Annotated in this window: 37 protein-coding genes and 1 pseudogene (1 of these 38 only partly in view); 8 read left to right on the forward strand and 30 right to left on the reverse strand. The window is 46.4% G+C overall.

Annotated features, from left to right (window positions below; translation table 11 throughout):
- Positions 1 to 531 precede the first annotated feature (531 nt).
- Positions 532 to 1893, forward strand: a complete 1362-nt coding sequence (locus DMB88_RS26615; protein ID WP_128103691.1) for a molybdopterin-dependent oxidoreductase — start codon at positions 532 to 534, stop codon at positions 1891 to 1893.
- A gap of 418 nt (positions 1894 to 2311) precedes the next feature.
- On the opposite strand, the gene ligA is transcribed toward DMB88_RS26615, so the two are convergent.
- The 17 genes from ligA to uvrB form a co-directional block, all read right to left on the reverse strand.
- A complete protein-coding gene (gene ligA / locus DMB88_RS26620; RefSeq protein WP_128103692.1) occupies positions 2312 to 4324 on the reverse strand; it encodes an NAD-dependent DNA ligase LigA in 2013 nt (670 codons plus the stop codon).
- A 229-nt stretch (positions 4325 to 4553) separates the two neighbouring features.
- Positions 4554 to 6911: a DNA helicase PcrA gene (gene pcrA / locus DMB88_RS26625; RefSeq protein ID WP_128103693.1), complete on the reverse strand. Its 2358-nt coding sequence runs from the start codon at positions 6909 to 6911 to the stop codon at positions 4554 to 4556.
- Between the two features lie 446 nt (positions 6912 to 7357).
- Complete coding sequence (locus DMB88_RS26630) at positions 7358 to 8053, reverse strand: heptaprenylglyceryl phosphate synthase (protein WP_128103694.1); 696 nt, start codon at positions 8051 to 8053, stop codon at positions 7358 to 7360.
- Positions 8054 to 8227: 174 nt separating this feature from the next.
- On the reverse strand, positions 8228 to 9103 hold the full coding sequence (locus DMB88_RS26635) for a phosphatidylinositol-specific phospholipase C/glycerophosphodiester phosphodiesterase family protein (RefSeq protein WP_128103695.1): 876 nt from the start codon (positions 9101 to 9103) through the stop codon (positions 8228 to 8230).
- A 190-nt stretch (positions 9104 to 9293) separates the two neighbouring features.
- A complete protein-coding gene (gene rfbD, locus DMB88_RS26640; protein WP_128103696.1) occupies positions 9294 to 10178 on the reverse strand; it encodes a dTDP-4-dehydrorhamnose reductase in 885 nt (294 codons plus the stop codon).
- Entirely contained in the window at positions 10168 to 11196 is a 1029-nt protein-coding gene (rfbB, locus tag DMB88_RS26645; RefSeq protein WP_128103697.1) for a dTDP-glucose 4,6-dehydratase, read from the reverse strand. The genes rfbD and rfbB overlap by 11 nt, the downstream gene beginning before the upstream one ends.
- A gap of 14 nt (positions 11197 to 11210) precedes the next feature.
- Complete coding sequence (rfbC, locus tag DMB88_RS26650) at positions 11211 to 11759, reverse strand: dTDP-4-dehydrorhamnose 3,5-epimerase (protein WP_128103698.1); 549 nt, start codon at positions 11757 to 11759, stop codon at positions 11211 to 11213.
- Between the two features lie 243 nt (positions 11760 to 12002).
- On the reverse strand, positions 12003 to 12887 hold the full coding sequence (gene galU / locus DMB88_RS26655; RefSeq protein ID WP_128103699.1) for a UTP--glucose-1-phosphate uridylyltransferase GalU: 885 nt from the start codon (positions 12885 to 12887) through the stop codon (positions 12003 to 12005).
- A gap of 90 nt (positions 12888 to 12977) precedes the next feature.
- Positions 12978 to 16445 (reverse strand): DEAD/DEAH box helicase, encoded by a 3468-nt coding sequence (locus DMB88_RS26660; protein ID WP_128103700.1) that lies wholly within the window; start codon positions 16443 to 16445, stop codon positions 12978 to 12980.
- A gap of 120 nt (positions 16446 to 16565) precedes the next feature.
- Entirely contained in the window at positions 16566 to 19079 is a 2514-nt protein-coding gene (locus DMB88_RS26665) for a U32 family peptidase (RefSeq protein ID WP_128103701.1), read from the reverse strand.
- Between the two features lie 305 nt (positions 19080 to 19384).
- Complete coding sequence (locus DMB88_RS26670; protein ID WP_164848796.1) at positions 19385 to 21286, reverse strand: stalk domain-containing protein; 1902 nt, start codon at positions 21284 to 21286, stop codon at positions 19385 to 19387.
- Positions 21287 to 21328: 42 nt separating this feature from the next.
- Complete coding sequence (locus DMB88_RS26675; RefSeq protein WP_128103703.1) at positions 21329 to 22504, reverse strand: S1C family serine protease; 1176 nt, start codon at positions 22502 to 22504, stop codon at positions 21329 to 21331.
- A 270-nt stretch (positions 22505 to 22774) separates the two neighbouring features.
- Positions 22775 to 22984 carry a hypothetical protein gene (locus DMB88_RS26680; protein WP_056693600.1) on the reverse strand — a complete coding sequence of 70 codons (210 nt, stop codon included), beginning with the start codon at positions 22982 to 22984 and terminating at the stop codon, positions 22775 to 22777.
- A gap of 592 nt (positions 22985 to 23576) precedes the next feature.
- Entirely contained in the window at positions 23577 to 26945 is a 3369-nt protein-coding gene (locus DMB88_RS26685) for an MBG domain-containing protein (protein WP_368028380.1), read from the reverse strand.
- On the reverse strand, positions 26903 to 27595 hold the full coding sequence (locus DMB88_RS26690) for a hypothetical protein (protein ID WP_128103705.1): 693 nt from the start codon (positions 27593 to 27595) through the stop codon (positions 26903 to 26905). The genes DMB88_RS26685 and DMB88_RS26690 overlap by 43 nt, the downstream gene beginning before the upstream one ends.
- Before the next feature lie 780 nt (positions 27596 to 28375).
- On the reverse strand, positions 28376 to 31234 hold the full coding sequence (uvrA, locus tag DMB88_RS26695; RefSeq protein WP_128103706.1) for an excinuclease ABC subunit UvrA: 2859 nt from the start codon (positions 31232 to 31234) through the stop codon (positions 28376 to 28378).
- Between the two features lie 505 nt (positions 31235 to 31739).
- Entirely contained in the window at positions 31740 to 33731 is a 1992-nt protein-coding gene (uvrB, locus tag DMB88_RS26700; RefSeq protein WP_128103707.1) for an excinuclease ABC subunit UvrB, read from the reverse strand.
- Between the two features lie 170 nt (positions 33732 to 33901).
- On the opposite strand from uvrB, the gene DMB88_RS26705 reads away from it, so the two are divergent.
- Positions 33902 to 34699 carry a flagellar motor protein gene (locus DMB88_RS26705; RefSeq protein WP_128103708.1) on the forward strand — a complete coding sequence of 266 codons (798 nt, stop codon included), beginning with the start codon at positions 33902 to 33904 and terminating at the stop codon, positions 34697 to 34699.
- Positions 34683 to 35501 (forward strand): flagellar motor protein MotB, encoded by an 819-nt coding sequence (locus DMB88_RS26710; protein ID WP_128103709.1) that lies wholly within the window; start codon positions 34683 to 34685, stop codon positions 35499 to 35501. The genes DMB88_RS26705 and DMB88_RS26710 overlap by 17 nt, the downstream gene beginning before the upstream one ends.
- Before the next feature lie 162 nt (positions 35502 to 35663).
- Here the strand turns inward: DMB88_RS26710 and DMB88_RS26715 are convergent, their stop codons facing one another.
- The 4 genes from DMB88_RS26715 to DMB88_RS26730 form a co-directional block, all read right to left on the reverse strand.
- Positions 35664 to 37361 (reverse strand): molecular chaperone HscC, encoded by a 1698-nt coding sequence (locus tag DMB88_RS26715; protein WP_128103710.1) that lies wholly within the window; start codon positions 37359 to 37361, stop codon positions 35664 to 35666.
- A 159-nt stretch (positions 37362 to 37520) separates the two neighbouring features.
- Positions 37521 to 38699 carry an ABC transporter permease gene (locus DMB88_RS26720; protein ID WP_128103711.1) on the reverse strand — a complete coding sequence of 393 codons (1179 nt, stop codon included), beginning with the start codon at positions 38697 to 38699 and terminating at the stop codon, positions 37521 to 37523.
- Complete coding sequence (locus DMB88_RS26725; RefSeq protein ID WP_128103712.1) at positions 38692 to 39882, reverse strand: ABC transporter permease; 1191 nt, start codon at positions 39880 to 39882, stop codon at positions 38692 to 38694. The genes DMB88_RS26720 and DMB88_RS26725 overlap by 8 nt, the downstream gene beginning before the upstream one ends.
- Positions 39883 to 39894: 12 nt before the next feature.
- A complete protein-coding gene (locus DMB88_RS26730) occupies positions 39895 to 40830 on the reverse strand; it encodes an ABC transporter ATP-binding protein (protein WP_128103713.1) in 936 nt (311 codons plus the stop codon).
- Positions 40831 to 41079: 249 nt separating this feature from the next.
- Here DMB88_RS26730 and DMB88_RS26735 point away from each other — a divergent pair, with 249 nt between their 5' ends.
- Together DMB88_RS26735 and DMB88_RS26740 are read left to right on the forward strand one after the other, a co-directional pair.
- Positions 41080 to 42393 carry a sensor histidine kinase gene (locus DMB88_RS26735; RefSeq protein WP_164848797.1) on the forward strand — a complete coding sequence of 438 codons (1314 nt, stop codon included), beginning with the start codon at positions 41080 to 41082 and terminating at the stop codon, positions 42391 to 42393.
- A gap of 19 nt (positions 42394 to 42412) precedes the next feature.
- Positions 42413 to 43108, forward strand: a complete 696-nt coding sequence (locus DMB88_RS26740; RefSeq protein WP_128103715.1) for a response regulator — start codon at positions 42413 to 42415, stop codon at positions 43106 to 43108.
- Between the two features lie 141 nt (positions 43109 to 43249).
- Here DMB88_RS26740 and DMB88_RS26745 read toward each other — a convergent pair whose 3' ends face one another.
- From DMB88_RS26745 to ftsE, 5 genes are all read right to left on the reverse strand, one after another.
- Entirely contained in the window at positions 43250 to 44575 is a 1326-nt protein-coding gene (locus DMB88_RS26745; RefSeq protein WP_128103716.1) for a PDZ domain-containing protein, read from the reverse strand.
- A gap of 64 nt (positions 44576 to 44639) precedes the next feature.
- Positions 44640 to 46112, reverse strand: a complete 1473-nt coding sequence (locus DMB88_RS26750) for a S41 family peptidase (protein ID WP_128103717.1) — start codon at positions 46110 to 46112, stop codon at positions 44640 to 44642.
- A 135-nt stretch (positions 46113 to 46247) separates the two neighbouring features.
- A complete protein-coding gene (locus tag DMB88_RS26755) occupies positions 46248 to 47534 on the reverse strand; it encodes a murein hydrolase activator EnvC family protein (protein ID WP_128103718.1) in 1287 nt (428 codons plus the stop codon).
- A gap of 189 nt (positions 47535 to 47723) precedes the next feature.
- A complete protein-coding gene (ftsX, locus tag DMB88_RS26760) occupies positions 47724 to 48641 on the reverse strand; it encodes a permease-like cell division protein FtsX (RefSeq protein ID WP_128103719.1) in 918 nt (305 codons plus the stop codon).
- Positions 48631 to 49317 carry a cell division ATP-binding protein FtsE gene (gene ftsE, locus DMB88_RS26765; RefSeq protein ID WP_128103720.1) on the reverse strand — a complete coding sequence of 229 codons (687 nt, stop codon included), beginning with the start codon at positions 49315 to 49317 and terminating at the stop codon, positions 48631 to 48633. Before ftsE ends, ftsX begins: the two co-directional genes overlap by 11 nt.
- A 252-nt stretch (positions 49318 to 49569) precedes the next feature.
- Here ftsE and DMB88_RS26770 point away from each other — a divergent pair, with 252 nt between their 5' ends.
- Positions 49570 to 51003, forward strand: a complete 1434-nt coding sequence (locus tag DMB88_RS26770) for a VanW family protein (RefSeq protein ID WP_128103721.1) — start codon at positions 49570 to 49572, stop codon at positions 51001 to 51003.
- Positions 51004 to 51110: 107 nt separating this feature from the next.
- On the opposite strand, the gene DMB88_RS26775 is transcribed toward DMB88_RS26770, so the two are convergent.
- From DMB88_RS26775 to DMB88_RS26785, 3 genes are all read right to left on the reverse strand, one after another.
- Positions 51111 to 52667, reverse strand: coding sequence for an MDR family MFS transporter (locus DMB88_RS26775; protein ID WP_128103722.1), 1557 nt, complete (start codon positions 52665 to 52667; stop codon positions 51111 to 51113).
- A gap of 143 nt (positions 52668 to 52810) precedes the next feature.
- Positions 52811 to 53638 carry a polymer-forming cytoskeletal protein gene (locus DMB88_RS26780; RefSeq protein WP_128103723.1) on the reverse strand — a complete coding sequence of 276 codons (828 nt, stop codon included), beginning with the start codon at positions 53636 to 53638 and terminating at the stop codon, positions 52811 to 52813.
- A gap of 15 nt (positions 53639 to 53653) precedes the next feature.
- On the reverse strand, positions 53654 to 54283 hold the full coding sequence (locus DMB88_RS26785) for a YhbD family protein (protein ID WP_128103724.1): 630 nt from the start codon (positions 54281 to 54283) through the stop codon (positions 53654 to 53656).
- Between the two features lie 221 nt (positions 54284 to 54504).
- Between DMB88_RS26785 and DMB88_RS26790 the strand changes: the two are divergent.
- Positions 54505 to 55292: pseudogene (locus DMB88_RS26790) on the forward strand (alpha/beta hydrolase).
- 179 nt (positions 55293 to 55471) lie between these two features.
- Here the strand turns inward: DMB88_RS26790 and DMB88_RS26795 are convergent.
- A complete protein-coding gene (locus DMB88_RS26795; RefSeq protein WP_128103725.1) occupies positions 55472 to 57103 on the reverse strand; it encodes a PucR family transcriptional regulator in 1632 nt (543 codons plus the stop codon).
- 170 nt (positions 57104 to 57273) lie between these two features.
- Between DMB88_RS26795 and allC the strand changes: the two genes are divergently transcribed.
- On the forward strand, positions 57274 to 57671 hold the beginning of the coding sequence (allC, locus tag DMB88_RS26800) for an allantoate deiminase (protein WP_128104624.1). It continues 847 nt past the right edge of the window; only the first 398 of its 1245 coding nucleotides appear in the window; its start codon is at positions 57274 to 57276; the stop codon falls past the right edge of the window.

Here is a 57671-nt window from a genome sequence, read left to right on the forward strand (position 1 = left end):
CTTGTTGCCCGTTACTGTAACGAATCATCAGTCGGACAGGAATTATATCTTATCATACTGATCGACTTAGTGTCAATCTTTTTTTCGTCACCGTTCGAATGTTTTCAACATTTCAACGTCCGAAGCGACAAGAAATAATATATCATGCTCACATTTATTTAGCAAGCATTTTTTGAAATATATTAGTTTATAATCATCACGATTCATATAACAACGAATTTTTATTTTTTTATTAAGCACAGTTCGCTTACACACCCATCAAAGTAATGTTGAAACTCCCCGTTTTTGGGCAGCCATAGGACATACCAGTCTATGATTATACTTGTTATTTCCCCCTCTGGACATCTTTAATTCAGCATCAGCTTTCTACGTTGAGAGTGTTTGAAGAAAGTGATCCAAAGCTTCTATAATGAGGTATATAAAAATGAATATGTTGATTGCTCTTAACGTAGCTGCGGTCATTAGTTACTTCTTTATGTATAGAAGAAACATGAGAAAGTTTACGAATTAAATTAGGTGAGGTGATCGCATTTGAATCGATGGCTGAAACGTGTGCGCAAAGGATATGGCAAAAAACTCGTATCCATTCATGCATGGAATGCTTGGATTGTAGTCATCCTTGCCATTACTGGCTTGATGTTAGTTGGAGGCTTTTGGCGAGAGTTACTGGGCATTGGACGTGTATGGTTGAAATGGATCCACATTGTTGTTGGTTTGGCCATGTTAGCGCCTGTCGTATACTATTTGATTTTGGCAGGTAAGCATTGGAAGCAGCTTCGAAACAGGCCATGGCAACGTGCAAACACAATTGTAGTTCTTGTACTACTCGTCGGCTGGCTAATCTCAGGTATTGTGTTATGGCAGTTCAAGCTCGCCGGTCCGAAGATGTCGAATGCTGCATTACTCACTCATGATCTATTAACTTGGATTGGACTACCCTATATTATCTACCATTCGATCACCCGCACGAAATGGTTGAAGGATCCTGCACGCAGGGCGGTAACGACTAGAACGAGTTCATCCGATCAAAATGAGATCCAATCAGGCTCACCTGTTCCTTCAGATCAAGACACTTATGTAGCATCATCATCTTCCTTCGATTCGACAATAACGTCTAGGGACGAATTACTAAACGACACCGGTAAACCTCAACCTGTATATACGCGACGAGCTTTCATTCGCTCTGCTGTTGGTCTGGGACTCACCGTTACGCTCGGACCTACATTTGTATCTTGGATTGGGCGTAATATAAATATGAAAAATAGCATCGATTCTATGTTGGAGAATGATCCCAATCGTATGGTTCCTTTACCTCAGCCCATGCCTGCTTCTTCCCCTCCAATCGGCGGAGGCGCAGAGGGACATTTTCGAGTGTATACGGTCACTCCGATTCCCTCTTTCTCCAATGAAAACTGGTCATTCCGAATTGATGGCTTAGTTGAACGAGGACAGATCTGGAACTGGGAACAGTTTGTGAAGCTCACCCGTACGGTTCAGGTCAGCGACTTCCACTGCGTTACGGGGTGGTCTGTTTACAAAAACACTTGGGAAGGAATCACCCTCAAACAGTTACTGGCTCACGCCGGTGTGAAACCTGAAGCACATAGCGTCAAGTTTTATTCTGGAGACGGAGTGTATACAGATGCAATCACGTTAGAGCAAGCCCAAATGGATGATATTATGATTGCTGTCATGCATGACGGTAAACCAATCCCAGCAGATCTGGGTGGTCCAGTTCGCCTGGTTATACCTCAAATGTATGCTTATAAATCGGTGAAATGGCTCAATCGAATCGAACTGATTGACAGCGAACATATTGGATACTGGGAAGAACGCGGATATGATAAGGATGCATGGCTCCCGGGGTCAAAAACACGAACTCCTAGCCTTTAATAGTTCTGCAAGCTTATCAAGCCTGCTGATCTCATTATCTCTTTACCTCAACGTTGCAGTTTGAAATAATTCCTCACTCAGTGAACGATAAAGAAAGAAATTGGTTGGAGGATTAGTTTCCAAGCTTCATGCAAACAAACTTCACCGAAAGCAAACACCTATCCTTCACGAGATCCTCTTTAAAAGAGGAATTGGAACACACATAGAATAAATAGGATAACTGTGACAGGATGATATGCTAATACTTGGCGGCAAGTGTACTTCCTTTCTTCCTTTCGTTCAAACTATAAAAAAGACCGAGTTGCACATGATCGTGCCATTCGGTCTTTTTTATATTCATGAATTTCAGCTAGCCTATGCCGCCACTTTATTTGTAACGTCATAACCTGATCATCAGCGTTATGTTCATATCATTTACTTATAGGTTTAACAGACGAACCAATTCATCCTCATCCTCAATCGTAGGAATACCGAGATCATGCGCCTTAGCCAGCTTGCTACCTGCTTTCTCTCCAGCGATGACAAGGTCTGTCTTTTTGGACACACTACCTGTCACTTTTGCACCCAGAGCCTCAAGCCTTTGCGTAGCTTCATCTCGCGTCAATTGATGTAACGTCCCAGTGAGGACAACCGTTTTGCCACTGAAGAAGGAATCCTCCACAACAACTGCAGGAGCTTCCGGCGCTTGCGCTTTCACCCCTAGATCCAGCATTTTCTCAATAGCCGCCTGTGTGAACGGATCAGCGAAGAAATTGACGATGCTCTCAGCCACTATACCACCTACATCAGGAAGCTCAATAAGTTCCTCCACCGTTGCATTCATGATTGCATGCAGATTACGATAATGATCGGCGAGCATACGTGTTGTTGACTTGCCCGTGTTCGGAATACCTAGTGAGTACAGGAACGATGCAAGGTCACGGTCTTTACTCTGCTCCAGCGCTGCCAGCAGGTTACTCGCTTTCTTTTCACCAAAACGCTCAAGCTTCACTAGATCATCGAATTGTAACGTATATAGGTCTGCCGGCTCACGTACATTCAGTTCATCATACAGCTGGATCGCTGTCTTCTCACTGAACGTCTCGATATCCATGGCGTCGCGCGAAGCAAAATGGGAAATACGAGCTACAGTCTGCGGCTTGCACGCCGTCTTGTTATTACAGAACAAATGAGCTCCCCGCTGCTCTAATGGAAAACCACATGCCGGGCAGTGTTCTGGATATACAATCTCTTCGCCGTCGCTCTCCTCCGTCACCTTACCAAGGATCTCAGGAATAACATCATTAGAACGACGGATAAATACTCTTGCGCCCAATGCAAACTTCAGATTTTTCCGCTCAATGTCACCCACATTGTTCAACGTACAGTTCTGTACAGTAACTCCCGCAAGTTCAACAGGTTCCACACGCGCCAGTGGTGTGACCTTCCCGGTACGTCCAACATTCCAATCTACGGCCTTTAGAACAGTCGTTGTCTCTTCAGCCTCGAATTTGTATGCGACAGCCCAGCGTGGGAATTTATCTGTGTACCCCAGTACCTCACGGGTACGCATATCCGTAAGTTTGATAACTGCTCCATCGATCAAATAATCCAACTGTCCACGATTCTCTTGAATGGCAGCCAGTTGCTCCATCACATCATCGAATTCCTGGAAATAGGTAATGGACGGGTTCACCTTGAAGCGATTTTCTCTGAGAAAATCCATCATCTCCTGATGCGTGGAGAACTGAACGTTATCCGAATATCCAATGTTATAAAAATAAGCATTCAGACGACGCTCTGCTGTTGTCTTAGGATTCAGGTTACGGAGTGCTCCTGCTGCGGCGTTGCGCGCATTTTTGAGTGGCTCGGCTGCAGTCTCATTGTATCGTTCCAAGACAGACAGATTCATAATTCCTTCTCCTTGAACTTCAAGGGTACCTTCGGTGTAAGGAATTTTAAGCGGTACGGATTTAATGGTTCGAACCTGAGCCAGAATCCCTTCACCTACGGAGCCGTTCCCCCGTGTAGAAGCTTGTACCAATTCTCCATTGGTATAAGTCAGATTCAAGGTTAGCCCATCAAACTTCAGCTCGATGACATAGCCTGGCTCCGGCAAAGGTTCATCTGGATTTTTGGTATTATAATCGTTCACTAACTTCAATACACGTGTATGCCAATTTCGAAGCTGTTCAATGTTCTGAGCTTTGTCCAAGCTCCACAGTGGAGATAGATGTCGATGTGGTGTGAAGCCTTTGAGCAATTCTCCACCGACCCGCTGTGTCGGAGAGTCCGGCAATACTATACCACTCTCTTGCTCCAGTGAGACCAGTTCGTCATACAAAAGATCATATTCCTTATCGCTGATCTGTGGCTGATCCATCGTATAGTATTGATAGTTATGTTGGTTCAGCTCAGTTACGAGTTGCTCCATCCGGTTCATTGGGTCCATACAGGGCCATCCCTCCGTTATATTAATCTTAACTCGAACTATATGTGATCATATGTCAAATATATATGTAGAACGAACGTCAGAGCATGGCTCTGCGTTCGCTCTTGAATCGACTTCATAATTCCCTGACGCGAATTCATGCAACTTAGATAGGAGATAAGAGAATTCATCATAACTGATAGATCCAGCTAAAGGTTATAGATAATATTCTCTTATAGACTTATTAGACTTATTCTACTTTGGTAATAGGTGCAAAACCAGCAAGCAGACGCTTCACCCCAACTGGAGCCGGGAATGCAATCTGCAGCTCGGTATCATTACCGCTACCTTTTACCGCAACGATTGTGCCTGTTCCCCACTTGCCATGCTGCACTTTATCCCCTGCTTTGAAACCTGATTCACTATTCGAAGCCGCAGGCTTGGAAGCAGATGATGGCGTAGCGTATGTTGGACGTGAGGTGCTTGTAGTTACACGGGAAGTTGGTGCGGATGCACTAGCGGAAGAACCACTCCGGCTTTGATGTTCGAACAGCTTAGCCGCACTACCACCAAAGTTACTTCCACCGCTGGAGCCTAGTCCACGTCCTCCATAAGATCCCCCAGTGTTCGTACCACGACGATAACGGTCACGTGCGATCGAGGTATCTTCTTTTAGCTCATCCGGAATTTCGTCAAGGAAGCGGGACGGTGGATTCGCCGTTGTGCGTCCAAACAACGTCCGCATCTGAGCACACGACAAGAACAACTGCTCCTCCGCGCGGGTGATACCTACATAAGCAAGGCGGCGTTCTTCCTCCAGCTCTTCATTATCCATAAAGGCTCGACTATGTGGGAAGACTCCTTCTTCCATACCCACGATAAAGACAACCGGGAACTCCAGACCTTTGGCACTGTGCATTGTCATCAAAGTCACCGCATCGCTCTGATCCTCTTCATCGTCGTTCATGCTGTCTATATCCGCAATTAAGGCGAGATCGGTGAGGAATGAAAGAAGTGTTTTGTCTTCATTATTTTTCTCGAACTCCATCGTTACGGACAGGAACTCGTCAATATTCTCCAGCCGTGCACGTGATTCGAGTGTATTCTCATTTTGCATCTCAATACGGTATTGACTCATCTCCAGAATTTTCTCCGTCAGTTCAGTTACCGACAGATACTCTACCATCTGGTGCAATGCAGCGATCATATCATAGAACTCCACTAACGCATTGCGCGTCCGACCTGCAAAACCAAGATCGTCCACAACCTGAAGCACACGGAAAATGGAAACTCCACGCTCACCGGCAGCCGCCGCAAGCTTCGCAACCGTTGTATCCCCAATGCTACGCTTCGGCACATTAATGATCCGAGTGAGGCTGATATCATCGTCCGGGTTAGATAACAAACGAAGGTAAGCCAAAATATCCTTGATCTCTTTACGATCATAGAACTTGATGCCGCCGACGATCTGATAAGGAATATCCGACTTAATTAGAATTTCCTCTATTACCCGAGACTGGGCATTGGTACGATACAGAATGGCGTGGTTCTGATAGGATTTGCCGTTCTTCACATTTTTACTAATCTCGGAGGTTACGAAATAACCTTCATCATGCTCGGAATCAGCACGGTAAACCTTAATCTTGGAACCACCCTCTTTGTCCGTCCACAGCTTCTTCGGTTTGCGTCCGGTATTGAGACCGATCACTTCATTCGCTGCATTCAGAATGTTAGAGGTTGAGCGATAGTTCTGCTCCAGCAAAATCGTCTGTGCCTCTGGGTAGTCCTTCTCAAAGTTCAAAATGTTGCTGATATCCGCGCCGCGCCAGCGATAGATCGATTGGTCACTATCCCCTACTACGCATATGCGGTGGTGACTGTCTGCAAGCATGCGGCAGAGCATGTATTGTGCACGGTTCGTATCCTGATACTCGTCCACGTGAATGTACTGGAATTTCTTCTGATAGAAGTCGAGAACTTCCGGCACTTCTTTGAAGAGTTGAATCGTCGCCATAATGAGATCGTCGAAATCGAGCGAGTTGTTGGCTCTTAACCGCTTTTGGTACATCGTATATACCTTCGCCACAATCCCCTCAAAATAGTCGCCTGCCTGCTTCTCATATTGCTCAGGACTGATCAGTTCATTCTTCGCTGTGCTCATCATCGCCTGAACCGCTTTGGGTTCGAACTTCTTCGTATCGATATTCTGATCCTTCATACAGCTACGAATAACAGATAATTGATCAGATGAGTCCAAAATACTGAAGTTAGGTGTAAAACCGATTCGTTCAATGTCACGGCGCAAAATACGCACACACATGGAGTGGAATGTGGATACCCAGATGTCGCGGCCTTGAGAGCCACCTACGAGTTGGGATACCCGATCCTGCATCTCCCGGGCTGCTTTGTTCGTAAAGGTAATTGCCAGAATGCCCCAAGGGGGTGCTTTGCGTGTTGCGATAAGGTAGGCAATCCGGTGCGTAAGCACTCGGGTCTTACCACTTCCCGCTCCTGCCATAATCAGCAGCGGCCCATCCGTCGCCTCGACGGCTTGTCGCTGTGGGGTGTTAAGCCGTGCCACGGCATCATGTATATTAATAGGTTGCATGCATGCATGCTCCTTTCGTTGATTAATCTTATAAAGGGTGCTAGGGGTTACACTTGTCACTCCGAGTGCAGTAGCATCTTCCGATCGTCGTTATCCCCAGATTTTTTGATCCCCTTTGTCAAAGGGAAAATCCGGTGATAAATACGAACACTTCGTTTCTCCAGATCGCTTCTGCACTCTCCGTTCGGGTGTAAACATCGTATCCTTATATTTTGGTGTTAGGTAAAAAAAACCAGAAAACTGTAGTAACTTTTCAGTTGTAAAAAGGGACACTTCGTTTTCTCAAATCGCCCCTCAATCTACATTTCTGTCTGAAACATAAATCGTGAATGCAATTGTTGAAAGAGGTTTGAAACCCCTAATTGCGATATTACTAAGTTATAAAGGGCAAAGTTCTATTTTAACAGATTCGAAGAGGGATGTGGGGGAATGGTAAACTAAACCGCTTAAACCGATTGTTTCACAGCCTGCACAGTTTCCAGCGCCTTCTGTAAATCACTATAAATGATGTTCCCTACAACAACGGTATCTGCAACTTGAGCAGCTTGTCCTGCTTTCTCCGCCGTATCGATTCCGCCGCCATAGATAAGATGTGCCCGATCCAGTTGTCTGTGCACCTCACCGACCAGTTCCATGTTGCCAAACGTACCGCTGTACTCCATGTATACAATAGGCAGGTGAAGCAATCGCTCCGCAGCCTGAGCATAAGCAACGGCAGCCTCTGTCGTTAGCTCGGTATCCGCTCCGGTGAGTCGTGCCACAGTGGAGTTCGCATGTAGCACAACGTACCCCTCAGCAATAAGCAAATCCCACGGGATCAGATAACCATAACGCTCTATCGCCTGCTGGTGCTGTCCAATGATCCATTTGTTATCTGTCGCATTCAGCACGATGGGAATGAGATAACCGTCAAATCCAGGGACGACCGCCTCCAGATCGGATACTTCAAGCACACACGGCAGCTCATAACGACGAATACGAGACATGAGATCTACGGTGTTGTCATACGTAATCCCTGAAGAACCTCCCACGATGATCGCATCCGTTCCAGACATACATACCTTGTCCAATGCTTCATCTGATATTTCTCGATCCTGGTCGAGCTTAAAAACATGTCTCCACTGCTTAATCATGTCTATCAACGAACATTCCTCCAGAGGTTCTTCTCTATCCTTTTGAAGCTTATAAACTCAGTCTAAGTCAGCAGGGAGTGAGTGTCAATGTTCGCATAAAAAGGGGAACAAAAAATTACAGACTCTCCCCACATGTTCAGGAGTAATCTGTAATTTTTTGTAAGAAAATCCATTAAACATAAATTAGGGTCGCCAGGCAAACCTCGTGTTCATCTGCTCCAATTCTTGTTCGGTCAGGATATCGGAATAGACGCCATACACGCCCCATTTTTCATAGCTCGCTACTTGATCTGTATCATTGATAGTGTGTACATAGGTAACCGCTCCAGCTTTGTTCAGCTTGGCGACGAAGTTCTGATTCACCTTATATTCAGGCATTGTTACTGCATCAATATCATTCTTTTGCACAAAATCGACCACCTGAGCCTCTGTATCCGGGGTAGCATATAACGTATAAATAATGGAAGGAAATGCATAGACCTCTTTCACCGTTTGCAGCATCGGCTCGTTATAGATCTGAACTACAATGCGATCAAGCACTTCTGAATCATACTTCTTACCCGCATTCACTAAGGATTGCAGAACCTGCTTAATATCTTCGTCCTTCTGCTCCTTGGTGTCTGTCACAATGTACATGTCCGGGTAATGGGCGAGCACATCCACAATGCCTTCTGCATCCATCGGTTGATACATGCCGAGAATTGGCGTGTTCATAAATTCATCATACGTCAGTCGCTCTGCCTGCTTCTCTTCAGGAAGTTCTTCATCCTGTCCTAACATTTTGCTCATATTCGCTGTCCATTCATGTCTAGCCACTGTTTTGCGATCAGATGTCAGCATAAAATCAATTTCAAACACACGTGTGCCTTTCTCGTAATTCGCAATCATCGCCTCATAAGCGTTGGTGTAAGGTTGATCCCGAATACTTCCCATGGCATGGGCAATTAAACGGTATGCTGTAAAGCCTTCCCGTTGCTCCTCACTCTGACGATCATAGGCAAAAAAGAGCATACCTACGGTAACGAGAAGTAATGTAAGAACTGCGGCGATGCGTTTCATAGGGCATTCACTTCCTTAAGTGAGTGATAGTATAGAAGATTAAGCGGATTGGTCATCTATCATCTGGATTAGGATTGCGCGCATTACGCGAATACACAATTGCTTTTTGGTAACTAACTACCCTGATATGAGAGGTATCAAACAAAAAAGCCGCCCATAGGCGACTGTTAAATGAAGGAATGTGGCTGAGCTATCCATTCTTCTGTACATCTTTTAACTCTTGTAAAAAAGCAATCAAAGCTTCTCTCCAAGGTCTGAGTAATTGTAAACGGTTCGTCCGGAGCGCCAGATGATCCATCACAGAATAGGAGGGACGCGGAGCTGGTCGGGGGAACTTCTCTGTGGAGCACGGTATTAGTGTGGCCTTCAGATGAAAATCATCCTGCTTCGCTGCTTCTTCCGCAATCGCCTTGGCGAATTCATACCATGTACACGTTCCCGTGTTGGACACATGATAAATGCCATACTGCTCACTTAGAGCGAGGACGCTCACAAGATTAGCAAGATCCACAGTGTACGTTGGTGATCCAATCTGATCTTGAACCACTTGTAACTCAGGGCGATTCTGTAAGAGCTCCAACATTGTTTTCACAAAATTATGACCGTATACCCCGAACACCCATGATGTCCGTACAATGAACCATTGTGAGCATAAACTCTGCACTAACTGCTCCCCGGCTAGCTTCGATCGGCCATACACACTTTGTGGATTGGTTATATCATACTCTCGGTAAGGCACACGGGAAGTTCCATCAAAAACATAGTCTGTACTAATATAAAGTAGTTTGGCCTTCACTTTTTCCGCTGCCACTGCAATATTACGTGTTCCTGTTGCATTTACTGCGTAAGCCGTTTCTTCATCCGTCTCCGCTTGATCCACCGCGGTATAAGCAGCACAGTGAATAATTATGTGAGGTCTGAACGATATAATAGTCTTGGTACATTGCTGTTGATTCGTGATGTCCATCTGTTCCCTATCACAAGCCATTACATGATGACCCTCTCGCTGGAACGTCTGTACAACATCTTGACCTAACTGACCTGCTGCTCCCGTCACCATCACTCTATATTTCATTTGGCTCACTCATTTGATTGTCTTCATGAGGTTTCACACTATTCTGGTAGGCACCCGATTGGATACGTGTCCACCATGTTTTATTATCCAAATACCATTGGATCGTCTCTTTGATCCCGGTTTCGAAATGATGCACAGGCTGCCAGCCAAGCTCTGTAGTCAATTTGGTCGGATCTATCCCGTAACGGCGATCATGCCCTAACCGATCTTGTACATATTGGATCAAACTAGTCGGTTTGCCAAGTTGCTTGAGAATGGTTTCTACAATATAGAGATTGGTACGCTCATTATTTCCACCAATGTTGTATACTTCCCCAACCCGTCCACGATGGATAACTAGATCAATTGCACTGCAATGATCCTCAACGTAAAGCCAGTCGCGTATATTCAAACCGTCTCCATAAATCGGAACTGCCTCATCATTCAAAGCACGGGATATAATAAGCGGAATGAGTTTCTCTGGAAATTGATATGGACCGTAATTGTTGGAGCAACGTGTAATATTCACCGGCAGACCGAAGGTCTCATGGTAAGCTCTGACCAAGAGATCTGCACCGGCCTTACTTGCGGAGTAAGGACTGTTCGGCATCAGCGGTGTCTCTTCGGTAAACAAACCGGTCGCACCAAGAGAACCATATACCTCGTCCGTAGACACTTGCACAAATTTGGTGATCTGATATTTCTTCGCCGCATCGAGCAGAACTTGGGTGCCCAGTACATTCGTTCGAACGAAAATATCCGGCGATACAATACTGCGATCCACATGGGACTCGGCAGCGAAATTAACGACAACGTCGATGCCTTGCGATATAATCTGCTCCATCTGTTCTACATTCGTGATATCTGCGTGGATAAAACGATACTGCGGATTGGATTCAATGGATTGTAAATTCTCCAGATTTCCTGCATACGTTAAAGAATCCACATTGATGATCTCATAATCTGGATGTGTGCGAAGCATATACATCACAAAGTTGCTGCCTATAAATCCAGCTCCCCCAGTAACGAGCAGTTTCATGGTGTCTCTCTCCTTTAGTCAAAATTTACTTCGGCATCCTGCAAGCAGGGATGTTTCTGATCCTTATCGGATAAAACAGGATTCGTTATGGGCCAGTCGATTGCAAGTGCTGGATCATTCCACAAAATACCACGATCGTGTGTAGGCGAATAGTACGCATCTACCTTATAAGATACTAGAACGTTAGGAACAAGGGTACAAAACCCATGTGCAAACCCTTGGGGAACAAGGAGCTGACGCTGATTGTACTCACTGAGTATAAAACCTTTCCATTGACCAAATGTCTTGGAGGATGGACGGATATCCACGATTACGTCATAGATTGCGCCAGATAGTACTCTCACGAGCTTGGTTTGAGCCTTAGGTTGAAGCTGATAGTGCAACCCTCGGATAACACCCGCTTCCGCAGATAAGGATTGATTGTCCTGCACAAATACATGGTTGATCCCCTGTTCTTGTAGCTGCTGCTCATTATAGCTCTCCATAAAATAACCTCGATGATCACCATACACCTTAGGCTCCAAAATAGCCGCCCCGTCCATAAACAGTGGAATTACTTTCATCGTATCCCTCCGTTATCATGTTACTGGGTTTATTCATATTGACTATATATATGTAAAAGATCAGGTGTGTGATTGTTCATCGGCCCGCAAGATAGAATATTCTCATGTACATATGAAGTTCATTTAAAGTTACATAAGAACAAACTAAGCCAAGCCAGAAAGGTCATTGGCTTGGCTTAGAGATGAAAGATCAGAGATCAGTTAAATGATAGATGTAATATGGGGAAACACAATATAAATTCTTTACGATTTATTCTCATTCACGATCTTCTCCAGGTACTTCAACAATTCCTCACGCAGGTCAGGACGTTGCATCGCATAATGAAGGGTTGTCTCAATGAAGCCCAGCTTCTCTCCTACATCGTGACGCAAACCATCAAAGTGGTAGGCGAGAATCTGACGTTGATGATTCAGTAGAGACAGCGCATCGGTAAGCTGGATTTCTCCACCTACCCCGACAGATTGGCGACCCAAAATTTCGAATATATCTGGTGTTAAAATATAACGACCCATAATAGCAAGGTTCGAAGGGGCATCTTCCTGCTTCGGCTTCTCGATTAAACGACGTGCACGGAATACACGATCTTCAGTGTTCGGGATAGCTTCCCCATCAACAATCCCGTACCGAGATACCTCATCCCAACCAACAGGCTGTACGCCAACGATCGGCGACTGTAATTCATCATAGACCTCAATCATCTGTTGCAGACAAGGGTGCTTGGACTCAACGATATCATCGCCAAGCAGGACAGCGAAGGGTTCATTGCCGATAAACTTGCGAGCACACCAGATCGCATGCCCTAGACCTTTGGCTTCCTTTTGACGAATATAATGAATATCAGCCATCTCAGAAGGTTTACGTACCTGTTCGAGCAGATCCCACTTTTGCTTACTTGCCAAGTTCTGCTCTAGTTCGAAGGAGGAATCAAAATGATCCTCGATAGCACGCTTACCCTTACCTGTGACGATAATGATATCTTCAATCCCTGAAGCCACTGCTTCTTCAATAATGTATTGGATCGTCGGCTTGTCCACGATGGGCAGCATTTCTTTGGGCATTGCTTTCGTGGCTGGGAGAAATCGGGTACCCAGTCCGGCTGCAGGAATAATGGCTTTGCGTATACGCATGCTGAATCCACCCCTCTGATCAAAAAATTATGAAACACGATAATATAAATGGATTAAAATAATGGACATCATCTACGTAATTGGAATCCATTATACCATCAAAAGTTCCCGAATATCCTGTTCCGATAATGTGGTCGATCCACCATCTCCCGGCTCGATCACTTCTGCAATGAGGTCTTTCTTACGCTGCTGTAGCTCTAAAATTTTCTCCTCGATGGTGCCCTCCGTAATCAGACGAATGACTTGTACCACTTGCTTCTGTCCCATCCGGTGAGCACGACCGATTGCTTGCTCCTCCACCGCAGGGTTCCACCACAGATCGTACAAAATAACGGTATCCGCTCCGGTTAAGTTCAATCCCGTGCCGCCTGCTTTTAAGGAGATAAGGAATAGTTCACCTTCTCCTTCATTGAATCTACGACACATCTCTACACGGCTGGCAGCAGGTGTCTGTCCATCGAGATAGAACAAATCCCGTCCCTGCGCCGCCAATGTCTGCCGGATTAGGCTCAGCATACTCGCAAACTGTGAGAATATAAGGATACGTTTACCCGCAGCAAGACAATCTTCCACGGTCTCTAGCAGCTGTTCCATTTTGCCTGAGTCTCCCAGGTAACCTTCTACAAAGAGCGCCGGATGGCAGCATAACTGTCTTAATCGAGTAATACCCGCCAATATCTTGATACGGTTCTTATTGAACCCGCCATCCTCCATATCTTTTGAAGTCTCATCCTGGAGCTGAGCCAGATAAGCCGCATAGAGCTTCTTCTGTTCATCCGTCAGCTCGGAGCGCTGTACCGTCTCAATTCTGTCCGGCAGCTCCTCAAGCACATCTTTCTTCAAGCGACGGAGAATGAATGGACGTACCATCGGCGCAATCCGCTCTGGAGGTAGATCACGGAATCTCCGATAGTTCGGAAACAAACCAGGGAAGACCGCTTCAAAGATCGACCACAACTCATCCAGGGAATTCTCCACTGGCGTGCCTGTGAGCGCAAAGCGACGCGGAGCTTGGATTTGCTTAACTGCTTGAGCCGTTTGAGACGAAGAATTCTTAATTGCCTGCGCTTCATCCAAAATAAGCGTATGGAAGCTTCTGCCCAAGTACATGTCTAAATCCCGTCTCAGTAATGGGTAAGACGTCACAATAACGTCTGCCTGATTCATATCCGCAAGCATCGAAGCTCGCTCTTCTCGGTGTCCTGCTGCAATTAACACACGCAACTGTGGAGCAAATCGTGCAAATTCATTCGCCCAGTTATAGGTTAACGAAGCTGGGGCGACAACAAGCACTGGAGGATGCGTAGCCCTCGTTCGGATGGTTAATCCGTCTTGTTGTGTGGTTGTCCATACACCATCCGTAGCGGCAGCCATATCATCTAAAGGGAGACTCGTTACCTGATCATCGCTGTATTCAGGCTTCTCCTGAAGTGATGCCGTGATGTAGGCAATACTTTGTAGCGTTTTGCCAAGTCCCATATCATCTGCCAAGATGCCTCCGAACCGATAAAATGCAAGCGTACGAAGCCATTGGTACCCGCTGACCTGATAATCACGCAGCACAGGTGCTAGCGCGGAAGGCAACTCAAAATCCATTCCATCCGGATCGCGGAGGTGATCCAAGAAACGTCGTAACGAGCCGCCCCATTTTACATGGTTGGACACTTCGTCACGCCCTGGTAGTTGAAGTGCCCGAACAGCAGGCAACGATAGCTGGCTGCTGTTCATATCAGCTGCCTCTAAACCAAGCGAGTCAGCGAGACGCGCAAAGCTCTCAGCCCCTTCATTTTCAAGTGAGACAAACACGCCGCTGCGTAAACGGAAATAAGGTTTCTTTTCCACAATACTACGCATAATCTCTCGCAGCTCCAGCTCATCGATGCCTTCCATTTCAAACGAAATTTCTAGCCAATCCAGTCCTTTACCTAGATCTGCTCTTACTTTGGGAGGCGTAGGATAGGATTGCATCATCGCTTTCACTGCATGTGGCATATAAATATCTACGAAACCTTCGAGCTCAGGGAGCAAATGATACATGACATCATAGATCGCATCTTCTCGTTCACTCGTCCACACACTCCCATCCCGTTCTAGAAAAGAGTGATCCAAACGATCAATCAGATTCCGTTCCGCATGGCGATCACGCACGAGAATGATCTTCTTCTCATCCTCATCTATCAGATATTCAGCAAGTGGATTAATAACCATGACACTATAATCGAATTCCAGACGTGCGGTAATCCGCTCTCGGTAGAAGTCGATATATAACTTCGGTGCAAGTTCCGGCTCCGCAATCTGCTCACGCACCTGTGAATCAATAGATAAATGTCCAAGGAGACGAAGCTCCGGCACAACATGCTGTACAAACTCATCCACCTGCTGGGCTGAAATGTCGATGCTTTCTTTAATGCCATACGAGGTGAGCGCCTTGCTTAGATCCTCTAAGCTCCGCATCTGCATTGCATCTAACATATGCAACTGTCCTTCCACGACAGCAGCATCATACGCAGGAAGCAGAATCAGTTCACGTAGTCCAGAAACTTCAAGCTGATACCCTTCATTCGAGCCCTGTGCGATACGATAGTACAAAGGCAATACACCTTCGCCTAAGGTCAGCGGCCCATTAATAAAACCCGTACCTTCCATTCGGCTATCCGCCTGAAGCAACAATTCGAGCAGCGGCTTCCAAACTAATGGAGCAATGAGAATATCCCTTCCATCGGAAGCACCCAGGTACCCAGATATCGATTGTCGATAAGCTTCCTCACTCTGTCTCATTCGAATCAACATTGATAGAATAGCCTGATTCTGAGCATTAAAATAGTGCATGGAAGGATCGTAGAGGAATAACTTCGTAAACGACATCGGTTCGCCTTTCTCAATACAGTTGAGGAATTGCTTTACCTTCTGAACAACGTACAGTCGTTTGCCTCCAACTTTCAGTTCAAGAGCCAGTTTGGCTCCCCCTTGATGAACCTGTACGAGTTTGCATATAAACTGCACATGTAACTCTTCCCGCAGCGAAGACCGTGTGACAGGTGCTGTGTGATGCCGTCTATGCTCATCTACGTAATGGCGTTCCTTGGCAAACATAGACAAAATCTGATCTGCTGTCCGATAGGAGGGTTTATCTGCCGACCTGCCCCATCCTGGAGCTGAACTTGGACGGTTTGCCTGAGCAAAATGAACTGGAGCAGGACGTTCCCATTCACGTTCTTCTACTAATGTACCCACTTTGGAAGGGAGATTGCTTCTGGACTCACGCTCCTGCTGCTCTCCCCATTGGTGAATCGACAGCAATACAGCCGCGACATGTTTACATTGGTCATAATAGCTCGTGTCGTTGGGACAGTTGCAGTCGGCTACAATCTCCCCCACCTCATCGAGGTCAACGGTGACTTTATAACGCTGCGTGCCGCGAACCAACGCTTCATAATGCTTTTGATCCTCGCTGGCAGTGAGGCCCGTGACCCTTCCCGATTCATTGTAGGCTTCGCCTTGCTTGAATGCCGTGACTCCGCACAGCAATTTAATATCCATGATTGTGAATGGCGCCACGGATTTTTCGCCTCCTTATTCATGCAGAATAATGGACATCAACTACCCCGTCACGATTATTCAGATTTTATAGAAAAAAACCCCAAGAGCTCCGTAAGGCAGAGATTGGGGTTTGTGAGCTTATTTCACCAATTGACCACGCGTTACGCCGAGTTGGTTTGTTGCTTTTAGGGTTTTCCAAACTTGCGTACCGCTGATCTCACCGCGCAGTGCACGGTTGTATAGATCAATAACTTCACGTACTTGTTCAGGTGTTTCCTCTAGGAATTCTACACGGTAACGGGATACGCCCAGATCCATGAAGTTGGCTAGATATTCAGCACCAGATTGCTCTACTGCGTTATAAACGGTATTACGGCAACCTTCATCCACACGTACGGGGTGAGACATACCGATCCGATCCTGCAGAGATGCGCGGGAATCTTCACATGGACGTCCACAGTTCGTATAGTCCGTACCTTCACTCATAAACGTACAGTACACGCAGTGTTCTGTATGGAACATCGGCAGATGCTGGTGAATAACCACTTCCATCTTGTCTGTCCGTGAGCGACCCAGCAGATCAACCATTTGCTGAATGTTCAGGTCATATGAAGGAGTGACCGAATCACAACCTGCTTCCAGGAACAATTCAACAGCCTTGTGATTCGCAATGTTCAATGAGAAATCACCGATCAATTCCGGATGCTTCGCATCCGGGTTCTCCATCCGATGACGGAGATAGAAATAAAGTGCACCCGTGTTACGTACCAGCACTGCATCCGGCTTCAGACGCAGGATGTTGTTGTGGTATCCGTTCTCGCCAGGCATATGAATACGCGGAGTTACCAGCGCAATTTTGCGTCCAGCCGTCCGAACAGCCTCTACAGCTGCCGGGAACTGTTTGATGAACTCGAAATCAGCGTAGATCATCTCAATGCCCGCTTCCAGTGCTGCCTCTACTTGCGGCAGACTACGGCAGAGCGCGGTCAGTTCCGCTTGACCACGAGCAACTGGCGATGCTGGTTTCACCGTATCGCCATATACGTCCACCGCACGTTTCACGTAGACAGGTGGTTTAGGACGCTCACCCGCGAGCTGTTCAACCGCCTGACGGCGAATATTGTTCAGCTCGCGCATTGGGATAATGATATCACCATGCAGGTTGACATCCAACTGCTCCAGTTGGAACACCGTACCACCCAAACGTCCAAACTGCTCTTCGAGCAACTCGTATGTCATTGGACGTTTCTGAGCGATATCCAGTTCCATCTCGGAGTCTACACGGACTGTTGTGCCCTTCTGCACATCTGTCCACCACGTACTAAGTGGCTGTCCCGGGCTGCCAATCACTTTGACGGTTACCGGGAACACACGGTATGGCTTATCTGTCTCAAATGACTGACGCAGACGTTTATCCAGCGCAGGGTCATTCGTTTTCCATACTTTGTCGCCAACCTTCACACGGCGCAGATCCACATCACTACGGCCTGGCACGATGTCCACAATCCAGCCCTCTCCAGCTTCACCTTCGAGTTTTACGCCTTTACGACGCACATCGTATACACGCCCGCCTTCTTCCTTCTGCGTTGGATCTCCGGCATCAAATACAATTCCGTCTCCACGCTTCACCGGTGCATCGAGCTTCAGAACGACGCCATCGCGCAACACTTGGTCAACACGTCCAAGATAGACACCACGGCTTTTCGGGAATGTACCATCTACGAGTTGCTTGTTATTCGTACCATCGAGGAAGCCATGCGTGAAGCCACGAGAGAAACTCTGTTGCAGTTCACGAACTTCTTCCTTACTAGGCGGTGTGTTATCTCCGTCAAAATACCGGTCAATCGCTTTGCGATATTTACTTACCACGTTCGCCACATATTCTGGCGTTTTGAGACGTCCTTCAATTTTGAAAGAAGTTACACCTGCTTCGATCAGTTCAGGCATCAAGTCAATCGCAGCCAGATCCTTAGGAGACAGCAGATATGCCACATCACCCATCGGTTTATGCTCACCATCGACCATCAGATCGTACGGCAAACGGCAGGCCTGTGCACATTCTCCGCGGTTCGCAGAACGTCCACCCCACATTTCAGAAGTAAGACATTGACCCGAGTAGGATACACAGAGCGCACCATGGACAAATACTTCCATCGGCAATTTTGCCTGTTCTCCGATCTTCTGAATCTGCTTCAAGTTGTTCTCACGTCCAAGCACGACACGTTCCATGTCAAACGGCTTCGTAAATTCCACCGCTTCCGGGGATGTGATCGTCATTTGCGTTGAACCGTGAATCGGGAAGTCCGGCGAGATTTCGCGGATCAATTTGACCAAACCAAGATCCTGTACAATTACCGCATCTACGCCAGCATCTACACAAGCATCAATGAGTTCTTTGGCATCCGCCAACTCATTTTCAAAAATCAATATATTAAAGGTCAAAAAACCTTTTACGCCGTAACTGTGCAAAAACGCCATAATCTCTGGCAGCTCGTCCATGCGGAAATTGTTTGCGCGTGCGCGTGCATTAAATTTTTCGACTCCGAAGAAAATAGCATCTGCGCCGTTGGCTACCGCCGAACGCATACAGTCCCAGTCACCTGCGGGTGCCAGAAGCTCGACATCTTCTCTTCGTATTGTTGCTGTTTTCATGTATATCCTCCCCATAACCGGCTATGTGCCGGATTTCATGCCTGAACGTCCAACCTATCAATTAAAATCATTCAATCATTCTATCTATACATATGTCTGTATTCCCCGATATCCAGGCCTACAGTCATTCTTTCATATCAGATCAGCAGTCATAACTCCTGAACTAGTATAGTGTACCACTTCTGCACCGACTCTTCTACGCTTTCCTGAAAAAACCGTTTACCATTTTCATACGCAAAATAAAAAACCGAAAGGTCTTCTGACCTTCCGGCATGCATGTTATATATTATTGTTTCATAACATCCTTATTTAATAAATGTGAATGAGTTCAATACTTTTTCCAACACAGCTACCTGAACTTCCGTTCGATTCGCATCATTCAGCCCACTCGTGATCGTATACGTGATTCCATTCTTCTCGAATGCAATCTGACGTCCGCTATAGGGTACACCCTTCTCCACGTCCTGATAGGTAAAGGAATAGGCAGGCACACCTGCAAACGTGATCTTCTCACTATTCATTAGCTTGAAGTTCTTGCGCGTTTGACTTGCTTTCGTATACGCTTCTCTCAGCTGGCTGGCCGTCATCTCAAGCGTTTTCTCTTCGTCTGCAGCAATAGAGAACTCTCCACCCGTAAAAGTATATGCCACTGGAGATTGTTCGAACTGATCATTATAAGGCGTCCAGTAGCGTGGAATATCTACACTGTACTGATAGCGTTTGGATGTCCGTGTACGTTGCTTCGATTTGTCTATCAAATAGTAATCCTCTTCCAATTGACCAAAGTTATCAGCAACGATATCAAAATCAATATAGATACTCTCAACAATGCGTTCAAACCATGCTTGATCTTGCTTCTGATCTTCCGGGAACGAATATTCAACATAATAACGATAATCGCCCTTCTGCAACAGTACATTGTACTCTGTCTGCCATCCATCGCCAAAGTTATAACGGAACTCCCGAACCTTTGCTGTCTCTCCAGACATATCCATCGTATAGGATCGGATAGGCTCATAGTTATCTAGCGTGAATGCCTCACGCATCCACTTGTCCAGTTGTTCACTCCATTGTTCAATGGTAGCCCCCTTAGGCGTAGATGAAACGATCATTTCCAAGTATGCTCCATCCTTCGCTTGGTAGGACAGCTCGTTATTGTCCATCGACCAACCTGCTGGTACATTCAGCTCAATGCCATAATCACCATTGTGGACGTAACGCATCCCTTCAATGACTGTAGATACATCTTTAATGGAATCGTCTGACTGATCATAGGTAGGCTGGAATGAGTCCAGTAATGCTGCATGTTGATCGAGATCCATATAATAGACCGCATCATAATCTGCAAAATAAATACTATAGAGACGATCATTCTGGACGTATTGACGTATCTCCCAGAACATCCCGTCCTTATCTTTCACAACAATTCGGGCATATGGCGTGTTGGTTTCATTGACTGCTTGGCGATCCAGCACAACGTCTTCCGCTAGCTTCGCTTCCTGTAGAAGCTGTTGTAACAAATCATCGGCATCAAGTGCAGCATTCTGATCGCTGACATACACCTGAAGATAATAACTTTCGTCTGCAGGGCCAAATGACATCATGCGCTCCTGCTCTTCCGATTGCAAAGTAATCATATCTTCTGGGTAGTCGATCGACCAGCCATAATAACTATTGCCGATTCTCGTTTTACCTGCATCCACATCGATGTCGTCCTCGTCCACATCCGTCGGCAATTCCGTTTGCGCTAAGCGAATGACGATTTCTCCTGAAGACGTTGGAGCAAGTGTTGCGCCGATTCCTGCTGCCACCACGCGAAGCGGAACCATAAGTACACCATTCACCATTTTAGGGGATGTACCCATGTCTTTTTTGACGCCATCCACCCAGGCAATCGGACTACCAATCGTGATCGTTACCGTATGTGCACCTTCCTTGATTTTGACAACATCATTGCTCTCCAAACGGATTTCACTGCCAAAAGCCTTCTTGAAAACGCCGACAGGTACCATGGTCACGCCATTGCTCTTGTAAGGCTTCGCAATAGTTTGTTTGCTTCCATTGATGTAAGCGTAAGTGCTTCCTGCTTGAATTCGCATTTCGTTAGTAATGCTATCCTCGGATGCCCATGCTGGCATGGCTAAGGCAAAAGTCAGTACCCCAGCCAACATGCCTGTGCTCAGCACACGTAAAAATGACTTCTTCATTCCGTTCATTCGTCCTCTCTAAGTACGGGCTACTTCCCGTCGTTATTGTTCTTCATCCCCTGTTAGAAACGCTTCGATCTCAGCCTCGAAATCTGCTCGATCTCCAAGTACCAACGTGCGGATAACGATGTCACCATCCGATTGCATCATCAGTTTCACTTTTTGGCCTGGCAAATACGCTTTGAGCAGCTCATTGATATCGGCCGCCGAAGATACACGTGTGACTCCGATACTATATAACAGGTCACCCTCTTGGATTTTGGCTTTCTTCGCTGCATTGGACAACACGCCATTTACCGTTAAAGGATCATCCGTAGGCATTCCTACGACAGTAGACCAACTTTCTTCCAGCAGTATTCCAAGACTTGCACGTTTCACCTTACCGTATTTGAAATACTGATCGATAACATATTGCACCGTATCCACCGGAATCGAAAATCCCGTGTTATCTATGCCGATTTCCGTATATTTCATCGAGTTAATACCGATAACTTCGCCCTTCAAATTGAACAATGGACCACCGCTGTTCCCTGGGTTAATGGCTGCATCGGTCTGAATTAAACGATAGTTCGCTTCTTCCACTTCGCGGTTAAGTCCACTAATCACACCAACCGTTGCTGTATTCCGCAAGGCAAATGTAACTGGTGTCCCAATCGCAATCACCGTCTCTCCGACAGAGGTCTTTGACCCTTTGGCGAATGTCGCCGGTTTGAGCGATTTGGCATTAATTTTAATGAGTGCAATATCACTGATTGGATCACTGTATGTTTTGGTAATGTTGTATGTATTGCCATCTGACGTCACAACGAGTGGATTATCTAAACCATCAACGACATGTGCATTCGTTACAATCCATCCATTCGACCGGATAATTACGCCTGTCCCATGCGCCAGATCATATTCATCGGAGGATGCGTCGCCATGTTCGTCACTTGCTTTACCAATAATGCTCACAACGGATGGAGACACCCTTTCAATGATTTTTGGGATCATCTCATTTCCTTTATAAAGATAGGTGCCCGTCTTGGCATCATATTGTCCGTTACCCCCAAGTGCCTTAACCAAGTCCGCGGAACTGACATACACTTGTCCATCAACGACTTTGGCTTTCATGCCAGCACCTGCCGGCGACTCCGCTGCTCCTGCTGCTGTTGCCACACTAATGGAAAGCACCATCGCCATCATCATGGCTATACTTTTTCTTCCTAACCTGTTCATTCTCTCACTCATCCCTTTCGGTCTATCCTCTGTTATCGGTTATGTAGCCTACTCTTTTAATCTCTTCTCTCTACCTTGTTCTGTCAGTATCCTCCAATCTATCACACAAATTATGGTTATACAATTGTTCTGAGTCCTGTTTTTCATAGAAAGTTCATTCCACTACGCTGACCTTGATCCAACAAAAAAAACACCTTCCACCATTAGCTCTGGAAAGTGCTTCGTCTGTGTTCTTATCGCTATACGCAACTACGTTAATCCGTAATCTAACTAATTGAACCATCCGGTAATCATGGCATAGTCCGTCATCAAGAAAACAAGCAAACTGACCACTGCAAATCCGATCGCAAACAGATTCTTCTTAGGTGCCCGAATCAATCGCACAACGCCTATGAAGATAATAATCGTAAACAACAGGACAAAGATATCAAATGCATTAAAATTCGATGTACTCGCCGTGGCAGCCTCTGCAAGCAACATGGATAGACAAACCTCCTCACCATAATTAAACGCACATTTAGGCAACGTCCCAATAAACAACATTTAATTCCGTATCTGAAACGCTCCAATTCACTTGTGAATCCGTGCAAAAAAGCTAACTCCTGCCCAAATATCTAACTCTATGTTAGCCGTAGCCTGCTTGTAATGCAAGCCCTATCATCCATAAAAATGAAAAAAATCCAATTCATCCGGGTATGTCTATGATGCTTGTCATATCGTATATGTAAACACTTTCATTTCGTCCTAGTGAACTTCACATAGACGGCGTACCCATGGTCAACATCTGCAAACCAGAAAAAAGCATCCCTCCCCGAAAATATGAAAGGGAGAGATGCCTTCGCTCGAAGCTCGCCAACCAGCAGTTGGTTCACATCGACTATGACAGGCTGGCTATACGCGGCGATGATTATCAGCTGGCCACCTTCCTTCAGCACATTGAGAGCGCTGCTGATTGTAGCTTACACACCGGCCGCTTCTTAGGCCACTTGAAGTAGGAGCCAGGCATTCGCCTGTTCCAAACAGTCGCTACAAGGCTTCACAATAATAATGGATAATATTGGCATCATATTCATTAGTTCCGATCGATTGTTTGCAGCATCCGTGAGAGCATCACGGCCATTTCTGCTCGGGTTGTCGCGGCATGAGGCCTGACGTGTCCCTGCTCATCTCCATTAAGAATGTTGAGGCGAATCGCTTGATTAACGGCTTCCTTTGCCCAAACCGATATGTTATCCTCGTCTACCGGCTGCCAATCGCGTGCAGGTTGTTTATACGCATTGTCCCCCACGAATGCAAGGGCTCTGGTAATGATTACGGCTAATTCTTCTCGTGTTATTGACTCATTCGGGCGGAATGTCCCATCGTTATAACCTGCAATATGTCCGCTTTGGTATGCGGTCATAACATCCACCGCGTACCACTGCCCTTGTACGTCAGAGAAGGTGGAGACGGAGCTGGAAGTGAATATACCCAGAGCCCGGTTCAGTAAAGCCGTTGCCTCCGCTCGCGTTAGCCTGCCATTTGGCTCAAAACGATCCGAACCGCGACCTTGTACTATTAATTTGGAAGCCAGCTTCTCCACGTCTTCACGCCCCCAGTGATTCTGCATATCCGCAAAGCTCACCGAACGTTCCATAACAAGATAGATTCCAGTGCCACTGTTTTGGATAATCGCTACTGTTTCTCCATTCTCGCTGGTGAAGCGCGCCAGCACATGACGCAGCTCCCCTCGCTCCTCATCCCACCGAACCACGGATGCGTTATCGAATCCAGTGACATTTCCAAGGCGTATACGTTGTTCCACAAACCTTGCGTACGGACTGGTCTCAGCATGTTGTCCATTTGCATGAAGTACAGAAATGTCCGTTTGCACCGCTCCGGCCATTACTTTTGCCTTTTGCTCAGCAATCGCGGACGCAAGTTTGGGCATTTTGTTGATGTGGCGAACGCTAATTCTTAGCCTGTCGTCCGCTTGGTTTATCTCCAGCTTGGACAGATGGATGGTGAAGTTCGTTAATCTTGTGGTGATGATGAGTGTCATGTCGGGATGAAGGGATTTAAGCCTCTCCAGCACTCGGTTCTCTATCGTAAATTGCACGTCCTCCTCGCCCACAGCCACCCTGATTATATTCGAAACGTCCTTATCCTTCGTTAGTTCAATTCTCTTCACTCCCCGAGGAGTCTCAATATCCATGTAGGGCGGCGTCGAGGTTTCCTTTTCGGGTTCTATTTGAGGCTCGGGTTCGGGATTAACGAAGCCGCCGCCTGTCCCCGTATTGTTTGAGCGAATGACCTTTACATGAAACTCTACTTCCAAGGATGTGTCTCCCTTTGTTACCGTAGCCTTCATTGTAACAGTTTGATCGCCTGTGGAATAAGACGGCCTGCGTACGAGCCCGGTCATAGGATCAATTAAGGAGGGCATCGATGACGTCCAAGAAATGGTTGTTCCGTTCGCTCCCCTAGTCTCAAGCGATAACCTGCCTTGCACCGAAGTGGCACTGTCCCCGTCCGCGTATCCGATTCTTAGATTTTGAGCGTCAAGCTCCACCGCTGTCTCATCAGTCATGTCCGCGGCATATATCATTAATTCATAGGCAGCCTCATAAACGGTTCCGTATGCTTCCACGCTCGCCGACAGCATAATCTCAGCGTTACCTTCTAAGAAGACTGGTCTTTGTATTTGCCCCGTAGCCGGATCAAGAAAACGGGTATCGGATGAACGCCATGTAATTGGCCTTCCCTTTTCGTCCATACTTGCCAATTCGATATCTCTCGTCACCGTTTCCGCGGAGTCCCCGGTAGAGTAGACTGGATACGGTGCGGCATATACAACAAGTTCAGCTGAGTACACTGTAACATCATAATTGCTAAGCTGGCCTTCAGGGTCAATCAACTCCGCTTCAACCTCATATGTGCCAACGGGGCTATTCTTATCGGCAAATGTTTTATAAATTACACTAAGGTTATCAGTTGCAACTGCGCCGATTAATTTCCCCGTCAAAACGGGATTGTCATAATTCGACCATCGTGCCACAGCGTCCACCGTTACGCTGAGCGGTGCTTGCTCGATTGTCAGTGTGCTGGGTGTCAGAGTCACATCGTAATTGTCCAGCTTTCCATTTGGATCGTTGAGTGTCGCTTCTATAGGGTACGTTCCCACATTGCTTGACTCCCCCGCCGTTGTGCCATACGTCGCAGTTATTCCATCCTGGTGCAGTACTCCTGTCAACGTACCAGTGAACACGGGGTTACTTGCCCCATACACACGGCGTGCATCATCCGCAGTTGCGCTGAGCGGCGCTTGCTCGATTGTCAGTGTGCCGGGTGTCAGAGTCACATCGTAATTGTCCAGCTTTCCATTCGGATCGTTGAGTGTCGCTTCTATAGGATACGTTCCCACATTGCTTGACTCTCCCGCCGTTGTGTCATACGTCGCAGTTATTCCATCCTGGTGCAGTACTCCTGTCAACGTACCAGTGAACACGGGGTTACTTGCCCCATACACACGGCGTGCATCATCCGCAGTTGCGCTGAGCGGCGCTTGCTCGATTGTCAGTGTGCCGGGTGATAGGGTCACATCGTAATTGTCCAGCTTTCCATTTGGATCATTCAGCGATGCTTCGATCGGATACGTTCCTGTATCACTGGCTGAGTCTGCTGCTGTTCCATACGTAGCGGTGATACCGTCCTCGTCCCGCACTCCCGTCATTGTACCAGTGAACGCGGGGTTACTTGCCCCATACAGACGGCGTGCACCATCTGCGATTGCGCTGAGCGGTGCTTGCTCAATTGTGAGTGTGCCGGGTGATAGAGTCACATCGTAATTACTCAATTTCCCATTCGGATCGTTGAGTGTCGCTTCTATAGGATACGTTCCTACATTGCTTGACTCTCCTGCCGTTGTTTCATACGTTGCAGTTATTCCATCCTGGTGCAGTACTCCTGTCAACGTACCAGTGAACACGGGGTTACTTGCCCCGTACAGACGACGTGCATTGTCTGCCGTTACGTTCAGTGGTGCTTGCTCAATTGTCAGTGTACCGGGTGATAGGGTCACATTGTAATTACTCAATTTCCCATTCGGATCGTTGAGTGTCGCTTCTATAGGATACGTACCCACAATGCTTGACTCCCCCGCCATTGTGCCATACTTCGCAGTGATACCGTCCTGTGCTCGTGTCCCCGTCATTGTACCAGTGAATACGGGATTACTTGCTCCGTACATACGAGTTGCATCTGCCGCCAACAGGGTCAACGGCCTCTTATTCACATTGAGCATGCTGGTGCCGTTAGACGGCAGATAGGTCTGATATCCAGCAAATGAAGCTGTGATGGTATAGTTGTCAGGAATAAGATCTAATGGATAATCCAATGTTGCCGTGCCGGAAGCGTTCGTTACTTCAGATCCGACCGCAATCCCATTAATCGCAAAGGATATCGGCTGGGAAGGAAGATCTGTCCCCCGGCAGTCAAGTCCGCAACCAGTTGAACCGTGTCCCCATAGTTACCAGATACCCCTGATACCGTAAGGTTCGTTGTCACGCGTTGCTCTGTAGCAACGTATGTCCGAAATCCGTATTCTGCCCCGGCTCCCCAAACATTGGCGTAGTAGGGTGCTCCTCGGTCATATACGTTACTCTGGAACATAGACCATTGCAGTTGGCCGCTTATTGACGATGTCGTCATCTTGATCGTGTACATTTTACCGGCTTCCACGTACACACCGTCTGTGAAATGAACATCTACCCAATCACCAGGAAGGCGAGCAGTCACGTGACTGCTCTCGAAACTCGCCCTACCAAGCACTGTTCCAGACATGTTCTGGCCTTCTAGAATTTCGACGGTCACCGTCATCGGAGGCGCTGATTCATTAAGCATAATTAATTCAAGATCATACATATGTCCCGTCAATCCCGCAGTAAAACTTTGTCCAACATTGTTGGATCCTCCATGGCTGGTCGGATTGTCTGGTGTGTATTGATCCAATGCATCGATGGAGGCCGCTTTCCCGTCTTCAGTGGACAGGAACAAAATAGCGAATGCGAGAGCTGCACACAGGAATAGCATATTTTTTGGAAGTATTTTCATTAAACACCCTTCTTTCTTGAGCAAAATTTCCCGTTCACCGACGTCACTTGTCGGCTCGAACACTTATTCCTAAATTGTTTTGTCTGCGTATATGTAGAGCCATTGGTTATCCAGTCTCTTTCTTCCCTTTACAAATTTATAAACACGGTTTCGCAAGTTCTAGTGACATAGCACAAGCATTCACTTCAATTATAGTAACGAACGGTAAGTATTGTCTGTCCCTTAGTATATATTAAAACACTGAGCAGTATGGATATATGTATAAGAATTAAATCAACCATTCAACCTAGCCATATCTTCATCTATGCGGTTTTTATATACTTTAGTATTAGACGGTGCGTGCTCAAATTCATAAGTGAGGGAATTACCATCGACCAACTGCTGGATCTCGACATTCACGTAGGATCTCACCCATTAACTCAATGGCTCTTTGGGTGCCAAAATACAAGCCATAAAACTAGCATAATGACTCACTTTTACGATGGTTTAGTAAATGGAGGTTGCATACCTTCTTCTTTTAGACCGATGGATCAAGCAAGCCAAGCACCGAATTCATAGATTACTAGGGTATTTGACGCCTGTTCAGCATCGCCAAGAAGCCCTTATAAAGTGGTCTGATTTAATGCTGACAATCCAAAAAAACCTCCCTCACCGTAGAAAAGGTCGTGGCTTGTCGTCCACATCCCTATTCTCAGTAAAGAAGGTTCATCAGAATACTTCGCCCTTCAGCCAGGCTTACGTGCCTTTGAGCTATATAAATTATAATTTGCTAAACGCTTATTAGTCAGCCAGTTGCAGAGCTCTGCTGCGCTCCGTATCCCGCACCAAAACAGGTTTCAGGTACTTACCGGTATAAGATGCCTCTACTTGAACAATATCCTCTGGTGTTCCCGTTGCTACGATTGTTCCGCCGCCACTGCCGCCTTCTGGCCCCAGATCAACAATATAGTCGGCTGTTTTGATTACATCCAGATTGTGCTCAATAACAAGCACGGTTTCACCGGAATCAACCAAACGGTGCAGTACGTTTAGCAATCGATCGATATCATCGACATGCAGTCCTGTCGTTGGCTCGTCCAGAATATAAATAGTCTTCCCTGTACTGCGACGGTGCAGCTCGGAAGCAAGCTTCACACGCTGAGCTTCACCACCGGACAAGGTTGTTGCCGGTTGTCCTAAATTGATGTAACCCAATCCTACATCAAGCAATGTCTGCATCTTGCGATGGATTTTTGGAATGTTCTCGAAGAATTGTGTTGCATCCTCAACCGTCATTTCAAGTACATCAGCGATGTTTTTGGATTTGTACTTCACTTCGAGCGTCTCACGGTTATAACGTTTGCCTTTGCAGACTTCACAAGGAACGTATACGTCCGGCAAGAAGTGCATCTCAATCTTGATAATTCCATCACCACGGCAAGCTTCACAGCGCCCACCTTTGATGTTAAAACTGAAGCGCCCTTTTTTGTAACCACGCATCTTGGCTTCGTTCGTCTGCGCAAACAAATCCCGAATGTCATCAAACACTCCGGTATACGTAGCCGCATTGGAGCGCGGTGTACGACCGATTGGCGACTGGTCAATATCGATGACTTTATCGATATGTTCCAAACCACGGATCTCTTTATGTTGTCCAGGACGTACACGAGCACGATTCAGGTCACGCGCCAATGTTTTGTACAAAATTTCATTAATCAGTGTCGATTTTCCTGATCCAGATACACCCGTTACGGCAGTGAACACACCAACTGGAATTTTTACATTCAGGTTCTTCAGGTTATTTTCTTTGGCTCCGCGCACTTCTAACCAACGATCACCTACACTGCGGCGTTCCGCACGTATCGGAATGAACTTCCGTCCACTGAGGTATTGACCCGTTAACGAGTTCTCGTCATTCATGATCTCTTCTGGTGTACCCTGCGACATTACGGTACCTCCGTGGATACCCGCACCAGGACCAATATCAATAATATAGTCGGCTGCCATCATCGTATCTTCATCATGCTCAACTACGATTAACGTATTTCCGATATCTCTCATATGAGCTAGCGTACTGATTAGACGATCATTATCCCGTTGATGCAGACCGATACTTGGCTCATCTAGAATGTAGAGCACACCCATCAGACTAGAACCAATCTGTGTCGCCAGTCTGATCCGCTGCGCTTCACCACCAGATAATGTTCCGGCAGCACGGCTCAGAGTGAGGTAATCCAGACCGACATTGACCAGGAAGCCCAGACGGCTATTAATTTCTTTGAGAATCAGGTTCGCAATAGCGCGTTCCTTCTCACTCAGATCCAACGTTTCAAAGAATTTACCCGCTTCTCCTATAGAGAGGCTCGTTACATATGCCATGTTATGGTCATTAATTGTGACTGCAAGACTTTCACGTTTCAAACGATGTCCTTTACATGTACCACAAGGCTTGGCGCTCATATACCCTTCAATGAATTCACGGATGCCCTCAGATGCCGTTTCACGATAGCGCCGCTCCAAATTATTTACGATGCCTTCAAAGGTCACCAGTGCTTCTTTGCGTTGTCCAAAGTCGTTCTCATAACGGAAACGAATTTTCTCTGTACCTGTACCCAGCAGCAACTTGTTCATCTGATCAGCTGGGAGGTCTTCGACAGGTACATCCTGCGGAATGTTGAAGTGTTCACATACTGACTTCAAGAACTGAGGATAGTACGTTGATGTTCCTCCTGTCCATGCATCAAATGCGCCATCTTCAATCGTTTTACTCCGGTCAGGTACTAGCAGATCCGGGTCAACGATCATTTTCACACCAAGTCCATCACATTCAGGACAAGCTCCAAATGGGCTGTTGAAAGAGAACATTCGTGGCGCGAGCTCTTCAATGCTGAATCCACACACCGGACATGCAAAATTAGAGCTGAAACGGAGTTCTTCCTCTCCGATGATATCGACGAGCAATTGTCCACCAGACAGATTAAGTGCTGTCTCTATTGAATCTGCAAGACGTGACTGAACATCTTCTTTGATGACAACCCGATCCACGACAACTTCAATCGTGTGTTTCTTATTTTTCTCCAATTGGATATCTTCCGACAGTTCACGCATCTCGCCATTTACCCGTACACGGACAAATCCTTGTTTGGATATATCGGCAAATACACTTTTATGCTCGCCCTTACGTCCAGAGATAATCGGTGCCAAAATCTGCAATCGAGTTCTTTCCGGATACTGCATGACACGATCGACCATCTGCTCCACCGTCTGCGATGTAATTTCTACGCCGTGATCCGGGCAATGAGGATGTCCAACACGTGCAAATAATAGACGTAAATAGTCATAAATCTCGGTTACCGTTCCCACGGTTGAACGTGGATTACGACTAGTCGTTTTCTGGTCAATCGAGATCGCTGGGGAGAGTCCTTCAATAGAATCCACATCCGGTTTCTCCATTTGTCCTAGAAACTGCCGTGCATAAGCAGATAATGACTCTACATATCGCCGCTGACCTTCTGCATAGATCGTATCAAAAGCCAGCGAGGACTTGCCTGAGCCGCTCAGACCTGTCAATACAACAAAACGGTCACGCGGAATGGTAATATCAATGTTCTTTAGGTTGTGTGCTCGTGCACCTTTGATGACAATATTCTCGCTAGCCAATGTGTATCCACCCTTTCAAAAATCAATATCGTGTTGCGAACCCTCCCAAACCCTCCCTTCCTAGGAAGAGCCCCATAGGGCTCAGCCCTATGGACAGCCGAAACAAGCGGTGCATTGGCGGTGGGTCGGGTCTTGCTATGTGAAGGTATATCGTGCGCCCCCGATTCTGCACTAGATTCCAACCTATTGCCGGAATCTAGTGCAGTCGCTCTACTACGAGGGGACGCTCGCGGCTTTGCCTCGTTCACGGTAGGTCGCCATTGCCTTCGGCTCGGCTCCCCTCTACGATCGGGACGCATGATTTCCATATGCTTTCCTATAAACCTTTTAACCAAATTCAACTTTTCTACTAGTATAGCCGTGAAGAGAACATTCCAACATGTCTATTTATCGGCAATCCATACTATTTTCCTTACTGAACAAGAGAACGGCCCATAGGCCGTTCTCTTGTTGCAAATCCTTCTTTACGAACATGTCTGTAATTGTTGCGTTATTGTTCGATTGCCTACTCTGCGCGTAGTTCCAACAGTGCGTCACGAAGCTCAGCAGCACGCTCAAACTGCAAGTTTTTCGCTGCATCTTTCATCTCTACTTCTAGGCGCTGTATAAGCGACTGACGTTCCTTCTTGGACATTTTCTCTGCAGCGCCTGTAAGGAATTCGTTCTTCGATTCGGCAACCTTCGTTGCCTCAATCACATCACGTACCTTTTTGCGAATCGTCTGTGGTGTAATGCCGTGTTTCTCATTGTAGGCCATCTGGATTTCACGACGGCGCTCCGTCTCTTTGATTGCCTTATCCATAGAATCCGTCACTTTGTCACCATAAAGAATAACTCGACCATCACTATTCCGCGCCGCACGTCCAATGGTCTGAATCAGAGAACGCTCGGAACGAAGGAATCCTTCCTTATCCGCATCTAGGATCGCAACCAAGGATACCTCAGGTAGATCCAATCCTTCCCGCAGCAAGTTGATGCCGATTAAGACATGGAACGTACCAAGCCTTAGATCACGCAGAATCGACATCCGCTCTAGTGTCTTGATCTCAGAGTGAAGATATCGAACTTTAATGCCGATCTCTTTCAGATAGTCAGTTAGATCCTCAGACATCTTCTTCGTCAACGTCGTGATTAACACACGTTCGTCTTTGGCAATGCGGTCATTGATCTCTGCAATCAGATCATCAATCTGTCCCTTCGTTGGGCGCAGCTCGATAATTGGATCAAGTAGACCCGTAGGACGAATAATCTGCTGTATCATCATATCGGTATGCTCAATCTCATATGGACCTGGCGTAGCCGATACGTAGATAATCTGATTCATCTTCTCTTCAAACTCATCGAATTTGAGTGGACGATTATCGAGCGCAGATGGAAGCCGGAATCCGTGTTCAACCAGAACCGTTTTCCTCGCTTGGTCACCGTTATACATTGCACGAATCTGTGGCAACGTTACGTGAGACTCATCCACCACGATCAACATGTCATCTGGAAAATAATCCATCAGTGTATACGGCGTATCTCCACGTTCACGGAAGGTCAGTGGTCCGGAATAGTTCTCGATTCCTGAACAGAAGCCCACTTCCTTCATCATTTCAATATCATAACGTGTACGTTGTTCCAGTCGCTGAGCTTCCAACAACTTCCCTTGTTCGCGAAGCACTTCAAGGCGTTCTTCAAGTTCACGTTCAATGTTGACCAATGCAACCCGCATCGTCTCTTCTTGGGTTACGAAGTGAGATGCTGGGAAGATCGCAATATGTTCACGTTCTCCTACTAGTTCTCCGGTCAATACATCAATCTCGGTAATCTTCTCAATCTCATCACCAAATAACTCGACCCGAATCGCATGTTCACCTTTAGAAGCTGGGAAAATCTCAATGACATCACCGCGTACACGGAACGTACCCCTTACAAAGTTAATATCGTTCCGCTGATACTGTATTTCTACCAAACGGGACAAAATCTGATTACGCGGTTTCTCCATACCTACCCGCAATGACAATAACATGCTGGAGTAAGCAGACGGCGAACCTAAACCATAAATGCAGGACACGCTGGCTACAATGATGACATCCCTACGTTCAAATAATGAACTCGTTGCTGCGTGACGCAGTTTGTCGATCTCTTCATTGATGCTGGAATCCTTCTCGATATACGTATCCGAGGACGGAATATACGCCTCCGGCTGGAAGTAGTCATAATAGCTGACGAAGTACTCAACCATATTATTAGGAAAGAAATCTTTGAATTCACTCGCAAGCTGAGCTGCCAACGTTTTATTATGGGCAATAATCAGCGTTGGACGTTGAAGCTTCGCAATGGTCTGTGCAATGGTAAATGTCTTACCTGTACCGGTTGCACCCAGTAGTGTCTGATACCTCTTTCCTTCCCGAACACCCTGAACCAATTGTTCAATGGCTACAGGCTGGTCACCTTGGGGAGAAAACTCAGACTCGATTTCGAACGTTTTGTCACTCATTACAATATCGCTCATTGCCGTATCTCACCCTATCGTCTAAAATAATAGTCACTTATATATTGTCGAAGTTCCCCGAAATTTTATATGGGAAAACTTATAGGCATAGGAATATTTGTTCCCGTTAGATTATACCTCGTTCGTTCAAGTGATGCAAACGTGAAGTGAAGACAGGAGTGGGTTAATTTATGGATATTGCGACACTTATCGGCATCATTGCCGGGATTGCCGCAGTCATCGGCGGTTTTTTGTGGGAAGGCGGCCAAGTTTCTGGGTTGTTACAAAAAACAGCTGCATTAATTGTATTTGGTGGAACAATCGCTGCCGTCGTTGCTAGCTTCCCGGCTAACCGGTTACGTACAATTCCGGCTGCACTGCGCATGGCCTTTGGACGGAAAGACAACGAATCAAGCCAGTGGGTCGACGAACTGGTGGACATGTCAACCATCGCCCGCCGCTCAGGCGTGCTCGCCTTAGAACGTAAAGTAACCGATCACCCACATCCATTTTTAAGAGACGGCATTCAAATGGTTGTTGACGGTACCGATCAAGATGTCATTCGGCAGATCATGGAGATGGAGATTGATTCTGTTGAACAGAAACATGATGGGTATGCCAAAATTTTTGAAGCTGCTGGTGGTTATGCACCGACCATGGGGATTATCGGTACCGTAATGGGTCTAATCCAAGTACTAGGAAGTCTAACTGATCCGACAGGACTTGGCCCTGCCATCGCTGTTGCCTTCACAGCCACTTTATATGGTGTAGCGAGTGCCAATCTAATCTTTTTACCCATCGCTTCCAAGATTAAATCCCGCGGTGCGGAAGACATACAGCTCATGGAAATGATACTTGAAGGTGTACTTGCTATCCAAAATGGGGAGAATCCTCAACTTGTCCGCAAACGCCTAGAATCATTCACATTAACACATCGTGAGATCACTCAACCTGTACTAAAGGAGGGATTCGATGAGTCGGCGCAGTAATCGGCGCGCAAAACGTGAGCCTGGTGAACATCGGGATCGTTGGATGATTACTTATGCTGATCTCATCACCCTTCTGCTGATATTCTTTGTCATTATGTACGCGATGAGTAATCCGGATTCCGGTAAATATAATGTTGTGACACAATCGCTGCAAAATACGTTTAACCAATCGAATTCCATACTTGAAGGTGGTAGTGGCATTGTAGGCGAAACGGTTACGAAACCTACTCCACCCGACAATGAAGAACAGAATCCTACGGATACAGATCCGGAGCCGGATACTACCGATAGTGATAACCAGCCTCTCACAGAGCGGGAGAAGCAATTCAGGTCACAGGAAGAAGAGCTGCAAAATCTATTCAATACGATTACACAGTATATCGAGGATAACAGTCTCAATGATCAGATTTTTGTGGCGGACAAACCACAAGGCATCTCTATTACGCTAAGCGATCGTTTTCTGTTTGATCAAGGACAGGCCGCACTGAAAGATAATGCTGCACCCATACTTAGCAAACTTGCAAGTCTATTCCGTAACTTGAACACTGTTGTTAGCATCGAAGGTCACACCGATAACGTACCTATTGGAGCCAACTCTTCCTATAAAGATAACTGGCAGTTGTCTGGTGAACGTGCCTTATCCATCCTGCGATTTTTCCTAGATCAAGAAAAGCTGGATCCCGACGGATTCCAATATGCCGGATATGCAGACACACGACCTACTGGAGATAACTCCACCGAGGCTGGCCGTCAGAAGAATCGGCGCGTAGAAATTACGGTGCTACGACAATTACAACCTTAACTCTCTTCATTGCATCATTCATTTCTTAAATACGACGATGATTCTTACAAATAGTATTATAGAAGGCACGTTCAAGTTGAAATCATTCAAATTGGACGTGCCTTCTTCGTATGGATCACGATTCAATCAACGGTATGTTAGCTATTTCATTTAACTCTCGTATCACTCTCGAACACGTTCTATTTGATCCAAAACTTCCTTGAGTTTCTGTGCTTCTTTCTTAATTTCACGATCATCCTGACGTTTAAGTGTCTCTTCGAACCGCAGCATAACCTCGGCAATCACCACTCGCTGTTCTGCTAACGATTCTTCATACATACGCTCGCCACGAGCTAACAACAAACGATTCTCCATCCGGTCGCGCGGATGAATTTTGATGGCTTCCAGTGCTTTGAAGCGCTCCGCAATTTCCTCTTGGGACAGATCATTATCCTTTCCTTGGATGACAGCAACCTTTTTCTCCCCTGTCTCCACAGATGAGACCTCCACTTCTAAAATCCCGTTGATGTCATATGTAAAACGAACGTCGATTGCTTGATCCCCGGCTGGAGCTGGCGGGACGCTTATGGGTACCTCGCCCAATTTCACATTATTTTTAGCTAGCCGACTCTCCCCCTGGTAAATGTCAACGGTGATCAAAGTTTGATTATGATGCAGCGTATAATAACGTTCCATTTTGCTTACAGGGATAACCGTATTACGTTCAATGATCGGCGAGAACATTCCTGATTCAAACCCTCCATTGTCCAGTCGCACGGAGACAGAAGTACCTAAAGTATACGGACATACATCGGTTAGAATTACTTCCTCCAGGTCTTGGTGTCGTTCCTTCATCGCAGCCTGAATACCTACACCTAGCGCTACCGCTTCATCTGGATGTAAATGATTCGCAGGCAGCCTTCCGAACAATTTACCGGTAAACGAGTAGATGATCGGCATGCGTGTTGCCCCGCCTACGAGGATCACAGCATCCAGTTCACTCAGTTTAACGGATGCATCACGTAATGCACGTTCAACAGGTCTCTGTAAACGAGCTAACAGTGGCTTGGCCGCCAGATCAAAACGCGCACGATCTACAACCAGCTCCTTCAATCCCTCTTCAAGTGTTAGCATCATCTTACTTTCACGACCATTGCTAATCGCCTGCTTACACAGCTCTGCCTGCTTCCAAAGCGCCGACTGTTCCTTGTTGGATAAGCTCTCCTGCTGTATTTGGTGTTCCTCAGTAAACGAATCCACGAGTAAACGTGTAAAATCTTCGCCTCCCAGAAAATTATCTCCAGCGACAGATTTCACTTCCATGATCTGATCAAATAATTCCAGTACGGATACATCAAACGTACCGCCTCCTAGATCAAATACCAGAAACTTGGTTTCCGGTTCATGTTGATGTAAACCATAAGCAATAGCCGCGGCAGTGGGCTCGCTAAGCAAACGTTCCACTTGAAGCCCAGCCAATTGCCCTGCACGCTTCGTTGCCTTACGCTGTGCATCATTGAAATAAGCCGGTACACTAATCACAGCCTCAGTCACTGTCTCTCCAAGATACGCCTCCGCATCTGCCTTGAGTGATTTCAAAATAAACGCAGATAATTCTTCCGGTAAAAATTGATATGTACCCAGTTCAAATGTTCGCCCAGTACCCATGTATCTTTTGAATACAGAAGCTGTTCTCTCCGGATGTGTAATCAAACGTTCTCTAGCAATCTCCCCTACTACAATCTCCTCATTCTCATCCACACTTACCACAGAAGGCGTCAAACGATTGCCAAGCGCATTTGGGATAATCTGAGGCTCTCCATTAAACCAGCAAGATACTAAACTATTCGTTGTTCCTAGATCTATACCTATGATTGTCATGATGCTTGTACCTTCTTTCTTCTCAACATCTACTTGTGACTCTACCGAACAATCTATCATAATCGATCTCTAGAGCATAGACATAACTTCATTCGTCCATGAAAATAAAGAAAACCGAATGCTCACTTAAGCATCCGGCTTCTTCGAAATTATACGTTATTATGCATCCATACCGCGTTCACTAGGGCGCAAAATGACTGAACCTACAGCAAGTAGAATAGCTGCCATACCAAACAAAATCAGTAAAGGGAGCTGGATATCAGACAACGTGCCTCCAGCGGAGATCGTCTCCACAGCTTGAATCGTCCATTTTTGCGGAACAAAGTTAGCGATCTTCTGCATATATTCAGGCATAATTGAGAGTGGCCAGAAGCACCCACCGATCATACAAGTTGGTGTGATGATAAGCGAATTTAACATGTTTGCATTTTTAGACTCGCGGATCAATCCAGCAACGGCACTCGCAATTCCCATGGAGACTAACATAAATGCTGCCAGAATGAGGAAATGTACACCAAATGAAAGGCCAGCGTCATAATGCAGCACCCATCGGCTAATGCCTAATACTAGAACAATTTGAATGATACCGATGATAAAACTCCCCAGGAAATTGCCGACTGCAATTTCATAAGATCGTACTGGTGCGGTATAGACTCTCGCCATCGTTAACTGTCTGCGATCTTCCAGAATAACGGATACAGCGCTTGTCAATAAACCCATCATAAACATGATCGTAAACCCAGTCACATTATTTAGACCCGGCTTCGGATAGATCTGTAGGTCAACAGCTTTACCTGTAATAGCAGATTTGTCTGTTTCCTGTAGTAGTTTTTCCAATTTTTCTTGATTCGTCTGTTGATCTGAAGCTATATTCGAAACTTCACCTGTTCCGGCGTGTACGGCTGATGCCAATTGATTCAACCCTACGGTCATCCCGTCTACGGCAGCTCTGAATGTGTAGGATTCTTCACTCACACGCATTTCGATCAGTTCCAGTGGAGCTTGCTTCCCAAGTAACAGATTCTCTGTATACTGCGCCGGAATAACAAGTCCTGTGCTTCCCTCTTGCCGAGCAATAGCTTCCTTCACTTCAGCTTCTGTACTCAACGGCTTGAGTAAGTACTCCTCTTTATGACCAAGCTGGCTTATGATCCATTCACCAGCTACACCTTGATCCTCATTGACATACGGAATGATCGCTCGACTCGCCTGCTCATTGCCAAATAGAAATACCGTACCTGTCACAACTAAACAAGGCAGGAGCAGAAACGTAATGACTCCTCGTTTACGCCCCAACGTTCGTCTAATCATAAGCCAGGCGATATGTAGACTATTCATAGCGGTACCCTACCTTTCTGTAGATTACACCTGCGATTAGAATCAGAACGGAGCTAACGACACCAAGCATGACGATATTATGCATAATCTCGCTCACAGGAGAATCTAGCATCATTCGTAAGAAGCTCTGTAGAGCCCAATGATTGACTGTAAATTCGCTTATTCGGTGTACCAAGTCAACGGCAATCGGTGTAAAACCACCGCTGATGAACGTCATTGCAATAATGATGGCTTGCATCATCCCACTTGCTGATGTCGCATTTTTGCTAACGAGTGCTACGATAATGCCAATCGTCATTGAAGCGATTGTAATCAACACACAGATCAGGATAATCAACCAAGGATGGCTCCCCCAATTCACGCCGTACAACCAATAGGTCATGACAATAATAATGATGGCTTGCATGAAGGCAAGCAGGCTGTTTCCAGCAATTTTCCCGGCAAAGATAATGCCATTTCCTATTGGAGCTGCCTGAAGCCGAATCAACGTTTTTTTGTCCTTTTCCGAGAACAAACTACTAATCGTCGTCAGGCCAGAGTAGAGCATAAACATAGCCAGCATGGAGGCTGCGTAATATTGCGATGCACTGTAAGAATTGCCTGCCTTACCCGGACTACTTGTGGTGATATAGGTAGGCTCTGTCAGATCCGTATCTGGCACAGATGCCATCGCTGCGATCACTTCTGGACCAAGCACTTTTGCAATGGCGACCTGTCTGTTCAGTTCATCTGTGAACCTTGTAAATACAGTCTGCCCCACCATATTAAGCGTGTTGTCTTTGCCCAATATCCACTGCAATTCTGCGCCTTTACCTGCCACAAGCTGATCCTGTAGACCACTTGGTAGGATTACAGCAAAATCCAATTCTCCCTGTCTGAGAGCACTTATGGCATCTTCCTCTGAAGCCATATCCCTTACCTTCAACATGTCTGATATCGCTGGAGAGGTCAAAAATGCCTGTAAAGCCTCATCTACAACGGAATTCTCTGTTGCTTCTGTAGAATGAATGATGCCAACTCGAACAGATTTAATAACAGCATCTTCACCCGATCCCATCGTTCCCGACAGAGCTGTACCTAATATAAAGATCAGAAGTAATGGAAGTATAAATAGATTTAATAATACACTTCGTATTTTCAAAATACGTCTAAGCTCAAAAGCACATATATGCCACATGTTCATCTGAAATCCTCCTTAGTCTCGAAGCGTACGTCCGGTCAGATTAAGGAACAATGTTTCCAGATCAGGCTCTTCGACTTGAAGGGACTGAATAGCTAAGTCATGTTTGTTACAGATAAAAAGCATATCCTGCATATCCTGCTGCGCCGAAGGCACTGTAATCGTAATGGTGTCGTCAGCAACTTCCACATTCTTCACACGGGGATGAAGTTTCATCTCTTCAATGGCACCAGGATTAATGACCGAGGTAGTAAGTACAATTTTTTCTGTTGATGCTACGCGCTCCCTCAATTCCTTCTCGGTACCACAAGCGATGATATGTCCTTGATCCATAATAGCCACCCGATGACTGATCGCAGCCACTTCTTCCATGTAATGACTTGTATAGATAATGGTTGACCCCATATTGTTAAGTGTTCGCACGGACTCCAAAATATGATTACGTGATTGCGGATCTATGCCGACCGTTGGTTCATCCATAATAATGAGATCCGGCCGATGCATAATTGCACATGCAATGTTCAGTCTCCGTTTCATTCCACCTGAGAAAGTGGAGGGTACTTCTTTGGCTTTGTCCTGCAAACCTACAAATTCAAGCGACTCCTGTACCCTCTCCTTCAGTAGCTTGCCGCGTAATCCATACAATCTAGCAAAAAAGGTGACATTATCCGCCGCAGTCATCGTTTCGTACAATGCCAGATCCTGTGGTACCAGACCGATCTTGCGCTTTACATCTAGTGGCCGTTCCTTAACCGAGATGCCATCCAGGCGAATTTCGCCTTGATCCATTTTTAGTAGCCCAGCAATCATACTGATAGTTGTGCTTTTCCCTGCACCATTTGGACCTAATAATCCAAAAATCTCACCTTTATTCACGCTCAGATTCAGATGATCCACCGACAGCTTGTTGCCGTAACGTTTGACGACCTGATCCACTTCAAGCATTGGCATATCCCCACACTCCTTCTCCCGTTCTAGCTTCCTTCATCGGATGTTATAACTCTATTGTAGCGAATTGTTGCCTTGCGCGAAGGTACGAAAAGTCATATATCGAAGGTGACTTAAGTCATCTCCTGATCTAGAAGGTGCGTATGATATAATTAGGGACGGATTACCAGGCAGGTACTTGTTCAAAAAAGCACAGTAATAAATTTTTTCTCTATGATCCTCTTATCTCAAAATTAAAGGATGTCACTCCATATGCCGATACGAGCACTTCAATACGGTCTCATTCTAGTTCCAGCGCTCTTGTACATCCTCGTACTGCCGCAAGAACAAGATGGAATCTATACGTTTCATATTCTTATTGCTATTGGGATCGCTGTGGGGAAAGATTTCACTCGTGCTGATCTACCAAGGCTATTGCTCCTGATCATTGAGATCCTATGGAACTGCTGGCTCATTACTCAATACGGCCCATTTATGCTGTTCCTTTCAATATCCATGCTTTATGTATATATTTATCGACTGGATGGAGTACCACGTTGGTTAATACTCGGAGCGCAACTCATCGCCAGCAATATCGCATTACATAAATACTACACAACGTCTACGGGCTCATCCCCTCTTCTATTCTCATTTCAAACGAATGCGGACTCCCCACTCTCTCCAGAAACTACAGGATGGGTTATCGGCAATCTGCTGTTGGTTACCGTTGCGGTAATCTCCTGGCAAGGCTCAAGGACTGCAAGTAGCCGTGGACAGCTAGAACAGGTATATGACGAGCTTCGCAATAAACATTATGAGCTTCAGGATGCACGTGCACAGATGGTACAATTCACGAAGCAACTGGAGGATGCGGCTCAAGCGGAAGAACGCACGCGAATTTCACGGCAGCTCCACGATGATATCGGACACCGCTTGATTCGCACTAAGATGATGTCCGAAGCAGCGCTCCTGACCCTCCCAGTGGATTCAGAACAAGGTACCGAGATGGTTAAACAAATTCGGGATCAACTCGCAGCAAGTATGGATGACATGCGTACAACGCTTCATAAGCTGAAGCCTGAGTCCTATCAAGCGGATACCTATGCGTTGGATCGTTTACTGGAAGAGGTCGGCCGTGAGACAGGTGTGAAGACAAGTTACCGGGAACTAGGCAATGCACATGTCCTGTATCCCAGCATACAGATCGTTTTATACAAAAATGCCAAAGAGGCCGTAACCAATGCTCTGCGACATGGGAATGCCAAGAGTATTCGGGTCGAACTGCAATTCCGGGAAAATGAAATTCAATTGACCGTTAGCAACGACGGACAGACCAATGTAGAATCTATTAGCGGAGTATCCACGGTGTTCACGGCTGAAGCCGACAAACACAATACCGGTCACAGTACGAGTCAATCAACACAAACACAGTCAACACAAGCAGCAACGCTTGCTGGACTAGGGATGGGACATGAAAGTATGCGTCTTCGCACACAACTGGTTGGCGGCGAATTACAGATTCAGTCCACCTATCCTTACACCGTCATTACGCGCCTTCCTCTGCCACGCCAAGCTGATATGATCTGAAAAGGAAGTGATTGTTTCCATGATTGAACCCAACGAAAATAATCCAGCACCTCATTCTGGCCCAACACATTCTTCGTACATTCGGCTTATTCTGGTTGACGATGATCCCTTCATTCGCGAAAGCCTCAAGGTACTTATTGGACTCGATCCTTCGATCACAGTGACAGGAACAGCGGGCAACGGGCATGAGGCACTCGCTTTACTGGATTCAGGCGCAGATGCAGACGTTATCCTTATGGATATTCGCATGCCAGAATGTGACGGGGTGGAAGGTACGAAGGTTATTAAAACGCGTTACCCAGACATCCGTATTTTAATGCTGACAACGTTCGATGATGATGAATATATCATTCAAGCTCTGCAAAACGGGGCAAGTGGTTATTTGCTCAAAAATGTTCCGCCTGATCGGATTATTCAAGGAATTAAGACCGTTCATCGCGGGGACATGTTAATTCATCCCGATATTGCAAGCAAACTCGCCGGGCTGCTTCGCCCCACACCTACTCCTTCTGCACATGATCCATTGAAGTCCTCTGGACTAACACGAATGGAATTGTCTGTGGCAAAAGCCATCTCGGAGGGTCTGTCCAACAAAGAAATTGCCGCTAAGCTGTTCCTAAGCGAAGGAACGGTCAAAAACTATGTGACAGATATTCTTGGCAAGCTTAGTCTACGGGATCGGACTCAGATCGCTATCTACATATTAAAAAAATAAAAAAGTGATAAACAGAATCAAGCTAAATCAACTCAACAAGTATGGCTTTCAGTATCAGAGAAGATGCATTTATGGAACAAAATCAAAAAGGGTATTTCCACACCAGACCTATGCAGGCTGTGGAAATACCCTTTATTTGCATTACATCTCTACAGAACCCGATTCCCCTGTCGTAGGAGCAGGCAGAGCGAGTGGTGCCCCTTCGCTGCGCTGATCTTTTCGACGAGCGAAGACCTTAAGGCTAACAATATGGAACAGAGAATGCTGCCGAAGTTGAACTGCCCAGGCCTCATGATTATCTGGAGCCATAATAATTCCAAGCTGATGATGCTCGCCTTCATAGATGGCACGTTGCATGAACTTGCTCTCTCCTTGATGATTACGAACCTCAAGCTTGCAGAAGGCTGAGTTCATACGCAAGGCACGGTGCAATTCCTCAGGCGAATGGACCATGACCCCATTCGCCTTATAGATGGTCTCTCCTGCTTCAATACCTAGTTCAGCCGCTGGGCTATCCGGAATAACACCCAGCACTTTCAGACCATGTTCAGGGTGAACGAACACTGGACTCCGATGCTGTTCTTCGAAACTGCTATACCATACCAACAATTCATGTCCAATGAATGCAGCCAAAGCCGCAACGACCATGAATGGTGACCACCATGCAGCCAGAAGACTTAACCCTAGAAGACTTGTCCCGTAGATCAGCAACCTCTTGGCAGAGATCTGCACTTTCTGTCCTGGAAGCATGCTCTGGGTCACTTCACCGAATCCAAGCATGATCGGTAGAGCCGCCAGCATATATCCATTCCCTGCGTTCATGAGCGGATTCCATGCCAGCTCTGCACCACTCCCTGTCACAGGTACAAGGATTAGCAGCGGAATAGGCCAAAAATGCAGCAACTGATACCCGCCGACCAGCTTGCCTCGTTTACCTTCAAAGAGTAGTGGTGATGCCATTGAAACACCCTGCATCCTTAACAACATTGCTTCCCCGAGGTGTAGAATCGCGGCTAGCACAAGAAGTGCAGGCATATCTAAGGCTCTAATCGCCTCGGTAGAACTGCCCAGCCATCCCGTAGGTTGCCAGTCAGAAGCTAGGTTCAGCCCAAACTGTACTACACCGAGCAATCCAGCCGCGTATGCGAAGCATAAGTACCGAATCCGGAACAATGCCAAGAACACAGTAGCCACCCATATGCACACTACACTGCTTAGAGTAAGGTGCGCTCCAAGGAACAACGAAATGATCGAGACAATTATACCGAGTAGAATTCCTCCCAGCACAGTTCGAATCGTCTGGGTTATTGAACTTTGTAGGCGAACGTGGAACAATTTACGCTCCTGTAACAATTGCCGATGATAGACGAGTGCAATCAGGATTACCGCAATATAATAAAACGGCTGAATAAACAACTGCAACAATGCTTCCCCTAATGTAGTTAACCATGGCCAAGCCCATTCCATTGTGGACGGTCACTCCTCTCCTTCAGCCGGTTCAGAAAAAAAGAAGGCTGAAAATCAGCCTTCTTTATGGCTTCGACACAGCAGCCGAAATATCCTTCGAGACATTTTCGATCGCGCGCTTCAGCTGTGCATCATATTGAGGATTGGCAATGCGTTCAATCAGAGCCGCTTCTAGAGATTCTGCGGTTTTCTCATCAATCTCGCCTGTTGCCTGAATGCCTTTTTGTTTCTGGAATGCTTTGACCGCTTCTTCTGTCTTCTGGTCATAGTATCCATCCACTCGATCTGGCTTGAAATCAAGTCCTCTCAGCATCGTCTGCGCACTTTTCACATCCGTGCTATTGCTGTCATATTTCAGCGGTAATTTCTCTTTATTTATCGGTGCTACCGAGAAGTAATCCGGTTGATTCACCGCAATGTCCGGCTTGATGCCTTTTTCATGAATCCAATCTCCGTTCGGTGTGAGCCATTTTGCAATGGTGATCTTCAGCAAGCTGCCGTCACCCATTTGCTTGTCATAACTCGTCTGTACGGTACCTTTACCGAAGGAGTTCTCACCGATCAAGGTCGCGCCTGCGGATTGTTGCAATGCTCCAGCCAAGATCTCGGATGCACTTGCACTACCTTTGTTCATCAGCACAGTGATCGGATAAGATTTACCGGAGCCATTCGACTTACTTTGTTCCTTCTTACCGTTCTTGTCTTCAACCTGAACGATAACCTTATCTTTTGGAACAAACTGCTCGGCAATTTCGATTACGACTTGCAGCACACCGCCTGGATCATTACGCACATCAATAATCAGACCCTTCATGTTCTGCTTCTCGAGCTTAGCTAACTCTTCCTTGAAGCGTTCACCCGTATTTAATGAGAATTGTGTGATGGTGATAACCCCCACCCCATTATCTTCCATGTGGGCATAGATCGTCTCCAAATCAATGTCGTCCCGAACAATGACAAATTCAATCAGCTCGGTAGATCCGGCGCGTTTAACCTGTACCTTCGCCTCACTACCTTTTGGGCCTCTGATTTTGTTAACGGCCTTATTTAGCTCCAGACCTTGCAACGTTTCACCGTTGACAGACATGATGATATCTTTTGCCCGAATCCCAGCTTTCTCTGCTGGTGATCCTTTGATTGGAGATACAACAACCACGTTTCCATCCTGAGACGAGACCTCTGCACCAATGCCAGTAAATGAACCCTCTATGGATTCCTCAAACTGGGCTGCTGTCTCCTGCCCCATATAGTTGGAATATGGATCTCCAAGCGATTCCATCATTCCGTTGATCGCACCATCAATCAGTTTGGTTCGATCCACGTCTTTATAATAGTTTTTGGAGATCAAATCCATCGCGGTTTCAATCTTCTTCAGCTCGTTCTTCTGCTGTGTATTACCTGTCACACTGGCTAACAGGCCTTCACCTGGTGTCGTTGGACTTGCCATGCCGGGAAAACTCATTAACACCAATGTAAGTAAGCTTCCTCCGAGAAGGGCTCCAATGACAAGCAGCAGCGCCGATCTTTTTTTCATCATCCGTTTGTCACCGCCTTTAGTTATGAACCATTCTAAGTTCATGGATCATCGAATCCAATTCCTGAACATGCCAACCTAGTATATGTCTAGCTTGTACGGAATATGTTTTTTCCATTCTTACGGTACAAATATTCCTTATAAATAATTCATAGGGTTGACTGGAGTACCATTGTCACGTACTTCAAAATGCAAGTGAGGGCCAGTGGAGTTACCGGTATTACCTGATTCTGAGATTTTGTCCCCACGAGATACCGTATCTCCCTTACTAACACTCAGACTACTGTTATGCGCGTAAAGCGTCCACAGTCCTCCACCGTGATCAATAATGACCGTATTACCGTAACCGCTCATCCACTCTGCAACGATTACAACACCACCTGAAACAGCACGCACTGTAGTACCTTGTGGAACGGCAAAGTCAACACCAGCATGCATCTTACCTACCTCACCCGTAATTGGGTGAGTACGCGGACCAAACGATGAGGATATTCTACCTCCAGAGATTGGCATACTGAAAATCCCATTACCACCTGAATAGGAGCTTACGGAGCTGCTTTCACTACTGCCTCCGGTACTAACTCTGGTAGCTGCTTTGGCTTTGGCTGCTGCACGAGCTGCGGCTTCTGCTTTGGCTTTAGCTGCTGCGGCAGCCTGCTCCTCACGCAATTTATTTTTCTCTTGCAACAGAGCGGAACGTTTGCTAGCAATCTGCATCAACACATCTTCCTGCTCTTGCGTTAATTCCTCGGACTCTTCAATTTTAGCATCATAGGAAGCCAAAAGCACTTGCTTCTCTTGCTCTTTCTCGTTCAACTGCGCCTTACGTTGCTTCTTCTGAGCGTACAGACTCTTGGCTTCAGCATACTGCTGATCCAGCTCTGCCTTTTTATCTACAACAAGCTGCTTGTCCTTCTTATGTTCATCAAGTAGATGCTGATCTTGATCCACGATCGTTTTCAGCGAGTCTGCACGAGTTAAGAAATCAGAGAAGCTTGTGGAAGACAATAATACGTCCAGATAGGAGACAGCACCGTCGGTATACATCAGACGTACACGAGATTCCAGCAATTTCTCTCTGGCTACGATCCGTTCCTCTGCAGCTTGAAGATCTTTCTTCGTTGTACGTAGATCCTCTTCGGTATTCTCTATCTGTAATGAGACGTTTGCGAGTTCATCACTAACGACATTAATCTGCTCCATAACAACCTTCAAGTAAGCATTCGTTTTGTTTTTGTAATGCTGCGCTTCCTTTTTGTTGGCAGCGGCCTTCTTCTGCTCTTGTTTGGCTGTGGCCGCCTTGTTCTCTAGTTGTTGAATCTGCTGATCGATGTCACTAATGCTACTCTTAGCATATCCGTCCGAAGGTTGAAACGTTAAGCTAGCTAACAATGTAATAGCTAGCAGCGAAGCGGTTTTTTTCAAAATGTCGATCTCCCATCCTATGAATTCACAAGAAAGCAGCCTGTACAGGCAGTGAACAAACATGTTCTCTGCTTTCTTCCATCTTAAGAAATTCGGTCTCTCCTACATATCGTCAAACAGCTCCATTTTGTGAACCTGCTATGCCATTCTAGTTTGCGAACGTTCAACATTCTACGTGGATACGTAGTTCTAAACGTTAAGGGACTTACGGATGGACAGCGTACTGCCCAGAATACCTACCAATACCCCTAGCCCGATCAATAAGGTTGCGAACAACACCCAGATATCACCAAGCGGAACAAGGTTAAGCATCTGCATAAATACATCCTGACCAATGGTCGCCATAAGACGACTGTACCCAAAGAAGAGTACGGCTACTGTAACCGCTGAACCAATCAGTCCGATTAGCGCACCTTCAATGAAGAACGGCCAACGAATGAACGTATTGGTTGCTCCAACCAGCTTCATGATGCCGATCTCTCGGCGACGGGCAAGAATCGTTACGCGAATCGTATTCGAGATCAGGAACATAGACATTAGACCCAGTCCCCCAACGAAGATAAATCCGATGTTACGAACCAGCTTCGTAAATTTAAACAATACCTCCACCGTTTCCTTGCCGTAATTCACTTTCATGATCGGCTTCTCCGGGTGTTTCTCGTTCAATGCTTCAATTTTTTGCGCTACAAAAGTAACGGTTTCCGGTTCAATGACCTCAACTTCAATGGTCTCCGGTAGTGGGTTATTATCCACATCGAAACCGCTAAGTACATTATCTGCGCTGTCTCCGAGACGCTCACGGAACTCTTTCAGTCCCTCTTCCTTGGAGACAAAGCGAATTTCACTTACTTCAGGCATGGCGCTGATCTCTTGTTCGAGTGTGTTTCGTAACTGCTCGTCCACATTCAATTCAAGAAACGTGCTGATCTCCACCTGACTGTCCACTTGGTTTGCCATCGAATTCACATTCAATACCAATAGCATAAACACACCAAGAATAAGCAGGGATACGATGATGGACATGATGGAGGCCACAGACATCCAGCCGTTGCGGAATACGTTTTTGAATCCCTCCCGCAAATGGCGCAAGAGAGTACTAAAATTCATAACCGTATTCTCCTCTCATCTGATCCCGTACGATCTGTCCACGTTCAATGGCGATAACCCGTTTACGCATCGTATTTACGATGTCTTTGTTATGGGTTGCCATGACGATTGTTGTTCCTCGGAAGTTGATCTCATCCAGCAGTTGCATAATTCCCCATGACGTCTCTGGATCAAGGTTACCTGTAGGCTCGTCCGCGATAATAACCGACGGATTATTCACAATCGCTCGTGCGATGGCAATACGCTGCTGTTCCCCACCTGAGAGCTGTGAAGGCTCACGATTGGCCTTACCACGCAGTCCCACCAGATCAAGCACTTCCATCACTCGTTTCTTGATATGACGCTTCGGTGCTTCAATAACTTCCATAGCAAAAGCTACATTCTCGAACGCCGTCATCTTAGGCAGCAGTCGGAAGTCCTGGAATACAACACCGATGTTACGGCGTACATAAGGGATTTTCCTTGGTTTCAGCTTACCGATATTAAATCCGTTAATGGATATTTGTCCTTTTGTCGGAACTTCTTCTCTGTACATCAATTTCATAAATGTCGATTTGCCTGCGCCAGACGGACCGACGATATAGACAAATTCATTGCGGTCGATCTTCACCGACACCCCTTGTAAAGCGTGGGTCCCATTGGCGTAGGTCTTCCACACGTCCTGCATTTCTATCACATCATCACTTCCTGCTCGCATAGTTAGCCATTATCATTTCGACACAATCCCGGCATTTCCTTTAAAAAGACCTGAATTTCATCAGGAGAAGTCCACTTCGACCTTTTTTGATGGTGAAGCATGGATTCATATGAAGTTTATTGTAACAAATTTGTTACCTATTGAGTACCCGAAAGTTTTCCTACATTGGATCATATATATAGAAAGTGTTACAAAGTGCGGAACAACAGAAGTAAAAAGGAGCGTACGGTTATGAAAAAAATACACGTGGCAGTCATTGCAATGTTCTCGATCCTCTTATTAGGTTCCGCATCCTATGGAATGATCTATATGTATGTGAACCAACCGTCGTTACCGCAGAAGTTACAGGTGGGTGGATGGCAGATCGGAGGAATGAATCGAGCGGAGGTCATGCTTGAACTGGATGAGAAATTACAACAGTTGGAAGAGTGGCCTGTCATTTTGGAACTGGACGAACCCCTCGCGAGAACACTACCCTTTACAGCTGCGCAAACAGGCGCACATTATGATGCAGCCAGCTTCCGACTTGCCATGAAGCAACTGGAGGAAGGAAACTTATGGGAACGTGCCTATGCGCGTTATCATCTGGCTGAAGATTGGTCTGTGGAACTGACGTATGATGCGACATCATTAAAAGCTCAACTGAGCCCTGCGTGGGAAAAAGAAACCTTCGGTTCTCCTTCCAATGCTGTTCGCAGGATCACGCCTAGCGACAAGATTCAATACATCCCGGAAAAAGGTGTACGCCGCATCGCTTGGGATGAACTAATCCGTCAATTACAGGTCAAGCTACCTCATGATTTCGGTGTAATAGACTTGGAGGGTAAACCTGATTCGATCCGCATTCAGCTCCCACTGTATACGATGAAACCTGATGTTACGGTGGACTCCCTGCGCTCAGAGGGCATTGAACGGAAAATCATTCAGTTCTCGACAGGGCTCGGCAATAGCAGTGAGGGTCGGGTACATAATGTGAGCGCAGCAGCCGAAGCCATTGACGGCATGATTCTGAAGCCAGGTGCCATGTTTGATTATGAGAAAATTGTTCAAAAAGCCGAGAAAGAATTCGGCTTCCGCGAAGCGCCGGTCATTGTGAACGGACGACTGACACCCGGAATTGGCGGGGGCATCTGCCAGGTATCCAGCACGATATATAATGCAGCACTGCTCACAGGTCTTGATATCGTTGAGCGTCGCAATCACTCCCTGCCGGTTAAATATTTGCCAAAAGGACTGGATGCCACCTTTGCATCAGGAGCCATCAACTTTCGCTTCAAAAACAACACTGGCAAATCATTGCTTATTCATGCCGAGGTCAACAACCATCGGTTAGTCGTGAAGTTTTTTGGTACATTTCCGGAGAATGTCAACTATGCCCTTGAATCTCGCACGATTGAAACGTTAAGTGTTCCCGTAAAATACGTATCCAGCAACGTTCTCCCCGATGGAGCAGAGCAGGTGCTGCAAAACGGACAGCCTGGATATATTGTCGAGACTGTACGGACGAAGCGGGTCGATGGGAAAGTCGTCGAATCCAAAACCATTTCACGAGATACGTACAAAGCACAGAATCGCCTAATTGCACGCCCGGGAAACAGCAGTATACCTGATGAACAAGAGCCTTCCATTGTTGAGGATGGGATCTCGGATACCAAACAACCTTAATTAATCCAGCTTATTGTCAAAGCTTCTATAGAAAAAAAGACACACCTCTCGTCTACCTTTCGGTTAACGTGTGAAGTGTGTCTTTCCTGTATTAATGCAGCAAGAAGTTAATGACCGCCTGTATATTCGCCTTGCTCTTCGCCTATGACCATCTTCTCATTGCCCATGAAGAAGGAAGCGATTAGAGCCAGTGCAGCCGGAATGGCAGCCCAGGCAAACAACTGCACAATGGAAGAAGACAGCGCATGTGTGATGGCCTCCAGAATCTGTGGTGGAATACCCTGTCTTAATTCCGGCGACAACAGCGCATGTGGATCTGTCAAATTTAGTCCCTCTGGTATGCCCCCACCAGATGCACCCGCTCCACCAGCCTCTGCTGCTGACCCGAGCGCCTCAGTCATTTTACGTGTAAACACTTGGCTCTGGACGATCCCAAAGATCGTGATCCCCATCGTCATCCCGAGAGATCGCAAAAAGTTAAGCGTAGAACTAGCTGCTCCGCGTCTCCGTGGTTCAAATGCATTCATCGCCGCATTGCTAAGCACCGAGAACGATGCGCCAACGCCAAGCCCGACCATAACCATGAAGATGCGAATTGTCCAGAGTGATGATCCCTCATCCAGCGTTGTAAGCAATCCAAGCCCAAGCACGAGCAGAGCCAGTGTGGGAATCATAATATTCCGGTACTTGATTTTGGTCATTAATACCCCGCCCAGCGAAGCTGTTACGACCGAACCAAGCATCATTGGCAGTAAAACCAGACCTGAGTTGGTCGCTTTGCCGCCCAAAACACCTTGAATGAAAATCGGTATGTACACTGAAGCTGTAATAAACGCCGCTCCACTGAACATTGCGATCACGTTGCTGGACCAATACACTCGATTGCGGAACATACCAAAGGAAATAATCGGTTCCTTGGCTCTCGTCTCTGCAAACAGGAACAATAGAGCCAGCACGACAAATCCGGCAAACAAACCGATAATCTGAGCCGAATCCCACGCATACGTCTTACCACCCAATTCTAAACCGAAGATGAGGCAGACAACGGCACCAATCAGTGTTACAGCACCTAACCAGTCAATCTGCTGGGATTGATGCTGGTGTGATTCCTTATAACAGATGGTGATAAACAGAAACGCAATTAGACCGAGTGGCAGGTTAATATAGAAAACCCACTCCCACGTCGCATACTCTGTAATGTAAGCACCCAGCAACGGGCCAAATACGCTGGATAGACCAAATACCGCACCAAACAATCCACCCAGCTTGCCACGTGCCTCTGGCGCAACAACGTCAAACATAATCGTAAATGCAATGGGTACCAGTGCGCCCGCACCAATTCCCTGAATGGCTCTATACATCGTTAATTCCACGATAGATGTCGCTGTTCCGCACAGTGCCGAACCGAGCATAAATACAATGATACCAAATACAAAAAACTTCTTCCGTCCGTACATATCCGACAGTTTACCGAAGATCGGCATGCCCGCCATCTCCGCAACCATGTATGCAGAGGTTACCCAAACGAACTTGTCGAGTCCTCCGAGTTTGCCGACGATATCGCCCATCGCCGTAGCCACAATGGTGTTATCCATTGAAGCCATGAGTATGCTAAGCAGCAGCCCTGCCAGCACAAATCCAATTTTATTTTTACTTGCAGCCATCGTTCTTAATCTCTCCATTCACGATCTATTCATATGACTGCATTAGTATATCCGAAATGTTGCAATCATTAATCAGTCCAAGGACCGATTGCTTTACGCCAAAACAATATATCGTGAACGAGCAATCCATATCAGTTTTCGTATCAGATTTGTTCAACGCGGCCTATTCTCGCTTCCGGATCTACCGACAAGTCACCCGAATACTCGACCAGCCTAATGTTACAGCCACGCCCAATATGAACTCGTGTACCCCGAACGGTATCGGCTTCTGTATCTTCAAGCATGATCTCATCTCCCTCAATCAGTTCTGCTCGAAAAGAAGGAGCCCCACCCAAACCAAGTGCTTTCCATAATCCACTGCGCTCTCTACGCCGAATATCAATCCGTTCACCACCGACTTCCCTAGCTGAAGAAGACGTATATAGACGAATCTCCACGGTGTCTGCGTTCAGTAGCCCTCCTACCTTCAGGTTACCTTGAACACTAATCGTCTCGCCCTGCACATCTCCATCAATCGTAGCCATCCCGCCGATATCGATGCGTTCACTGTCCACTCTGCCGCGTACGTTGCATTTTCCGTTCACCGTTAACTCCGGCGTAGCCAAAGCTCCATTAATGGTTGTCATGCCATCCACACGGACACGAGAACTAACCAGCGGGCCGTTAATTGTACACATCCCATTGACCGTTGTAGTCTCAGCGCGTGCCGGGCCATGGACGCCCAGTGTTCCATTTACATCCAGTGAGGTCGTTTGCAGCTCGCCTTCCACTTTAGCCATACCATTCACGGTTACACTCTCGGTGTACAACGCACCATAGATTTTCAGTGTTCCATTTACATTGAGCGATGTGCAATCTAAATCTCCATCCAATTTGGCCATGCCATCGATATTCACTCGATTATAGTGCCCACCTGTCGTTTTGCGAGACCCTGTTACATTCAAGTCATTTCTCATGTGACGCTCTTCCATTCATTTCTCCCCTTTTCAGACATTCCCTAATTTAAGTTTCAGTTCTTCCATGAACGTTGCCAGCGTAATTCTCAATACCACTTTTACACCCTGATCAAAATAAAGCTCCGCTCCTGCGCCAACCAGCATAAACGTCGGTACACCCATTTTGCGAATAAGCAGCAATTCACTCGCTCTGTCTCTGAAACGGTAATAATGATCTGACATCACTTCGATCAATAACGAACCTTCCTGTCTTGTGATATCTCCACTCATTAATAGCTTCTCAAGTACATAAAGCATCATGATCTGCTCCAGACCGTACAATGGTTGCTCCCGACCTGCTTCTGTCAACAATTCAAGAGATGCTAATGAAACAATATTTCGATCTAGTAGTTGCTGGACAGACATCTCTACTTCGCCTAATGATGGCGAGAACACATCCGCCAGCTCATCCAGCGATAAGCCGTCCTTCATGTGGATAATCTTATCGATTCGTGGCAAAATCTGCTGTTTCGGAAAAAAGGTCTCCTGTCCTGTATAGGAAGACTTCCGAATGAACCATTCCTCCGGAATGAGATTTTTACGTTTCCAGCGATATAACTGCCCATATGAAATGCCCGTCAGGTCTAATAATTCTTTTTTGGAGATCAAATCATCCGTCATCGTTGAACCCCCTTGTCAATGAAAACAGTGTAACATAACATTGTTACGTTGTTAAGAGGGTCATTCTCAACCGTATATTAATCTCGTCATTGCATCAGGGGAGCTTTGGGTATAACCTGTGTAATAGATACTACGCTTCATGAAGAATTCATATCCCTAGGCTTCCAAACGGGAGATGTAAAGGTTACATATCGGACTTATGAAAGGGGTTACTTTATTAGATGGCACTTATTAAATGTGATTTTTATTCAGACACACTTGGATTAAGCACGAGTATGCATGTTATTTTGCCACAACAAACGCATACTCAAATCGGCATGCAAAATGTAACTGGAACAGGATTACATCCTACACTCTACTTGTTGCATGGTCTTTCGGACGATGATTCCATCTGGCTGCGCAGAACATCGATTGAACGGTACGTTGCTGATCTTGGTATTGCCGTTGTTATGCCACAGGTTCACCGCAGCTTCTACACGGATATGGCCGAGGGTGGACGTTACTGGACATTTATTAGTGAAGAACTGCCAACACTCGCCCGCTCGTTCTTCCCTCTATCCCACCAACGTGAAGATAACTTCGTTGCTGGCCTATCAATGGGTGGCTACGGTGCGTTCAAGCTAGCGCTTCGTAAACCAGAGCAATATGCGGCGGCAGCTAGCTTATCTGGCGCACTCGACATGGTTGCTCACCTGAACAACACTGGAGGATCTGCATTGCAGCAGGCTGAAATGAAACGAATTTTCGGATCACAAATAGCGGGTCAGAGAATGATCTGCTTCATTTGCTGCAAGAGAGCAAGCAAAATCCAGACGCAAGACCGTTACTGTATCAGTGCTGTGGAACGGAAGACTTCCTTTATGAAGATAACCAGTCCTTCAGAAAGGCTTGCGAACAGACGGACTTCAAGCTGACATACGAGGAAGAAGCAGGTGCACATGAATGGGGTTATTGGGATGCGAAGATTCAAGACGTATTGAAATGGCTTCCTTTGCCTAAACGAGACTAGCGGTTATGCAAGGTATGACGTACAAAGAATGTAATTGTGCTTTTGAGAGGATACGGGAAAACATAGCTCTTACAGGATCATCCTTTAAAGCCACTATGTTCTCCCCTCGTAATACGAAGTATTCATTCAATCGCTTGATCTGATTACACACGAAAAAATCACTGTCACCTTGTCCCTCTTCATCCCTCTGCCAACCCTTCCTTTGGCAATAGCGCTTTGATTCGGAACGCCATACGTAGACGCAACGTTTCTTCTGGATCTTTCAGACTGCGACCGATAATCTCCTCGCATTTCTCTAACCGATATATTACTGTGTTGCGATGGATGTAGAGTCGTTTCGCTGTTTCAGCCAGATGACAATGCGTTTCCAGATAAACAGATAACGTATGGAGCAGCATATGATGATCCTTAATGGTCTCGTCCTCGAATCCTTGCATCGTATCCGCATAGAATTTGTGGAGGTGCTCATGTGGGATCATACGTAAAATTTCAGGAACTTCCTTCGGCTGATACATCTCGATAAAGCGCGTTTTGCCCGCTATGCCACCGAAGTACAGAGCTTCATTGGCCTCTTTGTAAGAAACGGGGATCTGGGCGAGCGGCTGAGCATAGCTACTGAAACCAAACGATAGCTCTGATTCGTAATGGACAGCAATCTTGCCCTGAAGACGCTCTAGTAGTGCGACAAAGAATGGTCTAACCGTTTTCCACTCCTCAACCAGCGGCATTAACAACACGTAGGCGCGGTCATGAGTGAACAAATGTAATGGATATCGAAAATGAGTCAGTTCTCCTTCAAGATGTTCGGCAATCCGATCCTGCTCAGCCTTATATTGCATGAATGAGATGGTTCTATCCGTACCATCGAATTTGCCAACTGCACAAAGATATCGCTGCTCGCTGGACAGTCCAAATTCACGTCCCCGACTCGCGATCTCCTCACTACTGGAGAATGCGCCACCGATAAAATTAGCAAAAAATTCGTTCTGGATGCGGCGGCGATTCTGCTTGAGCGCATTATCCTTCATTAATTCAAACGCAATCACGTTAGTTGCCTGTTCTATAGTCAAAATATTCGAACGTTCAGACGGCGTAACCAAGCCTTCTATACACAGGAAATGTAATTGTCTGTGGGTATACACTGGAAACAATGTCAGCGTTTCACGTTTCTCACTTAATAGAGAGAACGCCGAGAAAACAGATGGTGCCACATGAAAATGCCCTCCGCCAGACAACAATGATTCAATATGCGCTGCGGTGGTCGCGGAGAATCGACCATAGATGGGCTGAAGGTAAGGGCCGAGAAGAAGTACCGGCAAGCGAAGCAAAGATGATAACTGATCCAGCAGCTTCGGGATGCCCTGACCGCTCATGATCTGCTGAGTGAACTGTCGATGGGTCTGTATGGCATTATGCAGTTCAGTAGTTTGTACATCGAGGATATGACTTAGCGATTTGTTAACAATATCGCCAAGTGAAGGATCGACAGGCAACTCCATCAGAGGCAGATCCAACTCGTTAGCTAGCTGAATTGCAGATTCAGGGATATTCCCGAGGTAACGTTTGCTTTTGATACCGAGCCCAGTACAGTCTTGGCGACTCATCTCCGAGATTAGTTCAAGCAGAGCTGGCAGATCGTCCTTAAAGTGAAAAGCCGTCGTAATGAGTAATTCATTCTTTCTCAGGTATGGAATGATATCCGGGGCATCCATCATGTTGACTGTATGAACTTCCCTGTTCAAACCCGTTGCTCCTGCGACAATGATTGTTCCGTCAAACACCGGCAGCTTCAGTAGCTCATTCATTTTCATCGTTCTTGCGCCCCTTTGGTTAACATGTCCAATGAATCCTGTTATTCTTCTACATTTTCGTGAATGATTTCCCTTTTGTTTTATTCTACGATTAATTAATCACAATGCCAAGTCAATTAATATAACACCGGTTGGAAAGCTTATGCTGCCGGAATGGGGAGATTGCATTGATAATCAAACAACCGAAGCCGTCTGCCTTATCCGAGCAGGTCGAAAACATGATTGAATGGCTGGCTTCGCACGGCAAAGACGAACGGAATGGCGTAAGCCGGCTACTCTATGACCCAGCTTGGATCGCGGCACAACGAGCCATTGAAGCCAAAATGAACGACCTCGGGCTACGGGTGTACTACGACGACGTTGGTAACTTGTTCGGGCATGCAGCTGGACGCGACCCTCAGGCTCGGGTTGTACTGACTGGATCTCATGTTGATACAGTTATAGGGGGCGGAAAATACGACGGAGCCTACGGAATCGTTGCTGCGCTAATTGCCGTGGAACATTTATTAGAGCAATACGGTCAGCCGCTCAAACCCATTGAGATTGTCTCACTCTGTGAAGAAGAGGG

The organism is Paenibacillus sp. DCT19 (assembly GCF_003268635.1).
In the GTDB taxonomy this organism is placed as follows: Bacteria; Bacillota; Bacilli; order Paenibacillales; family Paenibacillaceae; genus Paenibacillus.

Excerpts from the sequence above, each read along its gene's own strand:
- ligA (WP_128103692.1), bottom strand. The coding sequence starts at position 4,324 with ATGGACCCAATGAACCGGATGGAGCAACTCGTAACTGAGCTGAACCAA.
- pcrA (WP_128103693.1), bottom strand. The coding sequence starts at position 6,911 with ATGCAACCTATTAATATACATGATGCCGTGGCACGGCTTAACACCCCA.
- DMB88_RS26635 (WP_128103695.1), bottom strand. The coding sequence starts at position 9,103 with ATGAAACGCATCGCCGCAGTTCTTACATTACTTCTCGTTACCGTAGGT.
- rfbD (WP_128103696.1), bottom strand. The coding sequence starts at position 10,178 with ATGAAATATAGAGTGATGGTGACGGGAGCAGCAGGTCAGTTAGGTCAA.
- rfbB (WP_128103697.1), bottom strand. The coding sequence starts at position 11,196 with ATGAAACTGCTCGTTACTGGGGGAGCTGGATTTATAGGCAGCAACTTT.
- rfbC (WP_128103698.1), bottom strand. The coding sequence starts at position 11,759 with ATGAAAGTAATTCCACTGTTTATGGACGGGGCGGCTATTTTGGAGCCT.
- galU (WP_128103699.1), bottom strand. The coding sequence starts at position 12,887 with ATGCGTATACGCAAAGCCATTATTCCTGCAGCCGGACTGGGTACCCGA.
- DMB88_RS26665 (WP_128103701.1), bottom strand. The coding sequence starts at position 19,079 with ATGAAAACAGCAACAATACGAAGAGAAGATGTCGAGCTTCTGGCACCC.
- DMB88_RS26670 (WP_164848796.1), bottom strand. The coding sequence starts at position 21,286 with ATGAAGAAGTCATTTTTACGTGTGCTGAGCACAGGCATGTTGGCTGGG.
- DMB88_RS26675 (WP_128103703.1), bottom strand. The coding sequence starts at position 22,504 with ATGAACAGGTTAGGAAGAAAAAGTATAGCCATGATGATGGCGATGGTG.
- DMB88_RS26680 (WP_056693600.1), bottom strand. The coding sequence starts at position 22,984 with ATGTTGCTTGCAGAGGCTGCCACGGCGAGTACATCGAATTTTAATGCA.
- DMB88_RS26690 (WP_128103705.1), bottom strand. The coding sequence starts at position 27,595 with ATGAAAATACTTCCAAAAAATATGCTATTCCTGTGTGCAGCTCTCGCA.
- uvrB (WP_128103707.1), bottom strand. The coding sequence starts at position 33,731 with ATGAGCGATATTGTAATGAGTGACAAAACGTTCGAAATCGAGTCTGAG.
- DMB88_RS26705 (WP_128103708.1), top strand. The coding sequence starts at position 33,902 with ATGGATATTGCGACACTTATCGGCATCATTGCCGGGATTGCCGCAGTC.
- DMB88_RS26710 (WP_128103709.1), top strand. The coding sequence starts at position 34,683 with ATGAGTCGGCGCAGTAATCGGCGCGCAAAACGTGAGCCTGGTGAACAT.
- DMB88_RS26715 (WP_128103710.1), bottom strand. The coding sequence starts at position 37,361 with ATGACAATCATAGGTATAGATCTAGGAACAACGAATAGTTTAGTATCT.
- DMB88_RS26720 (WP_128103711.1), bottom strand. The coding sequence starts at position 38,699 with ATGAATAGTCTACATATCGCCTGGCTTATGATTAGACGAACGTTGGGG.
- DMB88_RS26725 (WP_128103712.1), bottom strand. The coding sequence starts at position 39,882 with ATGAACATGTGGCATATATGTGCTTTTGAGCTTAGACGTATTTTGAAA.
- DMB88_RS26730 (WP_128103713.1), bottom strand. The coding sequence starts at position 40,830 with ATGCCAATGCTTGAAGTGGATCAGGTCGTCAAACGTTACGGCAACAAG.
- DMB88_RS26735 (WP_164848797.1), top strand. The coding sequence starts at position 41,080 with ATGCCGATACGAGCACTTCAATACGGTCTCATTCTAGTTCCAGCGCTC.
- DMB88_RS26740 (WP_128103715.1), top strand. The coding sequence starts at position 42,413 with ATGATTGAACCCAACGAAAATAATCCAGCACCTCATTCTGGCCCAACA.
- DMB88_RS26745 (WP_128103716.1), bottom strand. The coding sequence starts at position 44,575 with ATGGAATGGGCTTGGCCATGGTTAACTACATTAGGGGAAGCATTGTTG.
- DMB88_RS26750 (WP_128103717.1), bottom strand. The coding sequence starts at position 46,112 with ATGATGAAAAAAAGATCGGCGCTGCTGCTTGTCATTGGAGCCCTTCTC.
- ftsX (WP_128103719.1), bottom strand. The coding sequence starts at position 48,641 with ATGAATTTTAGTACTCTCTTGCGCCATTTGCGGGAGGGATTCAAAAAC.
- DMB88_RS26770 (WP_128103721.1), top strand. The coding sequence starts at position 49,570 with ATGAAAAAAATACACGTGGCAGTCATTGCAATGTTCTCGATCCTCTTA.
- DMB88_RS26775 (WP_128103722.1), bottom strand. The coding sequence starts at position 52,667 with ATGGCTGCAAGTAAAAATAAAATTGGATTTGTGCTGGCAGGGCTGCTG.
- DMB88_RS26780 (WP_128103723.1), bottom strand. The coding sequence starts at position 53,638 with ATGGAAGAGCGTCACATGAGAAATGACTTGAATGTAACAGGGTCTCGC.
- DMB88_RS26785 (WP_128103724.1), bottom strand. The coding sequence starts at position 54,283 with ATGACGGATGATTTGATCTCCAAAAAAGAATTATTAGACCTGACGGGC.
- DMB88_RS26795 (WP_128103725.1), bottom strand. The coding sequence starts at position 57,103 with ATGAAAATGAATGAGCTACTGAAGCTGCCGGTGTTTGACGGAACAATC.